The 57,671-nt window shown below is 63.9% G+C and carries 53 protein-coding genes and 3 tRNA genes (1 of these 56 running past the window's edge); 28 read left to right on the forward strand and 28 right to left on the reverse strand.

Features of this window, described 5'->3' with window-relative positions; genetic code table 11:
* Positions 1–46 precede the first annotated feature (46 nt).
* Positions 47–709 (forward strand): DUF3618 domain-containing protein, encoded by a 663-nt coding sequence (locus J2T23_RS17815; RefSeq protein WP_307362161.1) that lies wholly within the window; start codon positions 47–49, stop codon positions 707–709.
* 106 nt (positions 710–815) lie between these two features.
* Here J2T23_RS17815 and J2T23_RS17820 read toward each other — a convergent pair whose 3' ends face one another.
* Positions 816–1,637 carry a LysR family substrate-binding domain-containing protein gene (locus tag J2T23_RS17820; RefSeq protein WP_307362162.1) on the reverse strand — a complete coding sequence of 274 codons (822 nt, stop codon included), beginning with the start codon at positions 1,635–1,637 and terminating at the stop codon, positions 816–818.
* Here J2T23_RS17820 and J2T23_RS17825 point away from each other — a divergent pair.
* Positions 1,600–2,001, forward strand: a complete 402-nt coding sequence (locus tag J2T23_RS17825; protein WP_159629326.1) for a DUF5997 family protein — start codon at positions 1,600–1,602, stop codon at positions 1,999–2,001. The genes J2T23_RS17820 and J2T23_RS17825 overlap by 38 nt on opposite strands.
* An 11-nt stretch (positions 2,002–2,012) precedes the next feature.
* Here the strand turns inward: J2T23_RS17825 and J2T23_RS17830 are convergent, their stop codons facing one another.
* Positions 2,013–2,393: a VOC family protein gene (locus J2T23_RS17830; protein ID WP_141158772.1), complete on the reverse strand. Its 381-nt coding sequence runs from the start codon at positions 2,391–2,393 to the stop codon at positions 2,013–2,015.
* Between the two features lie 161 nt (positions 2,394–2,554).
* Here J2T23_RS17830 and J2T23_RS17835 point away from each other — a divergent pair, with 161 nt between their 5' ends.
* The gene (locus J2T23_RS17835) at positions 2,555–3,181 is read left to right on the forward strand and encodes a hypothetical protein (protein WP_307362164.1); all 627 of its coding nucleotides are present in this window, start codon (positions 2,555–2,557) and stop codon (positions 3,179–3,181) included.
* A gap of 60 nt (positions 3,182–3,241) precedes the next feature.
* Positions 3,242–3,850 carry a DUF6919 domain-containing protein gene (locus tag J2T23_RS17840; protein WP_141182867.1) on the forward strand — a complete coding sequence of 203 codons (609 nt, stop codon included), beginning with the start codon at positions 3,242–3,244 and terminating at the stop codon, positions 3,848–3,850.
* A gap of 26 nt (positions 3,851–3,876) precedes the next feature.
* Here J2T23_RS17840 and J2T23_RS17845 read toward each other — a convergent pair whose 3' ends face one another.
* Both J2T23_RS17845 and J2T23_RS17850 read right to left on the reverse strand, forming a co-directional pair.
* On the reverse strand, positions 3,877–4,359 hold the full coding sequence (locus J2T23_RS17845) for a pyridoxamine 5'-phosphate oxidase family protein (RefSeq protein ID WP_307362168.1): 483 nt from the start codon (positions 4,357–4,359) through the stop codon (positions 3,877–3,879).
* Between the two features lie 66 nt (positions 4,360–4,425).
* The gene (locus tag J2T23_RS17850) at positions 4,426–5,853 is read right to left on the reverse strand and encodes a flavin monoamine oxidase family protein (protein WP_307362171.1); all 1,428 of its coding nucleotides are present in this window, start codon (positions 5,851–5,853) and stop codon (positions 4,426–4,428) included.
* A 101-nt stretch (positions 5,854–5,954) separates the two neighbouring features.
* Between J2T23_RS17850 and J2T23_RS17855 the strand changes: the two genes are divergently transcribed.
* The 4 genes from J2T23_RS17855 to J2T23_RS17870 all read left to right on the forward strand — a co-directional run bounded on the left by J2T23_RS17855 (position 5,955) and on the right by J2T23_RS17870 (position 9,982).
* Positions 5,955–6,683, forward strand: a complete 729-nt coding sequence (locus tag J2T23_RS17855) for a TetR/AcrR family transcriptional regulator (protein ID WP_246839816.1) — start codon at positions 5,955–5,957, stop codon at positions 6,681–6,683.
* A 111-nt stretch (positions 6,684–6,794) separates the two neighbouring features.
* Positions 6,795–8,006, forward strand: coding sequence for an MFS transporter (locus J2T23_RS17860; protein WP_307362174.1), 1,212 nt, complete (start codon positions 6,795–6,797; stop codon positions 8,004–8,006).
* 93 nt (positions 8,007–8,099) lie between these two features.
* Positions 8,100–9,227: an L-talarate/galactarate dehydratase gene (locus J2T23_RS17865; RefSeq protein ID WP_307362176.1), complete on the forward strand. Its 1,128-nt coding sequence runs from the start codon at positions 8,100–8,102 to the stop codon at positions 9,225–9,227.
* A gap of 23 nt (positions 9,228–9,250) precedes the next feature.
* Positions 9,251–9,982, forward strand: coding sequence for a FadR/GntR family transcriptional regulator (locus J2T23_RS17870; protein ID WP_307362179.1), 732 nt, complete (start codon positions 9,251–9,253; stop codon positions 9,980–9,982).
* Between the two features lie 107 nt (positions 9,983–10,089).
* Here J2T23_RS17870 and J2T23_RS17875 read toward each other — a convergent pair.
* Positions 10,090–10,172, reverse strand: a tRNA-Leu gene (locus tag J2T23_RS17875).
* A 395-nt stretch (positions 10,173–10,567) separates the two neighbouring features.
* Between J2T23_RS17875 and J2T23_RS17880 the strand changes: the two genes are divergently transcribed.
* The 7 genes from J2T23_RS17880 (at position 10,568) to pknB (ending at position 20,039) form a co-directional block, all read left to right on the forward strand.
* Positions 10,568–11,308 carry an FHA domain-containing protein gene (locus J2T23_RS17880; RefSeq protein ID WP_307362182.1) on the forward strand — a complete coding sequence of 247 codons (741 nt, stop codon included), beginning with the start codon at positions 10,568–10,570 and terminating at the stop codon, positions 11,306–11,308.
* Positions 11,305–11,787 (forward strand): FHA domain-containing protein FhaB/FipA, encoded by a 483-nt coding sequence (locus J2T23_RS17885; protein WP_141158780.1) that lies wholly within the window; start codon positions 11,305–11,307, stop codon positions 11,785–11,787. Before J2T23_RS17880 ends, J2T23_RS17885 begins: the two co-directional genes overlap by 4 nt.
* A 2-nt stretch (positions 11,788–11,789) precedes the next feature.
* Positions 11,790–13,481, forward strand: coding sequence for a PP2C family protein-serine/threonine phosphatase (locus tag J2T23_RS17890; protein ID WP_370871460.1), 1,692 nt, complete (start codon positions 11,790–11,792; stop codon positions 13,479–13,481).
* Positions 13,478–14,866, forward strand: coding sequence for an FtsW/RodA/SpoVE family cell cycle protein (locus J2T23_RS17895; protein WP_141158782.1), 1,389 nt, complete (start codon positions 13,478–13,480; stop codon positions 14,864–14,866). The genes J2T23_RS17890 and J2T23_RS17895 overlap by 4 nt, the downstream gene beginning before the upstream one ends.
* Entirely contained in the window at positions 14,863–16,323 is a 1,461-nt protein-coding gene (locus J2T23_RS17900; RefSeq protein WP_141158783.1) for a peptidoglycan D,D-transpeptidase FtsI family protein, read from the forward strand. The genes J2T23_RS17895 and J2T23_RS17900 overlap by 4 nt, the downstream gene beginning before the upstream one ends.
* Entirely contained in the window at positions 16,320–18,050 is a 1,731-nt protein-coding gene (locus tag J2T23_RS17905) for a protein kinase domain-containing protein (RefSeq protein WP_141182863.1), read from the forward strand. Before J2T23_RS17900 ends, J2T23_RS17905 begins: the two co-directional genes overlap by 4 nt.
* 63 nt (positions 18,051–18,113) lie before the next feature.
* Positions 18,114–20,039, forward strand: a complete 1,926-nt coding sequence (gene pknB, locus J2T23_RS17910; RefSeq protein ID WP_307362187.1) for a Stk1 family PASTA domain-containing Ser/Thr kinase — start codon at positions 18,114–18,116, stop codon at positions 20,037–20,039.
* Positions 20,040–20,067: 28 nt separating this feature from the next.
* Here the strand turns inward: pknB and J2T23_RS17915 are convergent, their stop codons facing one another.
* From J2T23_RS17915 to J2T23_RS17925, 3 genes are read right to left on the reverse strand one after another with little or no spacing between them, the layout of a single operon-like run.
* Positions 20,068–20,709: an aminodeoxychorismate/anthranilate synthase component II gene (locus J2T23_RS17915; RefSeq protein ID WP_141158786.1), complete on the reverse strand. Its 642-nt coding sequence runs from the start codon at positions 20,707–20,709 to the stop codon at positions 20,068–20,070.
* On the reverse strand, positions 20,706–20,876 hold the full coding sequence (locus tag J2T23_RS17920; RefSeq protein ID WP_168223195.1) for a hypothetical protein: 171 nt from the start codon (positions 20,874–20,876) through the stop codon (positions 20,706–20,708). Before J2T23_RS17920 ends, J2T23_RS17915 begins: the two co-directional genes overlap by 4 nt.
* 2 nt (positions 20,877–20,878) lie before the next feature.
* Positions 20,879–21,673, reverse strand: coding sequence for a class E sortase (locus tag J2T23_RS17925; protein WP_141182862.1), 795 nt, complete (start codon positions 21,671–21,673; stop codon positions 20,879–20,881).
* Between the two features lie 173 nt (positions 21,674–21,846).
* Here J2T23_RS17925 and J2T23_RS17930 point away from each other — a divergent pair, with 173 nt between their 5' ends.
* Positions 21,847–22,098, forward strand: coding sequence for a cell division protein CrgA (locus J2T23_RS17930; protein ID WP_141158788.1), 252 nt, complete (start codon positions 21,847–21,849; stop codon positions 22,096–22,098).
* Between the two features lie 55 nt (positions 22,099–22,153).
* Positions 22,154–22,744 (forward strand): DNA-3-methyladenine glycosylase I, encoded by a 591-nt coding sequence (locus J2T23_RS17935; protein ID WP_370871459.1) that lies wholly within the window; start codon positions 22,154–22,156, stop codon positions 22,742–22,744.
* A gap of 205 nt (positions 22,745–22,949) precedes the next feature.
* Here the strand turns inward: J2T23_RS17935 and J2T23_RS17940 are convergent, their stop codons facing one another.
* The 3 genes from J2T23_RS17940 to J2T23_RS17950 form a co-directional block, all read right to left on the reverse strand.
* Positions 22,950–23,417 (reverse strand): carboxymuconolactone decarboxylase family protein, encoded by a 468-nt coding sequence (locus J2T23_RS17940; protein WP_307362192.1) that lies wholly within the window; start codon positions 23,415–23,417, stop codon positions 22,950–22,952.
* Between the two features lie 543 nt (positions 23,418–23,960).
* Positions 23,961–24,839 (reverse strand): rhomboid family intramembrane serine protease, encoded by an 879-nt coding sequence (locus tag J2T23_RS17945; protein WP_307362195.1) that lies wholly within the window; start codon positions 24,837–24,839, stop codon positions 23,961–23,963.
* Between the two features lie 9 nt (positions 24,840–24,848).
* Complete coding sequence (locus tag J2T23_RS17950; RefSeq protein WP_141158792.1) at positions 24,849–25,394, reverse strand: peptidylprolyl isomerase; 546 nt, start codon at positions 25,392–25,394, stop codon at positions 24,849–24,851.
* Between the two features lie 154 nt (positions 25,395–25,548).
* On the opposite strand from J2T23_RS17950, the gene J2T23_RS17955 reads away from it, so the two are divergent.
* Both J2T23_RS17955 and J2T23_RS17960 read left to right on the forward strand, forming a co-directional pair.
* Positions 25,549–26,484, forward strand: coding sequence for a hypothetical protein (locus tag J2T23_RS17955; RefSeq protein WP_307362199.1), 936 nt, complete (start codon positions 25,549–25,551; stop codon positions 26,482–26,484).
* Positions 26,485–26,586: 102 nt separating this feature from the next.
* Positions 26,587–27,462 (forward strand): glycosyltransferase family 2 protein, encoded by an 876-nt coding sequence (locus J2T23_RS17960; RefSeq protein ID WP_141158794.1) that lies wholly within the window; start codon positions 26,587–26,589, stop codon positions 27,460–27,462.
* A gap of 3 nt (positions 27,463–27,465) precedes the next feature.
* Here the strand turns inward: J2T23_RS17960 and J2T23_RS17965 are convergent, their stop codons facing one another.
* From J2T23_RS17965 to dnaA, 12 genes are all read right to left on the reverse strand, one after another.
* Positions 27,466–28,422, reverse strand: coding sequence for a DMT family transporter (locus J2T23_RS17965; RefSeq protein WP_307362203.1), 957 nt, complete (start codon positions 28,420–28,422; stop codon positions 27,466–27,468).
* 82 nt (positions 28,423–28,504) lie between these two features.
* Positions 28,505–28,580: transfer RNA gene (locus tag J2T23_RS17970), tRNA-Ala, on the reverse strand.
* Between the two features lie 72 nt (positions 28,581–28,652).
* Positions 28,653–28,811 carry a DLW-39 family protein gene (locus J2T23_RS17975; RefSeq protein ID WP_370871458.1) on the reverse strand — a complete coding sequence of 53 codons (159 nt, stop codon included), beginning with the start codon at positions 28,809–28,811 and terminating at the stop codon, positions 28,653–28,655.
* Positions 28,812–28,840: 29 nt separating this feature from the next.
* A tRNA-Ile gene (locus J2T23_RS17980) sits at positions 28,841–28,914 on the reverse strand.
* 97 nt (positions 28,915–29,011) lie between these two features.
* Entirely contained in the window at positions 29,012–29,683 is a 672-nt protein-coding gene (locus J2T23_RS17985) for a DUF3566 domain-containing protein (RefSeq protein ID WP_307362207.1), read from the reverse strand.
* Positions 29,676–32,354, reverse strand: coding sequence for a DNA gyrase subunit A (gene gyrA, locus J2T23_RS17990; RefSeq protein WP_307362209.1), 2,679 nt, complete (start codon positions 32,352–32,354; stop codon positions 29,676–29,678). The genes J2T23_RS17985 and gyrA overlap by 8 nt, the downstream gene beginning before the upstream one ends.
* A gap of 55 nt (positions 32,355–32,409) precedes the next feature.
* Entirely contained in the window at positions 32,410–34,497 is a 2,088-nt protein-coding gene (gene gyrB / locus J2T23_RS17995) for a DNA topoisomerase (ATP-hydrolyzing) subunit B (RefSeq protein ID WP_141158798.1), read from the reverse strand.
* Positions 34,498–34,872: 375 nt separating this feature from the next.
* Entirely contained in the window at positions 34,873–35,427 is a 555-nt protein-coding gene (locus tag J2T23_RS18000) for a DciA family protein (RefSeq protein WP_141158799.1), read from the reverse strand.
* A complete protein-coding gene (gene recF, locus J2T23_RS18005) occupies positions 35,417–36,622 on the reverse strand; it encodes a DNA replication/repair protein RecF (protein WP_141182858.1) in 1,206 nt (401 codons plus the stop codon). The genes J2T23_RS18000 and recF overlap by 11 nt, the downstream gene beginning before the upstream one ends.
* Positions 36,623–36,667: 45 nt before the next feature.
* Positions 36,668–37,552 (reverse strand): phosphogluconate dehydrogenase (NAD(+)-dependent, decarboxylating), encoded by an 885-nt coding sequence (gene gnd, locus J2T23_RS18010; RefSeq protein ID WP_307362215.1) that lies wholly within the window; start codon positions 37,550–37,552, stop codon positions 36,668–36,670.
* An 83-nt stretch (positions 37,553–37,635) separates the two neighbouring features.
* Complete coding sequence (gene dnaN, locus J2T23_RS18015; protein ID WP_307362218.1) at positions 37,636–38,760, reverse strand: DNA polymerase III subunit beta; 1,125 nt, start codon at positions 38,758–38,760, stop codon at positions 37,636–37,638.
* 537 nt (positions 38,761–39,297) lie between these two features.
* Complete coding sequence (gene dnaA / locus J2T23_RS18020) at positions 39,298–40,719, reverse strand: chromosomal replication initiator protein DnaA (protein ID WP_142131989.1); 1,422 nt, start codon at positions 40,717–40,719, stop codon at positions 39,298–39,300.
* Positions 40,720–41,188: 469 nt separating this feature from the next.
* Here dnaA and rpmH point away from each other — a divergent pair, with 469 nt between their 5' ends.
* The 8 genes from rpmH to J2T23_RS18060 all read left to right on the forward strand — a co-directional run bounded on the left by rpmH (position 41,189) and on the right by J2T23_RS18060 (position 46,934).
* The gene (rpmH, locus tag J2T23_RS18025; RefSeq protein WP_003800212.1) at positions 41,189–41,326 is read left to right on the forward strand and encodes a 50S ribosomal protein L34; all 138 of its coding nucleotides are present in this window, start codon (positions 41,189–41,191) and stop codon (positions 41,324–41,326) included.
* A gap of 40 nt (positions 41,327–41,366) precedes the next feature.
* Entirely contained in the window at positions 41,367–41,777 is a 411-nt protein-coding gene (gene rnpA / locus J2T23_RS18030; protein WP_141158804.1) for a ribonuclease P protein component, read from the forward strand.
* On the forward strand, positions 41,770–42,162 hold the full coding sequence (yidD, locus tag J2T23_RS18035; protein WP_210418884.1) for a membrane protein insertion efficiency factor YidD: 393 nt from the start codon (positions 41,770–41,772) through the stop codon (positions 42,160–42,162). Before rnpA ends, yidD begins: the two co-directional genes overlap by 8 nt.
* A gap of 15 nt (positions 42,163–42,177) precedes the next feature.
* Positions 42,178–43,149, forward strand: a complete 972-nt coding sequence (gene yidC, locus J2T23_RS18040) for a membrane protein insertase YidC (protein ID WP_307362225.1) — start codon at positions 42,178–42,180, stop codon at positions 43,147–43,149.
* Positions 43,149–43,712 (forward strand): Jag family protein, encoded by a 564-nt coding sequence (locus J2T23_RS18045; protein WP_141158807.1) that lies wholly within the window; start codon positions 43,149–43,151, stop codon positions 43,710–43,712. The genes yidC and J2T23_RS18045 overlap by 1 nt, the downstream gene beginning before the upstream one ends.
* A gap of 20 nt (positions 43,713–43,732) precedes the next feature.
* Positions 43,733–44,383, forward strand: a complete 651-nt coding sequence (rsmG, locus tag J2T23_RS18050) for a 16S rRNA (guanine(527)-N(7))-methyltransferase RsmG (protein ID WP_307362228.1) — start codon at positions 43,733–43,735, stop codon at positions 44,381–44,383.
* Between the two features lie 89 nt (positions 44,384–44,472).
* Positions 44,473–45,555 (forward strand): ParA family protein, encoded by a 1,083-nt coding sequence (locus tag J2T23_RS18055; RefSeq protein WP_246839819.1) that lies wholly within the window; start codon positions 44,473–44,475, stop codon positions 45,553–45,555.
* A 65-nt stretch (positions 45,556–45,620) separates the two neighbouring features.
* Complete coding sequence (locus J2T23_RS18060) at positions 45,621–46,934, forward strand: ParB/RepB/Spo0J family partition protein (protein WP_307362230.1); 1,314 nt, start codon at positions 45,621–45,623, stop codon at positions 46,932–46,934.
* Between the two features lie 4,143 nt (positions 46,935–51,077).
* On the opposite strand, the gene trxA is transcribed toward J2T23_RS18060, so the two are convergent.
* From trxA to J2T23_RS18085, 5 genes are all read right to left on the reverse strand, one after another.
* On the reverse strand, positions 51,078–51,404 hold the full coding sequence (gene trxA, locus J2T23_RS18065) for a thioredoxin (RefSeq protein ID WP_141158811.1): 327 nt from the start codon (positions 51,402–51,404) through the stop codon (positions 51,078–51,080).
* A 36-nt stretch (positions 51,405–51,440) separates the two neighbouring features.
* The gene (trxB, locus tag J2T23_RS18070; RefSeq protein ID WP_141158812.1) at positions 51,441–52,397 is read right to left on the reverse strand and encodes a thioredoxin-disulfide reductase; all 957 of its coding nucleotides are present in this window, start codon (positions 52,395–52,397) and stop codon (positions 51,441–51,443) included.
* A 158-nt stretch (positions 52,398–52,555) separates the two neighbouring features.
* A complete protein-coding gene (locus J2T23_RS18075) occupies positions 52,556–54,211 on the reverse strand; it encodes a discoidin domain-containing protein (RefSeq protein WP_307362235.1) in 1,656 nt (551 codons plus the stop codon).
* 166 nt (positions 54,212–54,377) lie between these two features.
* Positions 54,378–56,516, reverse strand: coding sequence for a murein biosynthesis integral membrane protein MurJ (murJ, locus tag J2T23_RS18080; RefSeq protein ID WP_307362238.1), 2,139 nt, complete (start codon positions 56,514–56,516; stop codon positions 54,378–54,380).
* 60 nt (positions 56,517–56,576) lie between these two features.
* On the reverse strand, positions 56,577–57,077 hold the full coding sequence (locus J2T23_RS18085) for an NUDIX hydrolase (RefSeq protein ID WP_141158815.1): 501 nt from the start codon (positions 57,075–57,077) through the stop codon (positions 56,577–56,579).
* 208 nt (positions 57,078–57,285) lie between these two features.
* Here J2T23_RS18085 and J2T23_RS18090 point away from each other — a divergent pair, with 208 nt between their 5' ends.
* Positions 57,286–57,671 carry the start of a CCA tRNA nucleotidyltransferase gene (locus tag J2T23_RS18090; protein WP_307362240.1) on the forward strand. Its footprint extends 1,123 nt past the window's final position, so only the first 386 of its 1,509 coding nucleotides appear in the window; its start codon is at positions 57,286–57,288; its stop codon lies beyond the right edge, outside the window.

Below are 57,671 nucleotides of genomic sequence, written 5' to 3' on the forward strand. Positions count from 1 at the left end.
CCCTCGCAGAAATACCCCCAACCCTAAAACCAGGTGAGGTAAACCGATGAGCGAAAACCCCGATGCCATCCGCGCAGACATAGAAGCCACCCGGGTCCGCCTGGGCACCAACGTCGACGCCGTGGCCGACAAAGTCACCCCGTCCAACATCGTCCACCGCCAAACCGACAAGGTCCGCGACGCCGTGACCGGGGTGAAGGAGAAAATCATGGGCGCAGCAGACCACGCCACCACCAAGGTCCACGACACCACCGCCACCGGGACCGGACACACCACCAACGCCCTAAACACCGCCGGCGACAACCTCCACCAGGCAGGAGACGCGGTCTCCGCGAAACTCTCCGACGCCGGCCAGGCCGTCTCCAACGCCCCGGACCAGGTCAAAGCCAAAACCGCCGGGAACCCCCTGGCCGCCGGGCTCATCGCGTTCGGCGCCGGCATGCTCATCTCCTCCCTGATCCCCGCCAGCGAGAAAGAACGCGAAGCCGCGGACCAACTCAAAACCGCCGCCCAGCCCCTGGCAACCCAGGTCACCGACGCCGCCAAAACCATGGCCCAGGACCTCAAGGAACCCGCCCAGGAAGCCATGGACAACGTCAAAGCCACCGCCACCGACGCCGCCCACAACGTCAAAACCGAAGGCCAAAACGCCGCCACCGACGTCAAAGACCGCGCCACAGACGCCAAAGACAACATCCAAAACACCTAGTCCGCCAGCGTAAAACGGACTACAGCGAAGCCGGTTCTGCATGATGCGGGGCCGGCTTTGCCGTCGTTCGGGCCATCACCAACGGCCCGGGGGCTCTTAGGGGAGGCTAGCGCTTGCCCTTCTTGCGGGACCCCTTGCCGCGGCCCTTATCCGGGTTGGGGGCATAGCGCTGTGCCACCTTGGGCGCTTTCTTGGTGCCGGTGCCACGGCGGTCCGGCTTGGGTTCCTTCTTCACCTTCTGCGGCTGCGCGGAGGGCTGGCGGGAGCTCTGCGCGGTGCGGCCGCGGACCACGCCAATGAACTCCTCCAGCACGTCGTCCGTGGCCTCCGCAGGCCAGGCCAGGGCGATTTCGGTCCCCCCCGCCCCTGTAAGCCTGCGCGCCACCGTGTCTTTGACGTTGAAGTGCCGTGCCACTGACATCGGAAGGATCACCAGGCCGGCTCCGGAGGCCACCACCTGGAGGGCCGGATCCGGTCCGCCCAGGGTTGCAGGATCAAGGAAGGATTCCTGTGCGAGGTCGGCAAGCGCCACTTCCTCGAACACCGAGATCTCATGGCCTTTCGGGGCAACCACCACGGGCTGCTCCTCGTACAGCGGGATAACGCTGAGTCCTTCGCGCTCAATGGGAAGACGGACGAAGGCCATGTGCGCCCTGCCGTCGTCCAGCACGTCACGCTGCACGCCGTCGTCGACCATGAATGCTTCAAGGGGAATATCCGGCATCCGCTCTTCCCAGCGGCGGATCCACTTGCCCGGCGTCACCCCTGCCACGTACGCGATGCGCAACACGCGCTGGGCCGCATCCTCAGGGGTGGGCTGGCCATCGGGCGTGGGGGTATTGTCGGCGGGCACGTCTTCACAGTACCCGCCGCCCGGATACCCTTGAAGCATGACCTCTGCAAACTCCCAGTCCATGAAGCCGGCCACCGTTGCCAAGAAACTTGGCATCTACCTGCCGGCCACCCCGCAGGAGTTCCAGGATTCAACGATTACCCGCGAGGAATTTGCCGAACTCCAGGCCAACCCGCCGGAATGGCTTGCCGAACTCCGCCGCAACGGGCCGCACCCCCGCCCGGTGGTGGCGCAGAAGCTGAACGTTTCCATCAGCGGCCTGGCCCGCGGCGGCGTGGAGGAAGCGCTCACGACGGCGGAGATCACCGCGCTGCTGCAGGCGCCCCCGCAGTGGCTCGTCACCGAACGCGCCACGCACGCGGCCGTCCGCGCCGAAGCCCAGCGGGTCAAGGACGAGGCCGCGAAGAAGCAGGCCAAGAAGGACCGCGCCCAGGCCTGATTGCCAGCCCCTTAGTCCTGGTGGATTTGGACGTAGTTGCCGCAGCCGTCGTCGAACACGGCGCTGGTCCCGAATGAATCAGTGGTGGGCGGGGTCTTGAAACTCACCCCGGCGGCCATCAGCCGGTCATACTCCGCCTGGACATCGGGGACGCCGAACACGATGGCAGGAAGGCCGGCCTCGCGGACGGCGTTCATGTAACTGGCGCCGATGGGGTTGTCGCTGGGTTCCAGGAGCAGTCCCACCGAGCTGTCCCCCGCCCCCGGATCCTTAATGATGTACAGGTTGTACTCCGGCATGGCCATCAGGGTGTCGAAGCCGAGTGTGCCGGTGTAAAAGGCGTGGGCGGCCGCGGGGTCCTGGACGTGGATGCTGCACATTTTGAGTCGCATGGTCCCACGGTACCGCCCATCGCCGTGACTCCCAGGCTGTGCGCCCCCCCTTTCGCAGCCATTGACGCTGTGCCCGGAAGACGGTCCAATGGAAAGACCAGCCCGGGCTTTCCGGCCGGGGCCATGGCTTAGTGGGGAATGGCGGGCGCGGGAGGTACAGGATGTCGATCTTGGCGGAGTCCCTGAACCAGGGACTGCTTCACGGTGCATGGGCGGTCCTGCTGTGCGGTCCGGTGCTGGTTGCCACCGTCGCAGCCACCGTGTTCGTTGTACGACGCCGGTCCCTGGCGCCTGCAAGCGACGCAGCGCAGGCGCCCGACCAGCTGTTTTGGGACCTTTTCCTCGGGTCCTGCGTGGCCCTTCCTGCGCTCGTGATCCCGGCCCTGGTGTCGCCATGGGCGGGATTGGTTCTGGCCGTGGCAGCGGCCGCCTCCGGCATCGCCGCATACCGGGGCAGCCCCCGGATCCTGGCGTGGCGATCCGGCCGAAGGGAGCACAGGGAGCGTCTCTCCGCCCATCAAGCGGCCCGGATCCAGCATGAGGAGCTGATGCTGCGGTGGCAGCGCTACGAACTGGATCCCGGCTTTAGCATCGACTATCCGGCCCTGACCGACGTGCGGCTGCCGGAAACGTCCGCACTGATCAAGGCCATGCGAACCGCGGACCAGCTGCGGACAGCCTCGCACACGGGCTACCCGGCCGCCGTCGGAAGCCTGGCCGCCTCGCTGGCAGCCGCCGAACGGGCGGCCGGAATTCCTGCAGCCCTGCCGGCCGAGCGGGCCGGCTGACGTTAACTGCTGTGTCGAAGGGGTTGGATTGCTTCCGAGGCCCGGCGATAGCATCCCAGGATGAAGCCTGAGGAACTGCCTGCCCATGACCAGTACGGTCGGCTCCTGGAAGACCGGGGAGTCTGGCGCCAAGCCACCACGCTGGAGGCTGCCGGTGAGCTGACGGCCCGGTGGCTGGAAGGTGGAAGTTCATACCAGCCTGGACATTTCGCCGCAGTCTTTGACGCAGAGACCAAACCCATCGCCGCCGCGCTGGCGGAGCTGAACCGCAATGGGCTGTTCACCAAGGAGTCCCAGCCGGGCATCCTTGGCGATGGTGCCGCGCAGCGCCAGTACGTGACCGGATTCTGCGGCGCCGAAACCGCGCGCGGCTTGCTGGCGCTGTCCACCCGGACTGAACTGGTCACCGTTGCCCACGCCCCTGGCGAAGCAAGCAGCGCCGCCATTGCGGTGACCGTTGCGGGAACGGAGATCGCCACGGTGCTGGGCTCCAGCGAGAATCCCGTGACGGACGGGCAGATCCAGGATTGGGCCGGGGAGACCAACGATTCGCTGGCCCTCCTGCTCGCTGATTCCTGGTACGTGGAGATCCTGGATCCCGTGTGGGGACGCAATGACGTGCTGCTGCCGGCCGTCCTAAAGGCATTGAAAAGGGCGGAGCAGCAGTAGCCGCCCCGCCCCGCCCAAAGCCGGCGTTACAGCTCCACGGTGCCGCTTTCGCCAACGCTCATGCGGCTGTTCGTCACCTTGGACTTGACCCACTGCAGGACCGTTGCGGCAGTGCCGCCCGGACTGGTCCAGTACTCCGCCGAATCCGAGTCCACCCGGAGGAGGCAGACCTCGGGGGTGTCCGGACCGTCCGGGAACCATGCTTCGACAACCTGGTTCCACATCTCGTGGATCTTGGCGCGGTCGGTGACCACCTCGGCGGTCCCTGCAACGGAAACCCATTCGGTGCTCTTGCCGAAGGCGACGTTGACGCGGGGATCAGCCCGGACATGGGCAACCTGGGAGGTGCCGAGCCCGGTGAAGAACCACATGTCGCCGTCGTCCTTAACCTCCTGGACGGCCAGCGGGCGGCTGACGAGGGCGCCTTCTTCGTTGATGGTGGTGACCATACCGATCTTGGAATCGTTGATGATCTCAGTAACCTTGCTGATGCTCTGCGCGTCAGTCATGCCTCACCTCGTTCGTCGAAAGTAGGGGAAAGTCCCCGCCGCCAGCCTATTAGTAAGCATGCTTATTTACCAGCCGGATGCCACCGGAACTTTGGCCACCTCGGCGATGCGCGCGGCCGTGATGCGGCCCATGCGGATGGCGCCGTCCACGTGCTGGTAGCCTTCCGCCGCAAGGTCCGACGAGGACCAGTAGATCGGGCCGACCGGGGCATGCTGGTCCCTGCCGTAGCGGTGGAGGCCTCCAAGGTCATAGCTGGCGGCGTAGGCGCCACGGGTCCATTCCTCGGAGCCCCAGTCGGACTCGTAATAGACGTCAGGAGTGAGGGCCTCCTCGCCCAGGTAGCCCGCAATGGATTCCAGGATGGCCTTCCTGCGGTCCTCTGCGCTCAACTCGAAAACGGCATCGGCCTTTTCATCGGACACGAAGCCCACCAGGGTGCCCCGCGGGTCATCGAAGTTCGTATTGTCGTACACCTCCTGGACCAGGGCATCCGCGCCGAAGCCGGTGCCGGAGAGTCCCTTTTCCCGCCAGAACGGAGTGCCGTAGACGGCGTGCACCTTGATGACCAGGCCCAGGGACTGGTGCTGGTGCATTTGGTGCTGCCGGCGCGGCAGCGGCGGGTTGAAGGAGACGCGGGAGTAAAGGTTGGGCGGCACGGCCATGATGACGAAGCGGGCGTTGACCGTGGCACGGTCCGATTCGACGGTGACGCGGTGGCCGCCCTCCGCATCCGGCTCCCAGTTGATGGTGCGGACCGGCGAACTGAGGACGACGTCGTCACCCAGTTCCTGCGCCTGCAGCAGGGACACCTGCTGCATCCCACCAACCACGCGGCGGTCCAGGATGAAATCCTCGTCAGTCAGGTGGGTGAAGGAGCCGGCCGAAGCGGCCATCAGGACCGCCTGCAGGGCAGAGAAAGAGTGTGCAGGCTTGGTGAGCATCCCGCCGGCGATGAACAGGCCAATGTTCCTGCAGGCTTCCTCGTTGGCAGAGTTCCGGCGGAGCCAGTGATGGAAGGAGATCGTGTCCAGTTCACGCGCCTTGGGGTGGGCCCAGGGTTGCGTGGGTCCAACCTCCGCGGCGAGGCCATCCAGCAGTGCCACCAGCCGGTCCATTTCGACGGCGGTGTCCGGGTCCACGGGAAAGGTGTCACCCGTGTAGCGCACGGGTGTGCCGTCCGCGCCGATGTAGATGGATTCGCCTTCGCGGTAGCGCGGGTAGGTCTCCAGGCCCAGTTCCTGGAGCAGTTCCAGGAGGGCGGTCTGGTCCGGGGAGACCCACTGGCCGCCGATCTCGAGCATGGCTCCGTTCACGGTGTCGGTCCAGGTGCGGCCGCCCACCCTGTCGCGGGCCTCAAGCACGGCGACCGTGAGTCCGGCCTTCTTCAGTTCGCGGGCGGCGGTGAGTCCGGACGGCCCGGCTCCAACGACCACAACGTCGCGGTTCAGGTTCAGCATGATGTCCTCTCTGCGGCCCCGGGTGACGGGGACCATTAAATGAATGCCATTCATTTAGTAGGAACTATAGCCCGTGCCTGCCGGCAGGGGAAGTGCTGGATGGAATAATGCAGGGGACGACGACGGAAAGGGCAGGAATGCCGGCAGTATCAGCCGCACAGGGGCGCTCCACCAGCAATGGCGGAGCGCCGAGGAGGCGGGCGGGCCGGCCCTCGGCGGCAGTGCTGGACAAGGCAGGGATCACAACGGCCGCGCTGGAGCTGGTCGGACGCAAGGGATACGACGGACTGACCATGGCCGCCCTCGCCAGGGTGCTGGATGTGGCACCCTCCGCCCTCTACAACCACGTGGCATCCAAACAGGACGTGCTGCTGTTGGTGGAGGATCACCTGATGTCGCTGGTGGACGTCTCAGGCTTTGAGGGCGGCAGCTGGGAAGATGCCGTTCATACCTGGGCATGGAGCTATCGGGACGTCTTCGCCGAACACACTCCGCTCATTCCGGTCATTGCAGTGCTGCCGGTAACAGACGCCCCGCAGACCCTCGCCATGTACGAGACCGTCAGCAAGGGTTTTTCGGACGCCGGATTCCCGCAGGAGCGCATCATTCCTGCCATCGTGGCGCTGGAGTCCTTTATTTTCGGCTCTGCGTACGACGTTACGGCCCCGGAGGACATCTTCGATTCCGGGTCCATGGCCGGTTCCACGCCGTACTTCACTGCCGCCGTCCAAAGCTCGTCGGGGGCGCCTCGGGAGTCCTCCAGCCACCCCGAAGCCGGCCACCGCGACCATGGCCGGCAGGCGGATACCGCCTTTCAACTGGGCTTGGACGCACTGGTCTCCGGTCTGGCCGCGCTGCGCCGCTGAGATGCACGATTTGGCGCGCCGAGGCAGGTATCAGCATTCCCTCCCTCGTGGGGCTGCACCTTCCTACTATGGCGTGGGGCGGAGGAACGTTTCGCCAAAATAGGAGAAGACGTGCGGACAGGACAAGACCAACCGGCCGGGCCCCATGCGCAGCGGGGCGTGGGATCCACTGCGCCTGCCGCCGCCACTCCGCTGCTGACGTCGTCCGCCGCGCTGTGCTGGGGCCTGCAATTCGCTCTGCTGAACCCCGTCCTCGCACTGTTGCTCGTCGCTTTGTACGACGCCGGCCCGGCCGATGTCGGATGGGTCCTCGGCGTGTACAACGCCAGTGGGTTCGTCGCGGCGCTGGGCATACCGTCGTGGGCCGACAGGAGGAAGGACTACCTCCGGCCCCTCCTGGCGTGTGGAGCCCTTACCCTGGCCCTCGCCATAACCACAGCCCTCCCGGTTGCGGTGGTGGCCCTCGTCGTCCTCGGCGGTCCCGCGGGCGTCGGAGTGTCCCTCCTGTTCGCCGATATGAAGCATGCCAAGGCTGCCCCTTCCGAGGTGATCAACACGCGCGCCATCGTGTCCTTCGCCTGGGTAGCGGGGCCGCCGCTGGCCACCTTCATCATGGCCGCCCTGGGAAACCGTGCGATCCTTCCTGTGCTGGCCGTCATCGCCTTCCTCAACATGGCCACCACCGCGGGCATGATCGCCAAGCGACGCGCAGCAAAGAGTATGGATCCGGACCCGGATCCGACGCTCCACGCCACCGGGCAACCGGTCAGCCGCACGGCCGTTGTCCTCATTGTCAGCGGCTTCGTGGCACTGCAGGCGACCAACAGTGCCGCGGTATCGGTCATGAGCCTCTTCGTCACCGAACGCCTCGGGCTCCCGCTGATATGGTCAGGCGTCGCGCTGGGAATCTCCGCCCTGCTGGAGATTCCTGCACTGCTTATTATCGGAAGGCTGAGCCGCCGGTTCTCAAGCCAGACAATCCTCGCGACCGGCTGCGTCGCCGACATGGCCTATTACGCTGCCATGACCGTATTGACGGGACCCGTGCTGCTGATCGGCGTCCAACCGCTCAACGCTTGGTTCTTTGGAACCGTTGCAGGCATTGGACTGACCTTATTCCAGGACCTTATCCCTGGGCCCGGGCTCGCGTCCGGTTTGTTCACCAACACCAGGCGCATCGGAGCGATTGTCTCCGGTGTGATCATCGCGGCCGGCCCGGGCCTCGGCCTTGGATACCAGGGCGTGTTCGGCATCTGCGCCGTCGCGGCTTTCGCGGCGCTCATCCTCATTGGACTGTCGCGTGGGACGGCTCCGAAGGCTTGACCTGGCCCATTCGGCACTTCTTGTAATACAAGTTTTGTACTTGTATCCTTTGTTGGTGGGCGAAGGAGCCCCGCGCCGCCACTAGGAGAATCCATGAGCACTGTCGACCTGATCCGGCACGTGAAGCTGTCCACCGCCCGACTCCCCCTCGCCGTTCCCATCAGTGACGCCAAGGTCTTCACCGGCCGGCAGAAGCCCATGACTGAGGTGGTCTTCCTGTTCGCCGAGATCACCAGCGAACTGGGCCATTCAGGGATTGGCTTCAGCTACTCCAAGCGGGCCGGCGGACCGGCCCAGTATGCACATGCCAAGGAAGTTGCCGAAGGCCTCATCGGGGAAGACCCGAATGACATCGCCAGGATCTACACCAAGCTGCTTTGGGCAGGCGCGTCCGTGGGACGCTCAGGCGTCGCCACCCAGGCCCTCGCCGCCGTCGACATCGCTTTGTACGATCTCAAAGCGAGGCGCGCCGGCCTGCCGCTGGCAAAGTTCCTCGGCTCCTACCGGGACTCCGTGCGGACCTACAACACCTCGGGCGGTTTCCTGAACGCCACCCTGGACGAGGTCAAAGCACGCGCCACGCAGTCCATCGAGGAAGGCATCGGCGGCATCAAAATCAAGGTGGGCCTGCCCGATTCTGCCGAGGACCTCCGCCGCGTGGCCGGCATCCGGGAACACATCGGTTGGGATGTCCCGCTGATGGTGGACGCCAACCAGCAGTGGGACCGCGCCACGGCCCTGCGCATGGGCCGCCGGCTCGAGGAGTTCAACCTCATCTGGATCGAGGAGCCCCTGGACGCCTACGACTTTGAGGGCCATGCCCACCTGGCACAGGTGCTGGACACTCCCATCGCCACCGGCGAAATGCTCGCGTCCGTGGCCGAACACAAGGGCCTCATTGCCGCCAACGGCTGTGACATCATCCAGCCGGATGCCCCCCGCGTCGGCGGCATCACCCAGTTCCTCCGCCTTGCTGCCCTGGCGGATGAGCGCGGCCTGGGGCTGGCGCCGCACTTCGCCATGGAAATCCATTTGCACCTTGCTGCTGCCTATCCGCACGAGCCGTGGGTGGAGCACTTCGACTGGTTGGATCCGCTGTTCAACGAGCGCCTCGAAACCAAGGACGGGCGCATGATCGTCCCGGACCGCCCCGGCCTCGGCGTCACCCTCAGCGGGCAGGCCCGTGCCTGGACCACTGAGAGCGTGGAATTCGGCGCCTAACCCCCACGCCGTAACCTTGAGCCATGAGCAGGAACCTCACCGCGGACCTCGCCGCTGAACTTCGCACCCGCATCGTTGACGGCGTGATCCAGCCGGGTGGGAAGCTGCCCAGTGAAAACACCCTGATCAGTGAGTTCGGCGTTAGCCGGACGGTAGTCCGCGCAGCCCTGACCCGCCTCCAGGCCGAAGGTCTCGTGGAAACCGAACGGGGGCGGGGCAGCTTCGCGCTCACGCCGCCGTCGGACGGCCCGCTGGCCGTGCCGGGTGTCCGGCCTGTGGCCACCACGGAGGACAGGCTGCACCTGCTGGCTTTCCGTATGGGTGTTGAGACCGAAGCGGCCGCCCTGGCTGCCCGGAACCGTACGGACAGGCAGCTGCGGGCGGTCGGCACGGCACTGGAGGCCTTCACCGAAAGCGCAGGCCACCCCGCCCATGCCATGAAATCGGATTTCGAATTCCACCGGGCGGTGGCGGCAGCCTCCGGCAACCCCTATTACTCCGATTGCCTGGCTGCGCTGGGGCAAACAATGATTGCCATGCCGCGGACCCGCCTGATGACCGGCGTCGAGCATTACGCCCGGGACCATTTCGACCAGGTGGTCCAGGAGCACCGGTCCATCCTTGAGGCGATCACCGATGGCGACGAAGCTGCCGCAGCGGCAGCGATGCGCAGCCACCTGGCCAACTCACGACGCCGGTTCAAGGCTTCGGCACGCCCGTCCACACGGCAGGACGCTTCGCCGTCGGATCCCTAGGGTTGTTCGCGCATCCGGTCTTCATACGGACGGATCCGCGAACCAGCCCATGATTGGCCAGGAACGCAGAAGAGCCCCGGTCCTAAGACCGGGGCTCTTCCATTGCGTGCGCGAGGGGGGATTTGAACCCCCACGCCCTTTCGGACACTGGCACCTGAAGCCAGCGCGTCTGCCGTTCCGCCACTCGCGCGCAACTTCCTCCACTCGGCCGTTCCGGTTTCCCGTTCCGTGCCTCGTAAAAGCAGCGAGATCAAGCATAACGGACAGGTGCCGCAAATTACCAATCGGCCGAACGCCGCCCTCCCATAAGCCACCTGGACCGCAATTAAAACGCGTGGAAGCAGGTAATTTCCGGACGGCAACCGCACCGGGATGGCCGCCCCACAGCCGCCAAAGACAACCACCCTTCCGAACTTTTGCCAGCGCCCGGCCGTTGTTGATTAAGGTCATTCGCAGGGCTGGCCATTAGTATCGGATGTAGGAGTGGCCACTTCCGGCGGGCATCCCCGCACAGCGGTGGGGTGCCCCGCAGATGATGGCCGGCAACAACTACTGCCCCGGAGCCGGGGGGAAAGGAGAAGCACCATGGGCCTGCTGGACAAGGTTGAACGTGGCATTGAAAAGGCCGTCCGCGGCGTCTTCTCCACCGGTTCCAAAGCCCAGGTCGAGCCGGTGGAGATCGCCAGCCGGCTCCGCCGCGAGGTGGACCACAAGGCCCTCACCGTGGCCGCCGGACGCACGTTGGTGCCCAATGTCTTCGACGTCCAGCTCAGTGACGATGACTTCGGCAGGGCGCAGGAATGGGGCACGCCCCTGGCCGAAGAACTCTGCGACGTCGTCATCAACCACGTCCGCAGCCAGGGCTACACCCTCCAGGGTCCCGTCCGCATCTCGTTCCACCGCGCCGCGGAACTCCGGGCCGGCGACTTCGAAATCGCTTCCTCGACAGAGAAGTCCCAAGGTTCCGCCCCCGCCCAGTCCAGGCCCAACGTCCCGGCGGCTCCGAGCCGGCAGCCGGTCAGGCTCCAGCCGGTTCTGGATATTGACGGGCAGCGCTACTCGCTGAACGCCCCGTCCATCGTCCTGGGCCGGTCATCCGAGGCAGACATCCTCATCGAAGACACGGGGGTTTCGCGGCGCCACCTGGAGATCCGCACGGAGAACGGAGTCACCAGCGCCGTTGACCTGGGGTCCACCAACGGCAGCTATGTCAACGGCCAAAAGGTCTCCGGAAGCACCGAACTCACTGACGGCTCCACCATCACGATGGGACGGACAAAGATCATCTTCCGCCTGCTTCCTGCCAACCAGGGTGGCCACGCATGAGCGACCTCACCATCACCGCGCTGCGGTTCGGTTTCCTGCTGCTCCTTTGGGTCCTGATCTTCAGCATCGTCTCCGCCATGCGCCGGGACCTGATGCTGGGCCGCAAGGCTGCAGCTGGCGCACCCACAGCCCGCCAGCTCCGGCGTAACCCCGAACTGGCCGAAACGCCTCCGCAGCCCGTGAAACAGCAGGCCCGGCAGCTGGTGGTGCTGGAAGGACCGCTCAAGGGCAGGACCCTCCCACTGGCAGCGAGCCCCATCCTGCTGGGACGCGCGCAGGAAGCAACCCTGGTCCTGGAGGACGATTACGCCTCCGGCCGCCATGCCAGGCTCTTCCCACAGGGAAGTCGCTGGTTCATCGAGGATCTTGGCTCCACCAACGGAACCTACCTGGGAGACCAGCAACTTACCCGTGCCCTGCCTGTCGAGCCAGGGGTACCCGTGAGGATCGGCAAGACGGTCATTGAATTGAGGCCGTAACCGTGGCCGTTCCCGAAAACCCCGCAACCGGCTCCAGCCCGGCGCAGCGGCCTCTCATCATGCGCTTCGCCGCGCGGTCGGATGTTGGCCGGATACGTGCCAAGAATGACGACTCCGCCTACGCCGGCCGGCACCTTGCCGTCGTCGCGGACGGCATGGGAGGACATGCGGGCGGCGACGTCGCCTCGGCCGCAACCGTCCTGGACATGATCCACCTGGACAGCCCGGACCATGGTGACGATGCCGGAACGGTCCTGGCGGACGAGATCCAGACCGCCAATTCCCTCCTCTCCGAGCTGGTGCACATCAACCCGAAGCTTGCGGGCATGGGTACCACCGTCACCGCCCTCCTGCTGGCCAACGGCAAGCTGCACTTCGCCCACATCGGCGATTCACGCGCTTACCGGCTCCGCGACGGTGAATTCAAGCAGGTCAGCGTGGACCACACCTTCGTCCAGCGGCTTATCGACGAAGGCCGGCTGCGGCCTGAAGAAGCCGAAACGCACCCCCACAAGAACGTCCTCATGCGCGTCCTTGGCGATGTCGACGCCAGCCCCGAACTGGACCTGGACACCCTCGATGCCCGGCCCGGGGACCGCTGGCTGTTGTGCTCCGACGGCCTGAACTACGTTGCCGCGCATGCCGTGGAGCGGACGGTCCGCGAAACCCACAACCTGCATGAATGCGCCGAAACCCTTGTTGAGCTGACCCTTGAGGCCGGTTCCCCTGACAACGTCACCGTGGTCATGGTGGACATCGTGGAGGAAACGCCCGACGACGTCAGCACGGCCGCCGTCGAAATCATCCCGCCGGTGCAGGGCAGCAAGCCCGCTGCCGCGGCAGAGGGCGTTCCCGCCGCTGCAGCGGCAGCCGCCGCGGACGAGCCCAAGGAAACCCACGCCTCCAAACACGGGGATGCCACTCCCGGCTCCGGGCAAGCCAAGGAACCGCAAGATGGCAACGCCGCCAACGCCCCTCAGGCCGAGTCCGGCAGCACCGACCCCCATCTTGGTGAACACCTCTCTGCCGAGGTCCTGCGGGAGGAACTCGCCTCCCGCCCCCACGAGCTGGTGGGAGCCGCCGCTGCTGCCGCGGAGTCCGGCTCCATCCCCACGGTGGCAGGCCGGACCGTGGCCCGCCGGGCCGCCACGCTCCTCACCCACAAGGCGGAACCGGCGGACGGAGAGGACGCGCTGCCGGCGCTGCGTCCACGCCGCTGGCTGACCTGGTCCATCGCGGCCGCCGTACTGGTTGTGGTGGCAGTGGGCCTCTGGCTCGGCTACGCCTGGACCCAGACCCGGTACTACGTGGGCGAGTTCGATTCCCGCGTGGCCATCTACAACGGCGTGTCCCAGCGGCTGGGTCCCATCCAGCTGTCCTCCCTTGAAGCGGTGACGGACATCCGGATGGATTCCCTTCCACCCTTCTCGCAGCAGCGGGTCCGCCAGACGGTCCCTGCCAATGACCTGTACGACGCACAGCGCATCGTCAAGAACCTGGAGCTGACCGGGACCACGTCCCCCGAGGAGGAATGCCCCAAGGTGTCCGCTTCCCCGACACCGGCCCCGGGCAGCGCACCTCCGGCCACCGCGGCAGCCCCGCCGCCGGCAACCGATGCGTCCGCACCTGCCCCTGCACCGCCGGCCCCGTCCCCCTCACCCACTCCGACCATCACCTGCGAGGCGGCCAAATGAGCCAGGTAAGCACCATGCCCAAGCCTCGCCGCAACGTCGAACTGGCGTTGCTGCTGGTGGCCCTCGCCGTGGGCATCGGCGCCAACATGATGGTAGGCGTGGACCAGGAAAAGGCCTTCGACTCCGACTTCTGGTTCCAGTCGAGCCTCCTGGCAGTGGCCGCGCTCGTTTTCCACGGCGTCCTGCGTTTCCGGGCGAAATATGCCGATCCAGTAATACTCCCGATTGTGATCGCACTGAACGGCTTGGGCCTGGCGATGATCCACCGCCTGGACGCTCCCGGCGAGGACACGGGGAACAACCAGCTCCGGTGGACCCTCATTGCCATGGCCGTGGCCATCGCCGTGGTGTTCTTCCTCAAGGACCACCGCATCCTCCGGCGGTTCACCTTCATTTCGCTGGCGGCTTCGGCTCTTTTGCTGATCCTGCCGCTTGTCCCGGGAATCAGCGCCGGGGAAATCCTGGGCGCCCGGGTGTGGATCCGGTTCGGCTCGATGACGTTCCAGCCGGGCGAGGTCGCCAAGATTACGCTGGCTATATTCTTTGCCGGGTATCTTTCGTCCAACCGTGACCTGATCCTGCTTGCGGGCCGCAAGATCGGCCCCATGCAGTTCCCGCGGTTCAAGGACATGGGGCCCATGGTCACGGCCTGGCTGGTCAGTATCGGTGTGCTGGTGTTCCAGCGCGACCTGGGCTCGTCCCTGCTGTTCTTCGGCCTGTTCATCGTGATGATCTACGTGGCCACCAGCCGGATCAGCTGGGTGGTGATCGGACTGGCGCTGATCCTGGGCGGCGGCTTCGTGGCGGCACAGGTCTTTTCCCATGTGCAGCAGCGCGTCTACGGCTGGCTCAACGCCTTCTCCCCCGATGTCTATGAGAACGGCAGCCGGCAAGTCATCGAGGGCCTGTTCGGCATGGCCAACGGCGGCCTGGTGGGTACCGGCCTTGGCCAGGGCCGTCCGGACCTGGTCCCGTTCGCCAACAGCGACATGATCATCGCCTCGCTGGGCGAAGAACTGGGACTGATCGGGCTGTTCGCCATCGTGCTGCTCTACCTGCTGTTCGTCACGCGCGGTTTCCGGGCAGCCCTGGGCACCCGCGACGCGTTCGGAAAGCTCCTCGCCTGCGGCCTGTCCCTCGCCGTGGCCCTCCAGTGCTTCGTGGTGATCGGCGGCGTCACGCGCCTCATTCCCCTGACCGGGCTTACCACCCCGTTCCTGGCGGCGGGCGGCTCGTCCCTCCTGGCCAACTGGATCATCGTGGGGCTGCTCCTGTTGATTTCCCACGCTGCCCGCGGGCCGGTGGATACAACCCCGCTCCCACCCGCCGGCGCGGCGGCGGCAAACGGCATTGACACTCCAACCGAGGCGGTGAAGCAGGCATGAACCAGGCAATTCGACACTCATGGGTAGCGGCAGTTGCCATGTTTGCGCTGCTCTTCGGCGCCATCAGTTATGTGCAGGTGGTGGGCGCCGACGACCTCAAGACCAATCCGCTGAACCAGCGCGCCATCCTGCAGAACTACTGCAACGACCGCGGTGCCATCATCGTGGGCGGCACTCCCGTGGCTGAGTCGGCGGAAACCGGTTCGGAGACGTGCAAATTCCAGCGGACCTATCCGCAGCCGGAACTCTACGCCGGCATCACCGGCTACTTCTCGAAGAATTACGGAGCCACGGGCCTCGAGCAGACCATGGGCGCCGAGCTGGCAGGGAACTCCGACCAGCTCTTCCTTGACCGGGTGGGCCAGCTCTTCCTGGGAAACCAGCCCAAGGGCGCGTCGGTGGAACTCACCATCGATCCGCAGATCCAGCAGCTTGCCTACAGCCTGATCCCGGACGGCCAGCGCGGTTCGATCGTGGTCACCAACCCCAAGACCGGTGCCATCCTGGCGATGGCGTCCAAGCCTTCCTACAACCCCAACCTGGTGGCCACGCAGGACGCAGCCGCGGAACGGGCCAACATCAACGAGTTGGTCAAGGTCCCTGGCATCAACCTGAACCAGAACGTCAGTGGTCCCACCGGCGAACTCCTCGCCCCGGGTTCGGTCTTCAAGCTCGTGGATACGGCCGCGGCCTTGGCGTCGGGGAAGTACAACAAGGACAGCGTCCTGCCGAACCCTGCGGAGATGCCCTTTGACGGCATCCAGTACAAGCTGCCCAACTACGCCGGGGGCAACTGCTACACCAGGGACACCGCCAGCTTCGCCTTCGCCCTGCAGCAGTCCTGCAACACGCCGTTCGCCAGCATCGCCCTGGACCTGGGCCGCGACGCCATCGCCGCCCAGGCCAAGAAGTTCGGGTTCGGCGAAGACGTGGGAGGCCTGCTGAAGCTGGGCCACGCAGCGGGAAACGGGTTCCCTGACAACCTGGACAAGCCCGGGCTCGCCCAGTCCGCCATCGGCCAGAAGGATGTCCGGGTCACTCCGCTGCAGGTCAACATGATGACGAACGCCATCGCCAACGGCGGCGCCCAGATGGCGCCAAGCCTCGTCAAGACCCTCCGGTCCCCGGACCTGCGCGTCATTGACGAGCCGCAGCCCTCGCAGCTCAGGACGTCCACCACCCCGGAAATCGCCAAGCAGATCACCGAATGGATGACCAGCGTGGTGACTGACGGGATTGCCAAGGGCGCCGCCGTCCCGGGCGTCCAGGTCGCAGGCAAGACCGGCACCGCCGAACTCGGAAACGGAACCAACAATTCGTGGTTTACCGGGTTCGCCCCTGCTGACAACCCGAAGGTCAGCGTCACGATCGTCATGGAAGGCGTAGACATCTACGCGGGAGCAAAGCTGACCAGTCCCAACGCGAAGAAGATTTTTGAGGCGGTGTTGAATAAGTGAGGCCTACAACGGGAATCACCCTCGGCGGCAGATTCCAGCTGACCACGCGGATTGCGATCGGTGGCATGGGGGAAGTGTGGAAGGCCAAAGACCTCGTCCTGGGCCGCATCGTCGCCATTAAGGTGCTGAAGGAGGAGTACACCGGTGACCCCGGCTTCCTCCAGCGGTTCCGCGCTGAGGCACGCCACACCGCGCTGCTGAACCACGTCGGCATTGCCAACGTCTTCGACTACGGCGAAGAGGAGGGCTCGGCCTACCTGGTCATGGAGCTGGTCCCGGGCCAGCCGCTGAGCAGCATCATTGAACACGAACAGGTGCTTTCGCCGGACCGTACGCTGTCGATCATCGCGCAGACCGCCCGCGCCCTGGCCGTCGCGCACGCCCAGGGCCTGGTCCACCGCGACGTCAAGCCCGGCAACCTCCTGATCACCCCCGACGGAAGGGTCAAGGTCACCGACTTCGGCATCGCCCGCCTCGCCGACCAGGTGCCGCTCACCCAGACCGGGCAGGTCATGGGAACCGCGCAGTACCTCGCGCCCGAGCAGGCAACGGGACAGACCGCCACCGGTTCCTCGGACATCTACTCCCTCGGCGTTATTGGCTACGAGTGCCTCAGCGGCCACCGCCCGTTCTCGGGTGAATCCCAGATCGCCATTGCCCTGGCCCAAGTGAACGACGCCCCGCCGCCGCTTCCGGAAAGCCTGCCCGCGCCGGTCCGGGCGCTCCTGATGTCCATGCTGGCCAAGGACCCCAAGGACCGACCGGCGAACGCCATCAAGCTCGCCGAAGCAGCGGAGGCCATCCGCAACGGCGACGTCGGTGCCGCCCGCGCCGCGGTGCCCGGCATGCTGCTTTTCGATGCGGCGACGGGACCCATCACGGCTCCTGTTGACACCGCCACCGCCCCCACCGGCGTGATTGGCACGCAGCGGGATTCTGCGCCCACCGCCACGTCGGCACTGCCGGTGATGGGTGCGGGCGCAGCAGGTGCGGCCGCAGCCATGGCTGCCGGCGCCCACGGTGCATCCGCGGATGGCGGGGAGCGGGCGCAGGGCCCGCTGGCCCGCGCCAACGCCTTGGCTGCCGAGCGGAACTGGGACCAGGAGGAGGAAACGTACGACGACGGGCCCTCCGACGAGCCCCGGCGCAAGGGCCGCAGCCCCTGGACCTGGCCTCTGGTCGCCTTGATCCTGTTGCTGCTCTTCGCCCTGGTGGGCTTCCTCCTGAACCAGGCAGGACTCTTCTCGCCGGCCGGGAACCCCAGCTCCAGCGCCACTGCCAGCAGCGCACCGCCGTCGTCCGCGACCCCCACGCGGACCACCCAGTCGGCTACACCGACGCCGACGCGCAACACTCCAACACCAACCCCCACCACGCAGCCCACCCAGGCCACCGTCAACGTCATTCCGGCGGCGTACCTCGGCAAGGACTACCGGCAGGTCCAGGCTGCGCTTGCAGGCATGGGGCTGCAGGTGACCGTCGTTCCGCAGGAGAGCAGCACGGAGACCCCCGGAACGGTGCTGGAACTCAACCCCACCGGAACGGTGCCCAAGGGTTCGCTGATCACCGTCGTCTACGCGACCGCTCCCAGCCCTGCGCCCACCACCGCAGCACCGACCCCTGCCCCCACGTCGTCCGCGCCCGTGGCTGGACCGACGCCCATCTCGCCCCTGGCAACCTGCGCGGCCGGCCAAACGCCCGGGACGCCCCCTACCTGCGCACCCTGATCTCGGGACCAGCCAGTGAATGAGTCGCCACGCACACCGTTGCACCGGGAGGACAGCCTTCCGGTGGATAACCGGCGTGTCCTGAACGGTCGCTACGAACTGGGTAACCTCATTGGCCGGGGCGGCATGGCGGATGTCTACAAGGGCACGGACACCCGCCTGGGCAGGACTGTTGCCGTCAAGCTGCTGCGGCCGGACATGGCCCGGGATCCGCAGTTCCAGGCACGCTTCAAGCGTGAAGCGCAAGCGGTGGCCGCCCTGAACCACCCGTCCATCGTGGCCATCTTTGATACCGGCGAGCATGTGGTCCATGACGGTTCCGCCGAGGACGTACGCGTGCCGTACATCGTCATGGAATACGTTGACGGCAGGACCCTGCGTGAATTGATCCGCGCCAACGAGGTCAGCATCAGCCAGGCCATCGACTACTGCCTGGGCGTCCTGGCAGCCCTTGAGTACAGCCACAAGGCCGGCATCGTGCACCGGGACATCAAACCCGCCAACGTGATGTACTGCCCGGGCAGCGACTCGGTAAAGGTGATGGACTTCGGCATTGCCCGCGCCATCGCCGATTCCTCCGCCACCATGACCCAGACCCAGGCTGTGGTGGGAACCGCCCAGTACCTCTCGCCGGAACAGGCCCGGGGCGAGACGGTGGATGCCCGCAGCGACCTCTATTCCGCTGCGTGCCTGCTCTACGAAATGCTCACCTCACGGCCGCCGTTCATCGGGGACAGCCCGGTTTCCGTGGCTTACCAGCATGTCCGCGAAATCCCGGAACCGGCCAGCAGCCTCAATCCGGATGTGTCCCCGGCGCTGGACACCGTCCTCGCCAAGGCCCTGCAAAAGAACCGGGCCGACAGGTTCCAGGACGCGGCGGCCTTCCGGCGTGCCTTGCGCGCGGCCAAAGCCGGTGTTCCCCTGCCGGCCGTGGCGGCGTCAGAGGCGCCCACCGATCCCAATGACCACGTTCCGCAGGCGCCGCCACCCACCGAGGCGTTCGCCGCCACAGGGGCAAGCTTCCTGGACGATGCCCCCACCGGGCGGCTGGCTGCCACCAACCTGTACCATGACGACGGCGGAGCGGCGGCTCCGCTGGAACTGGCCGACGAGCACGGGGCGGACGCGTATGGGGCTGGCGCGCTCCCGCTGGGCCTCGCTACGGAACATGAGCAAAGCACACGGCAGAAGTCCCGGCGTCGTGCCTGGATCGCCACCCTGGTGATCTTCACCCTCCTGATCCTCGCCGGCGGCGGATTGTGGCTGTACCAAACGGTCAACCGGCCCGCTCCTGCGCCGCCCAAGGTGTCCATCCCGGCGGTGGCGTCCATGACGGAAACCGCCGCACTGCAGGAGCTGTACAACGCCGGCCTGCGGCCGCGGATCGCACGGTCCGCAAACGACACAGTGCCCAAGGGAACCGCGATCGGGACGGACCCCGCGGCGGGCGGTTCGCTGGATCCTGGAGCTGAGGTCATCCTCAACGTTTCGGACGGCCCCAGTTCGGTGAAGATCCCTGACAGCCTCCCCGGCAAGACCGAGGCAGCGGCGCGGGACATCCTCCGCCAGGTGGGGCTGGTGGGCGCCCCCTCGACCACCACCGCCAACAGCGCCACGGTTCCGGCAGGAATCGTCATCACCTCCAACCCGGCCCCCGGGCAAAGCGTCGGTGTCGGCACCAGCGTGGAGCTGATCGTGTCCACCGGAAAGGTAGTGGTCCCGGAACTGCGGGGCCTGATGCGTGACGAAGCCGAGGCAGCACTGAAGGAGCTCGGCCTGGTGCCGTCGGTGGTTGAGGTGGAAAACTCCCAGGTGGAGCCCGGCAAGGTCACGGACCAAAGCGACCCGGCCAACGCTGCCGTACCGCAGGGGAAGACCATCACTGTCGTGGTGGCCAAGGCACCGCCGCCTCCGCCGCCACCGCCCGCGCCAACGGAAACCGCCACCCCCACGCCAACACCGACGCCCAAACCCACCAAGAAGGGCTGACGCGTCCTGGCCCGTCCGGCAGCTCCGGCTACTGCTGGATCAGCGGGCTCAGTTTCGCTGCCCGGGCAGCGGCGCCCTTCATGCCCAGCGATTCGAGCCAGTTGCCGAGCATCTGGTACCCGCCCTCGGTGAGTACCGATTCCGGGTGGAACTGTACCCCGCACAATGGTGCTGTCCGGTGCTGCAGCCCCATGACCACCCCGGACGCGGTCTGCGCCGTGATTTCCAGGACGTCGGGGATGGATTCCCGGACCGCGGCCAGCGAGTGGTAGCGGGTGGCCGTGACGGGGGAGGGGAGCCCGGCAAAGACGCTGGTGCCGATGTGCTCCACCTTGGACGTTTTGCCGTGCATGAGTTCAGGGGCATGGGTCACCTTGCCGCCGAAAGCCTCCGCCAGCGCCTGGTGGCCCAGGCACACGCCGAACATGGGAACGCTGTTTTCACCGCACCACTTGATCAGCTCGATGCAGACTCCCGCCTCGGCGGGATTTCCGGGCCCGGGGGAAATAAGGACGCCGTCACGGGTGCTGGCGAGTTCGATGGCCTCGGCGAGCGTGACGTCGTCGTTGCGGACCACCGTGGTCTCGGCGCCGAGTTCCTGGAGGTAGCCCACCAGGGTGTAGACGAAGCTGTCGTAGTTATCCACTACAAGGATCTTGGTTGTGGTCATGGCTGGTCTGCGGAACCAATCGTTGAGTCGGTGAATGGGGTGAAATGGGACATCCAGGGGAACAGGAACTGGACCATCAGGACCAGGGCAAGGAATACCAGTGCCAGCGAGATGAAGATCCTGAGCCACAGCGGCCCGGGGAGGTGGCGGAAGATCCAGGCGTACACGGTCAGCTCCTTCCGGTGGCTGCTGCCACCTGGGCCGCGATCTCAGCCGGTGGTCCTGCCGCCAGGGGCCGCCAGCTGTCCAGCAGGGCGTAGGCGATGATGCGTTCTTCCGCTCCGAAGCGGGGGTTGCAGCTGGTCATGGTGAGGTAGCTTTCAGTCGGCGCGGCACCTGGCTGGGTGGGAACCGGTTCCAGGACATCGGTGCGGGACGGCATCACGATCTGGTTGTTCCGGAAGACGTAGACGTAGAAACCGTCTTTGGTCTGGACGTAGATCTTGTCACCCGGGACCAGTGTGTGGATGTTGTCCAGCACGGCTCCATGTGTCTGGCGGTGGCCGGCCACCGCGAAGTTGCCGACGGCGCCGGGCATGGCGGTGTTGCTGTAGTGGCCCAGGCCCAGGGTGTCCAGGACGTCCTGGCTTGTCCCCTGGACGATCGGACGGGTGTAGGTGGGACCGAACCTGGGGATGTACATAATGCCGATGGTGCCGGCGTGGCCGGGAGCCGTGCCCACCACGGGCTTTCCAAAGTCCTCCCCGGCGGCAGGAGGCGACGCCGGTGCTGAGGCCGAGGGAGCGGGGGCTGCGGTGCCCAGGTCCTGGGCAAATTCCTTGATGACCTGGCTCTGTTTGGCATCGGACTCAACATTGGTCCACCACAACTGCCACGCCACAAAGAGCAGGAGGATGACGCCAACGGTGATCAACAGTTCACCGAGCACCGAGATAATGCCGGGCAGGAGGGCTCGACGGGATGCGGGCGCGGTGGCGGTCCCCGCCTTCTCCTGCAATACCACGCGTTCTCCTCCGGGCGTTTACCCTGGGCACCGGCTGCCCATCAACTGCGGCTAGAATTGGCTGCTAGTAAGAATCCAGATTTGACCAAGATCGCGCAGACCGCTGGCAATTTCCTTCTTGCAGGATACCAAGCCCGGGCCGCCGAGCTTGCCCAGTCCGCCAAGGAGAGCCAGTGCCCGAGTCAAAGCCTCGCAGGAAGACCGCCAGCACCGCCCAGCCGGCATCACCGCAGGCCTACAAGCCCAACCCCGTATGGTTCAAGCCGGTCATGTTCGGCCTCATGATCATCGGTCTCTTCTGGATCATCACGTTCTACATCAGCGAGGGACGGTTCCCGGTCCAGGCCTGGCAGTCCTGGAACATCGTTGCCGGCTTCGGCATCGCCATCGTCGGGTTCCTGATGACCACCCGCTGGCGTTCCTAGCCGCTGCTGCGGAACTGTTCCAAGGAGGACTCCACTGGCTCCGGATTCCACCGGCGTGATCGTTGGCGAGGATGGCCTGGCGCGGCCTGCCTGGGCTGCCACGGATCCGCTGATGCGCGACTATTACGACCAGGAATGGGGGCTGCCCGTTACCGACGAGCAGGGCCTCTACGAGCGGATTTGCCTTGAGGGTTTCCAGGCGGGTCTTTCCTGGGCCACCATCCTGCGAAAGCGGCCGGCCTTCCGCGCGGCCTTCGCCGGCTTTGATCCGGATGCCGTGGCGCTTTTTGGCGCCCCGGAGGTGGAGCGGCTGATGCAGGACCCCGGCATCATCCGGAACAGGCTGAAGATCCTGGCGGCGGTGAAGAACGCCCAAGCAACCCAGGAGCTCAGGAACGACGGCGGACTGGTGGACTTCGTGTGGAGCTTCCGTCCGGCCAGCACGCCCAAGCCACAGGCAATAACCGATATTCCCACCCAATCAGAAGAGTCGGTGGCCCTGTCCAAGGCGCTTCGAAAGCGCGGATTCTCCTTCGTAGGCCCCACCACCATGTTCGCCCTGATGGAAGCCATCGGCATGGTGGACACGCACCTCCTGCAAAGTCACCGCCGGGGATCTTCCGGCGTGTGGCCCATTGAGGCCTAAAGGCACTGGCACAGGCTGTTATCCCCAGCTGTTGGGAAGGTTATCCACAATGGGGAAAACCTCCCCCTTCGATCGAAACTGATTCCGCTGCACCGCCCTGCAGGGCCTTGTCCGGGAAACCTGCCGTCCAGATGTGGTTATTAACAGTGTGGAATACCTGTGGAAAAGTGCAGGGCCCGAGTGGAGTGACGCCCGCTGGCCGGAACTATGGGCGGTCCCGCCGCACCGGGTGGTGGCTGGTGATGGACACCCGGTTGAAGGCATTCATGGTCACGGCAAGCCAACTCACGGCCGAAAACTCCGCGGCGCTGAGCCGCTCCCGCGCGTAAGCCTCCGCGTGCTCCCGTGACCGTTCGTCCGGGAGTTCTGTAATGCTTTCCACCAGGGCCAGGGCGGCGCGCTCCTGGTCGGTGAAGAGTGCCGTTTCACGCCATGCGGGCAGGACCGCGAGACGCTGCGGGGTTTCACCGGCCTCGGCGGCCTTCCGAACATGGAGGTCCAGGCAATACGCGCAGCCGTTGAGCTGGGAAATGCGCACATTCAGGAGTTCCACCAGGCCCGGGCCCAGTCCGGCCTCTTCTGCTGCTTCCTGGACCTTCAGTCCCAACCCGCTGATGGCTCTCCAGAGGGCCGGGTGCTGTTTGTCCAGGTACAGGTGTTCGGTGGCGCTCACGGGAGTCCTTATCGGTTGAACGGCTTGGCAGGCCACCATCATAGGCTGGCGGCCGTCCGGCACTGGGGACGGTTGTCCACTTACCAACAACGCGATACCCACAAGTTATCCACAGATGTGGGAAACTTCGTGGACACACGGCTCTCCTGGGGACTCCAGCCTTACTCCGGCGGGCTGGATCCCGGCCCAAACAACAGTGCTGTCACTTATTAACAGTGTGGATACGGCTGTCGATAACGTCCCGCACAGGGTGTCTACCGCCTCCTGCCGGCCACTTTCCCGCCGGTTTATCCACAGGCGTGCCCGAAAGTGGCGGCTTATCCACTTACACACAGCAATATCCCCACAGGTTATCCACAGATGTGGAGAAAGGGTGCCCGGTACGCCTCGTAATGGACGAGGATCGCCGGGAGTAGCCGATCCAGCAAAGGAACTACAGCTATGTAAGTTACCAACACTGTGGATAAACGCTGTGGAAAACACGAATGCCCCCGTCACCGGAGGGTGACGGGGGCGTAGTGTTTGTCCGCAGGCCGAAAAGGGTTAGAGCGTCACCCGTGCCCAGCTCACTGCGACGAGCAGCACCACCACTGCGGCCAAGCCGAGTGCCTGGAGGAGGCCCTGGCGGCGTCCCCGCGGCGTGTAGGCAAGGACAGCGGCACAGAGACCACCGGTAATGAGGCCGCCCAGGTGGGCCTGCCAGGCGATGTGGGGGATCAGGAAGCCAATGACGCCGTTGATGGCAATCAGGACCCAGAGCTGCCGTGTATCGCCGCCCCGCTGGCGTTGAACCAGCAACATGGCACCGAAGAGGCCAAAGATGGCACCTGAAGCGCCGACCAGCCCCACCAGGCCCTGGCCGGGAACCAGCACAGGGTTTAGCAGCAGGTATCCCACCGAGCCGCCAAGGGCGGAGATCAAGTACACGGCAAGGAAGCGGGCCCGGCCCAGGACCGGTTCCAGTGCCTGCCCAAAGATCCACAGCGTGTACATGTTCAGGAGGATGTGCAGAAAGGAGTCCGGGGAGTGGAGGAAGGCTGACGTCACCATCCGCCATGGCTCGAAGGCGCCGTACTGCGGGGCGACAAAAATGTTGTTGTAGGCAAACTGCTTGTAGACCCAGTCGCCAGGAATGAGCATTTGCAGGGCGTAGACGGCTACGCACGCTGCGATGATGCCGAACGTCGCCAAAGGCTTCCCGGTGGCTGCGGCGCCGCCGTAGACCGACCGCACCTCCGGCGTCGTACGTTTTGTTTCGTTGACGCAGTCAACGCATTGGAATCCGACGGCGGCCGCCCGCTGGCAGTCCGGGCATGCCGGGCGCCCGCAGCGCTGGCACCGTACGTAGGACGGCCGGTCCGGGTGCCGGGGGCAGACCGGGACCTGGGCGGACGGCTCGGCCGACGGAATTCCGTAGCTCATGGTGCCGCGTTACAGCTGTTCGATGTCGATGCTGTTGATGGTGACATCCTCAACCGGGCGGTCGCCCATGCCGGTGCGGACACCCTCGATGGCGTCGACAACCTTCTTGGATTCCTCGTCGGCAACTTCACCAAAGATGGTGTGCTTGCCCTGGAGCCAGTCCGTGGGAATGGTGGTGATGAAGAACTGTGAACCGTTGGTGCCCTTGCCCATCTGGATGCCGGCGTTGGCCATGGCCAGCTTGTAGGGCTGGTTGAAGCTCAGCTCGGGGTGGATCTCGTCGTCAAAACGGTAGCCCGGGCCACCGGTTCCACGGCCCAGGGGATCGCCGGCCTGGATCATGAAGTCCTTGATGATGCGGTGGAAGATGGTTCCGTTGTAAAGCGGCGTGCCGGTCTTGTCCTCGCCGGTTTCCGGGTGGGTCCAGGCCTGCTCGCCGGTGGAAAGGCCCACGAAGTTCTTGACCGTCTTGGGCGCGTGGTTGCCGAAGAGGTTAACCACGATGTCGCCGAGGCTGGTGTGGATGGTTGCTTTTGCGGTTGCGATTGCAGTCATAGGTCGATTCTCCCATGCCGGTTCCGGGCAGCCATGGCCGCGGGGGCAGTTCCGCGCTGGGTGAAATCGCCCTAAAATCCGCAGAGTGAATAGCCCGTGGTGATCTGGGCACGTAGGCTAGCGACAGAACCGTCACATTAATCGGGAGGTAGTTGTGAAGAAATCGGATCGTATTGCCCGTGACCTTGAGCAGTCGGTCACCAGTGCGGTGGAAAACGCCAAGGATTGGGCGGCCCCCCGGGTGGAAGCTGCCGTGGACTGGGCTGTTCCCCGCCTCCAGCAGAGCCTGGATACCGCATCTCCCAAGATCCAGGAAGGCCTGAAGACGGCGGCCCACAGCCTGGCCGACGGCGTGGCCACCGTGACTCCCCGGATCCAGGACGGACTGGCCCACCTGGCTCCCAAGATCAACGACGTAGTGGAAGGCGCATCGCCCAAGCTGCATGAGGCCCTGGACAAGGCCACGCCAGTTGTCCTGAATGCCCGCGACCGGGTGGTGGTGGATTACCTGCCCAAGCTCTCCGACCAGATTGGCGTGGCCTCCGGAGCTGTCCACCGCACCCTGGAAAACACCCCGGCCCGTGTTGACGCCGTTGCGCAGAAGCTCGGGGACGTGGGAATCATCCACGCCCTCCAGGAGCAGGCACAGGCCACCGGCACGCAGCTGAAGGCGGCCGCAGCAGGAGCCAGCCGCGCAGTGGACGTGAAGCTTGCCCAGCCGGAGAAGCCGAAGAAGCGCGGCTGGCTCGTCTTCGGCGTGGTGGCTGCTGCCGTCGCAGCCGGCGTCGCCGCGTGGAAGGCATCCAAGCCGGTCGAGGACCCCTGGAAGACTCCGTCGCCGGTCACCCCGACCCCGGCACCCGTCCCGGCCACCACCGTCAGCGACGTCAAGGCAACCACTGCCGGCACCGCCGACAAGGGCACGTCCGAAGCCGCAGCCGGTGCTGCAGCGGACAAGGCCGGTGACGCAGCTGAGACTGTGGCTGATAAGTCAGAGGATGCCGCCGACAAGGCCAAGCATGTTGCCGATGACACCGAAGGCGGCGCCAAGACGGTCGCCGATGAAGGCAAGGGCAACAGCCAGGCCTGATTTCCGCCATACACACAAGGGGGCTCCGTTCCACGGCGGGGCCCCCTTGTGTGTCCTTTCCCGTCCGCAGCGGCATCTATCCCGGGTGCTAGATTTGAAGTGATGTCAGCCAATCGATCCTCTGGGGATGCCGTGAACGACGCAGCCGTACAGCTCCGCGTGTCAATCGTCATCCCGGCGTACAACGAGGAGAACGTGATCAGGCAGTGCCTGATAGCTGCCATCTACCAGTCTGTTCCCGCCCACGAGATCATCGTGGTGGACAACCTTTCGAAGGACCGGACCGCTGACATTGTCCGCCAGATGCAGCTCGAGTATCCGGAAAGCCCCATCATCCTCCTGAGCCAGGACCGCGAGCAGGGACTCATCCCCACCAGGAACTTCGGGCTGGACAGTGCCACCGGTGACATCCTGGGCCGGATCGACGCCGACTCCATTGTGGAACCCGACTGGGTTGAGCAGGTGCAGAAGGCCTTCGCGGACCAGTCGGTCCAGGCCGCAACCGGCCCCGTGGTCTACTACGACATGCCAATGCGCCGCTTTGGACTCAAGGCAGATGACAAAATGCGCCAGCTCATGCTTAAGCTGGCCAAGCACCAGTACCATTTCCTGTTCGGCTCCAACATGGCCCTGCGGGCCGGCGCCTGGGAGATCATCCGTTCCGAAACCTGCCGGGACGAGAAGGACGAGATGCACGAGGACATCGATTTGTCCCTGCACCTGGCCGACCACGAGCTGCCTGTCCGTTACTGGCCGCAGATGGTGTCCGGAATGTCTGCCCGGAGGCTTGAGGATTCACCCCGGGATTACCGCTACTACGTCACCCGGTTCGACCGGACCTACAAGGCGCACAACGTCAGGAAGATGGCGCTGAAGGCCCCAATGGTGGTGTTCTTCTCGGTGTACTTCCCGGCCAAGCTCCTCAGGGCCATCCACACCGTCAATACGGCCCAGCCGGTCCGGCGCGGCGGCCAGTAGCGCCTAGTCGGTCCCCAGCCCGGCGAGGTATTCCGACGGCGGTTCCTCCTGGGGATCGGTTCTGCGGCCCCTGCGCGTGGCGTTCCCTCGGCCCCGGCCAGTCCTTTGGCCCAGCACCACGACGGCGAGTCCCGCCAGGATGAGGCCCAGCCCGGCGTAGGTGCCCGCCGGCAGGGTCTCGTGCAGGAAGACGGCGGCCAGCAGCGCTGCGCCGGGGATTTCCAGCAGGATGATCATGGAGACAATGAGGGGACTCATGGTGGCCAGCAGGTGGTTGAAGGCCGTATGGCCCACCAACTGGGCACAGACGGTGATGGCCGCGATGCCGAGCCACCCGGCCGGCTCGAACCCGGCCAGGGGTTGCCCCCAGAGCAGCGCCATTACTGCCACGAGGACGGCGCACATCCCGTAGCAGAGCGTTGTATAGGTCCCGGTGGTCATACTTTGCCGGGCCTTACCGCCGGCGAGCGTATATAGGCCGGCCAGCGCTCCACCGGCCATGGCCAACAGGTCCCCCGTAACGGCCTGCGGAGAGGAGCCCATATCAAACCCGGTGATGGCAAGGACTCCGCCAAAGGCAATCCCCAGCCCTGCCAGGACCTGCCACCGGTGGCGGATGCCCCGGAAGAGCTGGAAGACGGCAATCCAGGCTGACTGCAGGCACACGAGGGCGGTGGCAGCTGCTACGGACGTGAGCTGAAGGGAGGTGATGAAGCAGGCGAAGTGCAAGGCAAGCGCAATGGCGGCCAGCATGGACCAGCGGAACTCCCGGCCGCTGATCCTGCGGAACTGGCCGGGTTCCCGGACAAGGGTGGGAGTTGCCATGACAACGGCACCAATGGCATTGCGCCAGAAGGCGATGGCAAGCGCGCTGACGCTGGTGGCACCAAGCGTGGCGGCTATCAGCGGTCCGGAGGATGCAACGCCCAGGACCCCCAGGGCCGCGAATAAGAAGTTCAATGCAGCCCCCTGGTGCTGGTTCCTTGCGCAGATGGAAAGCAAAAAGTCCCGGCCGGCGTTTCCGCTGACCGGGACTTTCCTATGGTGGAGGCACGGGGACTCGAACCCCGAACCCCCTGCTTGCAAAGCAGGTGCGCTACCAATTGCGCCATGCCCCCATAAGAAGCAACCCGTCAATCATACCCTAGAACCAGGGAGCCTCTGACCGGCTCCCGGGGTGGGCGGCCGGGCTAGTCCACCGTGTCGGTTGACTTGCTCCAGACCGTTTTCCGGGCCTCGGATTCCTGTGCTTTCCGGTAAACCAGGAAGCCTGCGATTGCGGCTGCCAGTACAAGCAACTTCTTCACATTCTCCCCAATCCGGCAAGGTACCGGACGGATCCGCACCATACCTCCGTTTGAAACCTGCACAGGTTCCGTGGGCGTACCAGGACTTGAACCTGGGACCTCTTCGTTATCAGCGAAGCGCTCTAACCGCCTGAGCTATACGCCCTCAATCCCTCATCGGGCCGAGACATGACTTTACAGCACACCCCGGCCCGATCTCAAATCGGGCCATTCCACCGGCGTTGAGCCGGTGGAATGGTGTCCTAATCGTCGGTGAGGGTCACGCCGATGCCGCCCACCAGGGTGGCGGAAATGTTGTACAGGACAGCGGAAAGCATGGAGAGCGCCGTCAGCAGGACGACGTTGACCACGGCAATGATGGTGGCAAATGATGCCACCTGGCCCAGCGAAGCAACCTTCTTCAGTTCGAAGCCGCCGCTTTCAGCGCCCGCCAGGGTGCCGAGGAGACTGTCCACCTGGTCAAAGATCCCGGTCAGGTCCAGGACGGTCCACAGGACGATGGCGGCCACCACCGTGACGATGCCCAGTGCCACGGACAGCAGGAATGCCATTTTCAGCACGGACCACGGGTCCACTTTGCTGATCAGCAGCCTGGCCCGGCGGACCTTTGCCTTCGGAGCGGGCTTCACCAGGCCAGGGGTTCCCTGGCCGGAGGCTCCCTGCGCAGGGCGCTGGCCTGTTTGTGCCGGGCGCTGGCCGGGCTGGCCCTGGAAGGGGCGTTGGCCCGGCTGTGCGGGGCGGTCTCCCTGCTGGGGACGCTGGCCCGGGACGGCAGGCCGCTGGCCTGGCGCGCCGGTGGGCGCCGAGGGGCGCTGTTGCGGACGAACGGGGGCGTTCACGCGGGGTGCCGCGGAAGGCCGGTTCCCGTCGGGAACAGTACTGTTCGGCTTGGGAAATGAGTCGGAATTACTCACTCGTTACCTCCGTGTTGTCTTCGTTCGGCTCAGCGTCGCCCGAGGCGTCCTCTGACTCAACGGCCGGTGATTCTTCTGCCATTGCTGGCGCGGCGGATTCCCCAGCGGCTCCGCCATCTTCAGCCAACGTTACGTCATCGCCGGCGGATTCCTCGTCCTCAAGACCGCGTTCGCTGTTGCGTGCCACCTCGATGATCCGGTCGTTCTTGTCCGGTTTGGCGAAGATGACGCCCATGGTGTCGCGGCCCTTTGCGGGAACACCGGCAACCGAGGAACGGACAACCTTGCCGCCCTCCATGACCACCAGGACTTCGTCTTCTTCCTGCACGATGAGTGCGCCCACCAGGTGGCCGCGCTCTTCCTGGTACTTTCCTACCTTAATGCCCAGGCCGCCGCGGCCCTGCAGCCGGTACTCCTCGACGGCCGTCCGCTTGGCGTAGCCGCCTTCGGTCACGATGAACACGAATGAACCGTCGGTGACCACGTCTGCAGCAAGCAGTTCGTCATCCTCGCGGAATTTCATGCCGGTAACGCCGGATGTGGCGCGGCCCATGGGGCGCAGGGCGTCATCGGTGGCGGTGAAGCGGATTGACTGGCCCTTGCGGGAGACCAGGAAGAGGTCATCGGTCTCGGACACCAGCTGCGCGGAGACCAGTTCGTCACCGTCCCGCAGGTTGATGGCGATCACGCCGGCCGAACGGTTGGTGTCGTAGTCTTCCAGCCTGGTCTTTTTCACCAGGCCCCTCTTGGTGGCGAGGACCAGGTACGGGGCCTGCTGGTAGTCCTTGAGATCCAGCACCTGGGCGATGTGTTCATCAGGCTGGAAGGCCATCAGGTTGGCCACGTGCTGTCCCTTGGCGTCCCTGCCCGCTTCCATCAGCTCGTAGGCCTTGGCGCGGTAGACCCTGCCCAGGTTGGTGAAGAACAGCAGCCAGTGGTGGGTGGTGGTGACGAAGAAGTGCTCCACCACGTCGTCTCCACGCAGCTGGGCGCCCTTGATGCCCTTGCCGCCGCGCTGCTGCGACCGGTAATTGTCGCTGCGGGTGCGCTTGACGTAGCCGCCGCGGGTGATGGTGACCACCATCTCCTCTTCGGGGATCAGGTCCTCCATGGACATGTCGCCGTCGTAGCCCATGAGGATCCTGGTACGGCGGTCATCGCCATGCTTGTCCACGATCTCGCCGAGCTCGGTGCTGATGATCTCGCGCTGGCGCTGCTCCGAACCCAGGATTTCCTTGTATTCGGTGATCAGGGCTTCGAGTTCTGCGTGCTTTTCCTGGATGCGCTGGCGTTCCAGGGCGGCGAGGCGGCGCAGCTGCATGTCCAGGATGGCCCGCGCCTGCAGCTCATCGATATCCAGCAGCTCCATCAGCCCGTCCCGGGCGGCCTCGGTGGTGCTGGAGGCGCGGATGAGGGCGATGACCTCATCGAGCATGTCCAGTGCCTTGAGGAGGGCGCGCAGGATGTGGGCTTCTTCCTCCGCCTTGCGCAGCCGGTACCGGGTGCGGCGGGCGATGACGTCCATCTGGTGCGTTACCCAGTGGCGGATGAACGCATCCAGGCTCAGGGTCCGCGGCACCCCGTCCACGATGGCCAGCATGTTGGCGGAGAAGTTGCTCTGCAGTTCGGTGTGCTTGTAGAGGTTGTTCAGCACCACCTTGGGCACGGCGTCGCGCTTCAGCACGATCACCAGGCGCTGGCCCGTGCGTCCGGATGTTTCATCTCGGAGGTCGGCGATGCCCTGGATCTTGCCGTCCTTGACCAGTTCGGCGATCTTGATGGCCAGGTTGTCAGGGTTGGCCTGGTAGGGAAGCTCGGTGACCACCAGGCAGGTCCGCCCCTGCAGTTCCTCCACGGCAACCACCGCGCGCATGGTGACCGATCCACGGCCGGTGCGGTAGGCGTCTTCGATGCCCTTGTGGCCAAGGATGGTGGCTCCCGTGGGGAAGTCCGGGCCCTTGACCCGTACGAGCAATTCCTCGAGGAGTTCCTCGCGCGTGGCACCGGGGTTGGAGAGGTACCACTGCACGCCGTCGGCTACTTCCCGGAGGTTATGCGGCGGGATGTTGGTGGCCATGCCCACGGCGATACCGGAGGAACCGTTCACCAGCAGGTTGGGGAACCTGGCCGGCAGGATGGTGGGTTCCTGGTTCTTGCCGTCGTAGTTGTCCTGGAAATCGACGGTCTCCTCGTCGATGTCCCGGACCATTTCCATGGCAAGCGGTGCCATTTTGGTTTCGGTGTATCGCGGTGCGGCGGCACCGTCGTTGCCGGGCGAGCCGAAGTTACCCTGCCCCAGCGCCAGCGGGTAGCGCATGGTCCAGTCCTGGATGAGGCGTACCAGGGCATCGTAGATCGCGGTGTCACCGTGGGGGTGGTACTGGCCCATGACCTCGCCCACCACGCGGGCACACTTGTTGAAGGACCGGTCGGGACGGTAGCCGCCGTCGAACATCGCGTACAGCACACGCCGGTGCACAGGCTTGAGGCCGTCACGGACGTCGGGGAGGGCGCGGCCCACAATGACGGCCATGGCGTAGTCGAGGTAGGAACGCTGCATTTCCGTCTGCAGGTCCACTTGTTCCACCCGGTCGATCAGCACGTCGCCTTCAAGAACGGTGTCCGGAGTTCCGCCCTCAGGGGCGGAGTTCTCGGGGATTTCGTCGCTCATTAGTTATTTTCCGTTTCAGGTATATGTCTGGTTCCGAATACTTTGGAGCGGGTCCTTAGATGTCCAGGAACCTGACGTCCTTGGCGTTCTGCTGGATGAAGTTTCGTCGGGATTCCACGTCTTCACCCATGAGGACGGAGAAGATTTGGTCGGCGGCCAGGGCGTCGTCCATGGTCACCTGCAGCAGGGTGCGGTGGTCGGGGTCCATGGTGGTGTCCCACAGTTCGGTGTAGTCCATCTCGCCGAGGCCCTTGTAACGCTGGATGCCGTTGTCCTTGGGAATACGGCGTCCGGCTGCCTGTCCTGCCACGAGTTTGGCGTCGCGTTCCCGGTCGCTGTACACGTAGTCGTGCGGGGCATTGGACCACTTGATCCGGTACAGCGGCGGCTGGGCCAGGTACACGTAGCCGTTCTCGATGAGGGGCCGCATGTACCGGAAAAGCAGGGTCATCAGCAGCGTGGTGATGTGCTGGCCGTCCACGTCGGCATCTGCCATGAGCACAATCTTGTGGTAGCGCAGCTTGGCGAGGTCGAAGTCCTCACCAATGCCGGTGCCGAATGCGGTAATCATGGACTGGACTTCGGCGTTGCCCAGGGCCTTGTCCAGGCGGGCACGCTCCACGTTCAGGATCTTGCCGCGCAGCGGAAGGATGGCCTGGGTCTCGGGGTTGCGGCCGCGCTTGGCGGAACCACCGGCCGAGTCACCCTCCACGATGTAGACCTCGCACTTTTCCGGGTCTTTGGAGGAGCAGTCCGACAGCTTGCCGGGCATGCCAAAAGACTCCAGCGGGCTCTTGCGCCGTGCGTTGTCGCGGGCCTTGCGCGCCGCCATCCTGGCCTGCGCGGCGGAGATCGCCTTGCGGATCACGTCGCGGGCGGGGCCGGGGTTGCGCTCGAGCCAGTCGCCCAGGCCGTCGGTGACCACGCGCTGGACGAAGCCTTTGACCTCGGAGTTGCCGAGCTTGGTCTTGGTCTGGCCCTCGAACTGCGGTTCAGCCAACTTGACTGAAATGACGGCAGTGAGGCCTTCACGGATGTCGTCGCCCGTGAGGTTGTCGTCCTTTTCCTTGATAATGCCTTTTTCCCGGGCATAGCGGTTGACCAGGGAGGTCATGGCAGCGCGGAAGCCTTCTTCGTGCGTGCCACCCTCATGGGTGTTGATGGTGTTGGCGTAGGTGTGGACGCTTTCGGAATAGGCGCTGGTCCACTGCATGGCCATTTCCAGGGCGATCTTGCGGTCCTTGTCCTCGGTTTCGAAGGCGATGACGTCCTCATGGACCACTTCCACCTTCTTGCCCGAATTCAGGTGCCGGACGTAGTCCAGGAGGCCTTCGTCGTACTGGTACACCACGGTGCGGTGTTCTGCGCTGACTTCGCCCTCGGTGCTGAGGTCGTCAAGGTCCAGGTCGCCGTCGGCATCGTCCCCTGCCGGCGCGCGCTCATCCGTGAGGGTGATACGCAGGCCCTTGTTCAGGAAAGCCATCTGCTGGAAGCGGGCGCGCAGCGTCTCGAAATCGAACTCGGTGGTCTCGAAGATCTCCGGATCCGGGTAGAACGTCTGGGTGGTTCCGGTAGCGTCCGTCTCTTCGCCCATGACCAGGCTGCCCTGCGGCTTGCCACCATCGGCAAAGGACATCCGCCATACGTGTCCCTGGCGGCGCACTTCGGTATCCACGCGGCTGGACAGGGCGTTGACCACAGAGATGCCCACGCCGTGCAGGCCGCCGGAGACAGCGTATCCACCCCCACCAAATTTTCCGCCGGCGTGCAGGATGGTCATGACCACCTCGACGGTGGGCTTGTGTTCCGTGGGGTGCATATCCACCGGGATACCGCGGCCGTCATCGACTACCTTGACGCCGCCGTCGGCCTGCAGGACGATCTCGATGTGGCTGCAGTATCCGGCCAGTGCCTCGTCCACGGAGTTGTCCACCACCTCGTACACCAGGTGATGGAGGCCACGGGGTCCGGTGGATCCGATGTACATGCCCGGACGTTTGCGGACAGCTTCGAGGCCCTCGAGGACAGTGATGTCGCTGGCGCCGTATTCCCTCGGCGTTGTGGCCGCAGCCGGGGTGTCAGGGGTGCGGCCATCCTCGACTGCTGTATCTGCTGCCAGAATATCTGTATTGTCGTTAGCCACAGGCGCTGCGACTCCTCTGTTCTCGATGATGGCCGGCCGGTGCCTCTCCCAGGGAAAGCCACCCGCCAACAGGCACAAACCTATGGCGCCGGTGACCTGCTGACAGTGGTGCTCCGTTCCCCGGACGCGGAGAGCGCGCGGAGAACGGACTGAAGTCAACGTTTCATCCGCGCCCAGTTATCTGCACCAATTCTACCGTGAACCGGCTCATATCCCCGCATTCCAGGGCCTTCAGCGCAGGTGAACATGGCTGTGCGAGGCTCTTGGCCGCGCCTAGGGCGGCCCAGCGGTACGCCCTCCGGGTGCCTATACACGCAATGGTCCTTACAGCGCCCTACACGCCCTTGCGCGCAGTTTCAAGAGTTGCCGCCCCGGTTATCCGTAAGTGTCCCGCGGACCACGGCCCTGGACACTGCGTCCACCCTTGCGCCAGCTTGGTGCCGACGGTCCGAGGACCTGGATTTTGGTAACCACCCCTTCGCCCAGTTCCCGGCGGAACTTATCAAGCAGGCTGGTGCTGAGGAGCCGAAGCTGGGTGGCCCACGCCGTGGAATCACACCGCACGTGGAGGGTGGTGTCGGTAAAACTCTCCGGAGTGCAGTGGGAGGAGATTTCCGGTCCCACCAGGGTTGCCCACTCTGCCATGACCGAACCAACGGCCACAGGTGAAGTCCAGCCGCGCTCCGCCACCAGCCGGCCAACCACCTTTCCCAGGCCCAGGGGATCCCGCCCGGTGGCGTGGAACTGGCTGAAGCCGCGGGTGTCCCGGATACTGCCCTTGGTTTTCGGTGCGCCAGGCCGCGCCACTTTCCGGCGGACTTCACCGCGTGCGGCCGCGGCTTCACGCATCCGGTTCAGTGCAGCCTGCGGGGCATCGATGTCGTCAGGCTCCCGGCCGGGCTGCAGCCCGCCGCCCTGCTCACTGTTCATCGATACCTCCCGGGACTACCTTCACCCGCCGTCCGGACAGCTCTCCCGGAATATCGGCGTCGACGGCGGCGGTCACCAGGACCTGTTCCGCGCCGGAGACTATTGCGGCCAGTTTACGCCTGCGCTGGACGTCGAGTTCGGCAAAGACGTCGTCAAGGATGAGGATGGGAGCGGAACCGCCCGTGCGGGCATCGTCCAGCATGACGTAGTACGAGGCCAGGCGCAGGGACAGGCACATGGACCAGGTTTCACCATGCGAGGCATACCCCTTGGCGGGGGCTTGCCCGAGCATCAGTTCCAAATCGTCACGGTGCGGGCCGACCAGGGAGATGCCGCGTTCCAGTTCCTTCTTGCGGGATTCCGCGAATGCCTGGATGTAGCGTTCCGTGAGTTGGTCCACGGAGAGAAGGCGGAGATCGTCGGGGCCGTCTGAAGAACCTCCCGGCTTGGCGCGCGGGGAACTTCCGGCAGGAACGCCGTCGTCGTCCATCTGGTTCTGCAGCGTTGACCGGTAGGTGGCGTCCGCCGGCTTGGACGCATCCGTAAGTTCGGCGTAGGCACGGGCGAGGTGTGGGCGCAGCCTTTCCACCAGCTCCAGCCGCGCGTGCAGCAATTCCGCTCCGGCCCTGGCCATGTGCTGGTCCCACACCTCGAGCGTGGATTCATGCGCGGAGGTGAACCTTCCGGCCCGCGCGGACTTGAGCAGGGCGTTGCGCTGCTTCAGCACCCGGTCGTAGTCACTGCGGGTGGCCGCGTGGTGCGGGATGAGGCTCGCCAGCAGCTCGTCCAGGAAGCGGCGGCGGTTGGACGGATCTCCCTTGACCAACGCTAAATCTTCCGGAGCGAAGAGGACTGTCTGGCAGATGCCCACCAGGTCACGGGCACGCACCGGATTACTGCGGTTGATACGCCCGCGGTTTGCCCGGCTGCCGTTGATTTCCAGTTCAAGGACCGTCGTCTGCGTGCCGCGGACCAGGCGCGCGCGGACCAGTGCGCGTTCCGTGCCGAACCTCAGCAGGGGCGCATCGGAGCTGACCCGGTGCGAACTGAGCGTGGCCAGGTAGCCGATGGCCTCCATCAGGTTGGTCTTGCCAATGCCGTTGTATCCCACCAGGACGGTGACGCCGGGTTCCAGGGCGAGATCCACCTGGGCGTAACTGCGGAAGTCGGTCAGTGAAAGGTGTTCCAGATACACGCGGTTTTCGGCAATTCTGGGAACTCTGCTGGTTCCCGGTGGGTGCTACTTGGCGGGACGGGTAGCGTGGCCACCGAACTGGTGGCGCAGCGCGGAAACCATCTTCATGGCTGGCGAGGTGTCCTCCCGGGAGGCAAACCGGGCGAACAATGCGGCTGTAATAGCCGGAGCGGGAACTGCGTTGGCGATGGCTTCCTCAACGGTCCAACGGCCTTCACCGGAGTCTTCCACGTAGTCGTCAATCGAGGCCAGGCCGGGGTCCTCGTCGAGGGCCTTGACCATGAGGTCCAGGAGCCATGACCGGACGACGGTGCCTTTTTGCCATGCCCGGAACGTGCCGGGAAGGTCGGTGACGATGTCCTTGGCTGCAAGCAGTTCGTAGCCTTCGGCGTACGCCTGCATCAGGCCGTACTCGATCCCGTTGTGGACCATCTTGGCGTAATGGCCGGCACCAATGCCGCCGACGTGGACAAAGCTGTCCGCCCGCTCACCTTCGGGGCGCAATGCGTCGAAGATTGGCAGGGCACGTTCGATGTCTGCGGCGTCCCCGCCGGCCATCAGTCCGTACCCGTTCTGCAAGCCCCAGACTCCGCCCGAGACACCGCAGTCAGCGAAACGAATGTCTTTGGCGGCAAGGAGCTCGCCATGCTTTTGGTCCTCGGTGAACCTGGAGTTACCTCCGTCGATAACCAGGTCGCCCGGTTCCAGCTTTTCACTGAGCTCGGTGATAACGGCGTCCGTGATGGGCCCCGAGGGCACCATCACCCAGATGATCCTTGGCGCCGGAACGGTGGCGATCAGCTCCTCGACGCTGGCGGAATCGGTTACGTCCGGGTTGCGGTCGTAACCGGTGACTTCCACGCCTCCCTTGCGCAGGCGCTCACGCATGTTGAATCCCATTTTGCCGAGGCCTATCAGTCCAATGTGCATGGTGGATCTCATTTCTGCGCTGGTGTGTGGCGGCGGTGGGGGCGGCCCTGAGCTGGGGAAGGCTGGGAGCCGATGGGTGGGGACTAGTTGGGAAGCCGGACCGGCATGACCAGGTAGCGGTAGTCGTCCTGGTCTTCGCCGTCAGCGTCTGCCTGTGCCGTGATCATGGCAGGCTTGGGCGCCGTGGTGAAGGAGAACCGGACGAACTTGGTTTCGATCACGCTGAGCCCCTCGATCAGGTAATGCGGGTTGAAGGCAACCGTGATGTCCTCGCCGGACAACTGCGCCTCCAGCTCTTCCGATGCCTGGGCGTCTTCTCCCGTCCCGGCATCAAGGTTCAGCAGGCCGTCGGTGAAGGCAAGGCGGACCGGGGTGTTGCGCTCGGCCACCAGGGATACACGGCGGACGGCCTCAACGAGTTCCTGGGTCTGCACCGTGGCGTGGATCGGGGTGGACTCGGGGAACAGCGAGCGGATCTTGGGGTAGTCGCCATCCACCAGCAGTGAAGTGGTGGTTCGGCCGCCGCTCTCGAAACCGATCAGGCGGCTGTCGTCGTCGGACAGGGCGAGGTTGATGTCGCCGCTGTTACCAAGCGTTTTGGCTACTTCGTTGAGGGTTTTGGCCTTGACCAGGGCGCTGGTGGAGATCCCGGGAGTGACGGGCTTCCACGGTACTTCGCGCATGGCGAGCCGGTAGCGGTCGGTGGCCAGGAGTGTGATCAGGTCGTCTTCGATTTCCATCCGTATGCCGGTGAGGATCGGGAGGGTGTCGTCCTTGCTCGCCGCGATGATCACCTGGGAGACAGCCTGGGCAAAGGCATCACCCGGGACGGTTCCGCTGATGGCCGGCAGGGACGGAAGTGGTGGGTATTCAGCTTCCGGCATGGTGGCCAGGTGGAAGCTGCTCCGGCGGCAGGTGAGGGTGACTTTGTTGCCGTCAGTCTCCACGTCCACCGGGGCCGACGGCAGGCTGCGGCAGATATCAGCCAGGAGGCGTCCGGATACCAGGATGGTGCCTTCATCCCTGATGTCGGCTGTGATCTCGAGGCGCGCCGAGGTTTCGTAGTCAAAGCTGGAAAGGCTGACGGTTCCGGCTTCAGCCTTCAGCAGGAGGCCGGACAGGACAGGCACAGGAGGCCGCGGAGACAACGACCGGGCTGTCCAGGTGACGGCTTCTGCCAGGACGTCCCGATCGACTCTGAACTTCACGGAAGGGTGCCGCCTTTCATTGCTGCTGCCATGTAAACCCGGGAATTTCGCAGGAAACTCCGGAAGAAGTTGGGCGCCACCCGGCTGGTGCATGGTCCGCGGAGACAGAAACCACACGAAAACCCAGGGATGGGAGCGCTGCTGACAGCTTAGCCGGAAGATCGGGGATTAACCCATCCCCCGCAAGACCGGACCGGCCCTTCAGGGGCCGGCAGGCCCCCTCGGCGGACCAGCGGAAGGTTCTTGTTGTTTGAGGGATTTCAATTTTTTGGGATTAGTAGTGTTAATAACTGCTGTGGAAACTGTGGATAACCCGGTCCTGCCGCATGGTTCCGCGCTTAAGCCCTGTTCACCGACTGTGCGTTAAGTGGGTTTTAAACAGGGTGTGGATGGGGACAACGCAAATGGCCATTTTTGACGATCCACAGACGGCTTAAGGGTTTTAAGCCCATTAACCGCGCTTGTCCCCTTAAGTATCCACAGGCTTATCCACATGGCCCTGTTAATAAGGTATAGAGTGCCGGACGCGGTGTGGATTCAGGAGTCGCGTTGCTGCTGCTTGATCCGGTTGGTCAGCTCGGTCACCTGGTTGTAGATCACACGGCGCTCGGCCATGAGTTCGCGGATCTTCCGGTCTGCGTGGATGACGGTTGTGTGGTCGCGGCCGCCAAGTTCCTGTCCGATCTTGGGAAGTGACATGTCCGTCAGCTCCCGGCACAGGTACATGGCGATCTGGCGTGCAGTCACCAGGGTCCTGGTGCGGGACTTGCTGCAGAGCTCTTCCATGCTGAGCTTGAAGTAGTCAGCCGTCTGCTGGAGGATCTGGGCGGACGTGATCTCCTGTGCGCCGTCGTCCGTGATCAGGTCCTTCAGGACCATCTCGGCAAGGGCCACGTCCACGGGCTGCCGGTTCAGGCTGGCGAACGCGGTCACGCGGATCAGGGCGCCCTCAAGTTCTCGGATGTTGCTGGAGATCTTCGAGGCGATGTACTCCAAGGCATCGTCCGGGGCGGACAGTCCCTCGCTCAGCGCCTTCTTACGGAGGATGGCGATACGCGTCTCCAGTTCCGGCGGCTGGATGTCCGTCAGCAGGCCCCACTCGAAGCGGGACTTCATCCGGTCCTCAAACCCGGCCAACAGCTTGGGCGGCTGGTCAGAGGTGATGACCACCTGCTTGTTGTTGTTGTGCAGGGCGTTGAAGGTGTGGAAGAACTCCTCCAGCGTCCGGTCCTTGCCGGCCAGGAACTGGATGTCATCAATCAGCAGGACGTCGACGTTGCGGTACGTCGTCTTGAAGCTGGTGCCCTCGTCATCGCGGATCGAGTTGATGAAGTCATTGGTGAATTCTTCCGAATTTACGTAGCGGACCCGGATCCCGCTGTAGAGGCGCCGGGCATAATGGCCGATCGCGTGCAGGAGGTGGGTCTTGCCCAGGCCCGAATCACCATAGATGAAGAGCGGGTTGTAGGCCTTGGCGGGCGCTTCGGCAACGGCGACGGCGGCGGCGTGGGCAAACCGGTTCGAGGAACCAATCACGAAGGTGTCAAAGACGTACTTGGGGTTCAGCCGGCCGAACTCGTGCGACGTGCTGGGGAGCATAGGCTGCGGCTTCTGCTCGATGACCTGGTCCGGCGCGAAAGCAGGTTCGACGACGGGTTCGGGCTCCTCGTGGATGGGCACCAGATCGGTGTCCACGTCGATGGCGCAGCGGATGTCTTCGGAAAAAACGTTATGGAGCGCATCGTCAAGGGCTTCCTTGACCTGGGTCTGGAGCACTTCGCGGGTTAGTTCGTTGGGGACGGCCACCAGGAGCGTGGAACCGATCAGGCCCTGCGCCTGGGCAAGGATGACAAAGCCACGCTGGCGCGGTGATACCCGGTGGTCCTGTTCCAGCAGGCTGACAACCCTTCGCCAGGAACTTCCGACAGTATTGGCGTGGTTGGCTTCGTCTACTGTCATCAATCGGTTCCCTCAAAACTTGCTATGCCTGCATTGCCTGCAGCCCCAAGTCCGGAACCAAGGTGCTGGCCCAGCTTCATCCACAGGGTTATGCACAGTCCGTGGATAATCGGCTACTGGGACACTCTAGGTGATGAAAAGCCTAGAAGATAGCTGGCTATCTGGCTGTGGATAATTACACGGTTGTGGTTCCGGAAGTGCCTCTGTGAGCCACTTCATCCACAGGCTGTTGGGGATACTTAGCAACAGCTGGGGACGGCCGTACGGGACCGCTCCGGTTTGACTCGGGCCTGCAAATTGCCCTAACGTTGTGAAGTCCTTTGTGTCCGCTTTTTGGGCCCCATCTGAACATCCAGGCGCAGTGCGCCTGGGCAGTCGGGGGAAGCGTGCATATACAAAACTTAGCGTCGGCCAGTTCTTCCCCTTACTGATCGGGTGGGCGCACCTTTGATCCACTGGAGTAACTAACGTGAGCAAGCGGACTTTTCAGCCGAATAACCGCCGTCGAGCCAAGAAGCACGGCTTCCGCCTTCGTATGCGTACCCGTGCCGGCCGTGCCATCCTGGCAGCCCGTCGTGGCAAGGGCCGCACCGAACTGTCGGCCTAAATAACTGGCTTGTCGGTAGACATTCCCTTGCGAGTTTAAGGTGCTGGCCGCCCGCAACCGCTTGAGGACCCCAACCGATTTTTCAACAACTGTACGTTCCGGTGTCCGCAATGGACGCCGGAACGTAGTGTTATATGCGGCAGCCATTGCTGCTGACGAACCCAGCCGGATCGGGTTCATTGTTTCCAAGAGTGTAGGGAACGCTGTGGTCAGGAACCTCGTTAAGAGGAGACTGAGAGAAGCGGGTGCTGCGTCGTTGCGCGAGCACGGTACAGGACTCGCCATCGTCGTGCGGGCGCTTCCTGCGTCCGCCTCGGCCAGCTGGGACCAGCTGCTGTCGGACTACAACGCTGCACTGGAATCTACGCTGAACCGGCTGGCCGGCCGTCCTTCGCGGGCTGCCGCCAGGGGTTCAGCCGGTACAACACAGGAGGGGACACCGCGTGCCTAACGCCACCGCCGTCGTCGCCCGTCTCCGCACCGTGATCGCCGTTGCCGGCAGGTTCCTCTGGAACCTGCCCCGGAACATCCTCATTCTTTTGCTGATGGCCTACCGCAAGGTGGTTTCTCCCTTGTACGGCCCGGTCTGCCGGTTCTTCCCGTCATGTTCCGCCTATGCCCTGGAAGCGGTCACCGTCCACGGTGCCGTCAAGGGAAGCTGGCTCGCAGCGCGGCGCCTTGGCCACTGCCACCCATGGAATGCCGGCGGAGTGGACCATGTCCCCGCCGGCGGCCGGGAATGGCCCGCGGGCCAGACCCCCACAATTGTTGTGCTGAACAATCCGGACAGGTACCTGGTTGCTCGGACTGATGAAGAAGGCCGCAGTGCGGCCTGACGAATAGGGATAAGTATGGACTTCTTTGGAACAATCATGGCCCCGTTCAAGTGGCTGGTTTCCATCATCATGATCGGGTTCCACGACGGCTTGAGCGCCATCGGGATGCCCGCCGCCAACGGCTGGACCTGGACTCTGTCCATCATCGGACTGGTGCTGGTGATCCGTGCAGCCCTGATCCCGGTATTCGTCAAGCAGATCAAGGCCCAGCGCGGCATGCAGCTGCTGCAGCCGGACTTGAAGAAGCTGCAGGACAAGTACAAGGGCAAGACGGACCAGCTGTCACGCCAGGCCATGGCCCAGGAACAGATGGCCATGTACAAGAAGCATGGGACCAACCCGTTCTCGGCGTGCCTTCCCATGCTGATCCAGATGCCGTTCTTCTTCGCCCTGTTCCAGGTGCTCTCCGGCATTTCGCAGGCCAAGGACCAGGGCGCCGGCATCGGTGCGATGAGCCATGAGCAGGTTGTGGAATTCGACGCCTCAAGCATTTTCGGGGCCCCCCTGTCTGCCTCCTTGCTGCATGGCGGCGGAAGCGGCAACCAGGCTTCTGTGTGGATCCTTTCCATCGTGATGATCCTGGCCATGACGGCTTCGCAGTTCATCACGCAGAAGCAGATCATGGCCAAGAACATGTCCGAAGAAGCCATGGCCAGCCCGTTCATGCGGCAGCAGAAGATGATGCTCTACATCCTGCCTATCGTCTTCGGCGTGGGTGGCATCAACTTCCCCATCGGCGTCCTGATCTACTGGACCACCACCAACCTCTGGACCATGGGCCAGCAGTTCTTCGTTATCCGCCGGATGCCGACGCCGGGTTCCCCCGCCGCGAAGGCCCTCGCCGAGCGCCGTGCCGCCAAGGGCCTGCCGGCTCTGTCCGTCCTGAGCGGGAAGCGGGATGAGGCAGCCGACGATGCCGCAGCCGCCGCAGTTGAGATCAAGGGACAGCGTGTCCAGCCCCAGCGCAAGAACAGGAAGAAGAAGTAATGTCAGCCGAGAGCACCGAGCACGCCCTTTCTGAAGAGATCGAAGATCAGGACGAGTCCGTGGGCCAGGATGATTCCACCGCCAAGGGTTCCGCCGCCAGCCGCCTCGAGGAAGAGGGGGACGTCGCCGCCGATTACCTGGAGGAACTGCTGGATATCGCCGACATCGACGGCGACATCGACATCGAGGTCCGCAATGGACGGACCTACATCTCCATCGTTGCCGAAGAGGAGACCGAAGGGCTCGAAAGCCTGGTCGGCGAAGACGGTGAAGTCCTGGAAGCCCTGCAGGAACTCACCCGCCTGGCAGTGTTGTCTGCAACAGAGAACCGTTCACGGCTCGTGCTGGACATCAACGGCTACCGGCAGGAACGCACCGGGCACCTGCAGAAGATCGCCGAGGACGCAGCAGCTTCCGTAAAGGAATCCGGCAAGTCGGTGGCCCTGGAGCCAATGAGCGCCTACGAACGGAAGATCGTGCACGACGCCGTGGCTGACCTCGGCCTGGTCAGCGAGTCCGAGGGCGAGGGCGCCGGACGCCACATCGTCGTTTCCGCAGACTAGTGAATGCCGGACCAATAGTCATGGTTGACATCACGGCGGCAGAGCTGCGCGCTGCTGAGAAGATCTTTGGCGATCGCCTGGAGCTGGCAAAGCGGTACGTGGAGCACCTGGCCACGTCCGGTACCGAGCGGGGCCTAATCGGACCGCGCGAGGTGCCCAGGCTGTGGAGCCGCCACGTGCTCAACTGCGCAGTCATCGAAAGCGAGATTGCGCACGGAAGCCATGTGGCCGACGTCGGGAGCGGCGCCGGCCTGCCGGGCCTTTGCCTTGCCATTGCGCGCCCCGATCTTGAGCTCACACTTATCGAACCGCTGGAGCGCAGGGTTATCTGGCTTCAGGAAGTTGTCGATGACCTCGGCCTGGGCAATGTCACGGTGATGCGCACCCGTGCCGAACTCGCTGTTGGGCATGTGGAAGCTGACGTTGTGACTGCGCGCGCCGTATCTGCGTTGACCAACCTCGTCGGCCTGACCATCCCACTGCTGGGAGGGCACGGCGAAGTGGTGGCCATCAAGGGCCGCAGCGCGGGCGAGGAAATCGAGAAGGCGGCCAAGACCATCCGTAAGCTGGGTGGCGTTGAGACGTCGGTGCTGACCGTAGGTGACAACCTCCTGGAGGAGCCGACGACGGTTGTGCGCATCGTGGTGAACAAGTCCCAAAAGAAGTCCTAATGCGGGCCCGCTGACGGCTGTCAGCAGGCCGGAGCAGTTAGGCTAGACAACGGCAGCAAAATTGGCTGAACGAGAGTGAGTGTGCCCCAGTGACCAGTAGTGAAGCCTCCGCACAACGGATCCCACCGTTTGTGTCCTTGGGGTCGGCACGTTCTGTCGCTGGGTCGGGGCTTGCGGGCATCGCAATGGCTCCCGGCCGTGGTGGTAATCATCCAAAGCCGGTTGTTTCGTCCGCTTCCAGCAGTGCAGTTTCACGTGAAACAACCTCTGCCGGTCGTTCCAACGTTATTGATGCCATTGATGACTCGAGTCCCATCGCACGCGAGCTTGCCCATGAAACCAAACGGCGTGAGCGTTTGGTGGGCCGGAAGCTCCCCCGCCCGGAAAAGACGCGGATCTTTACCGTCTCCAACCAGAAGGGCGGAGTAGGCAAGACCACCACGACGGTGAACATCGCCGCTGCCCTTGCTGCTGCCGGGCTGAATGTCCTGGTGATCGATATTGATCCGCAGGGCAATGCTTCCACCGCGTTGGGCATCGAGCACCACGCGGATGTGGACAGCATCTACGACGTGCTGATCAACGACGTCCCGCTGGCTGATGTGGTGGCCCCCTGCCCGGACATCGGAAAGCTCATCTGCGCACCCGCCACGATCCACCTTGCCGGCGCCGAAATTGAACTTGTATCCCTTGTAGCGCGTGAACAGCGCCTGCGCCGCGCCATCGACGTCTACGCCAAGGCACGCGAGAAGAACGGCGAAGAACGGCTTGACTACGTTTTCATTGACTGCCCGCCGAGCCTGGGCCTGCTGACGGTCAATGCCTTCTGTGCAGCCAATGAGGTCCTGATTCCTATTCAGTGCGAGTACTACGCCCTGGAAGGCCTCAGCCAACTCCTCAAGAACATTGAGATGATCCAGAAGCACCTCAATGCCGATCTTGTTGTCTCGACCATCCTGCTCACCATGTATGACGGCCGCACCAATCTGGCCGCCCAGGTAGCCGCGGAGGTGCGCCAGCACTTCCCCGACCAGGTCCTCTCGGCCGTCGTTCCCCGCTCCGTGCGGATTTCTGAGGCGCCCAGCTATCAGCAGACGGTCATGACGTACGACCCTTCCTCAAGTGGTGCGCTGTCCTACCTGGAAGCCGCCGCGGAAATCGCCGAACGCTAGAATCTTCAATACCGCAACGCACGGAGCCAGGCTCGTCCCGGCTCTATCACTGGAGGGATTTACCCATGAGCGAGAAGCGACGGGGCCTAGGCCGCGGTCTTGGCGCGCTGATTCCTAGTTCCGCCGCAGCCAATGGGTCTTCCGGTAACGGCGGGGCGGTATCCCGGCCGGTGGATCTCTTCTTCCCCGAGGGCCGAAAAAAGACCGAACCCCTGGACCAGCCCGCAGCACGTGCTGAAGCCAAGGCGGACAAGGACACGGCATCGACAGCCCCTGCTCGCCGGTCGCCGGCTAAACCAGCGGACGCGAAGTCCCCTGCCGGTAAGGGTGGTGCTGGGGAAACCAATGCTGATGCCAGTACTGATACGTCCGCCGCGAAAGAGGAGACGGCCAGAAAGGCTCCCCGTGGGGGGTCCAAGTCGGCTGCAGACGCTGCCGTCCCTTCGGCTGGAACGCCTGCCGGGCCCGCACCCGAGGAAGAAGATGCTGCTGTAACGGTTTCTGCCGCTACACCCAATGCCGTGGACACCGGAGCGGACTCGGGGGTTGAACTCGTTGAGGTTCCGGGAGCCCGCTTCGCGGAAATTTCCGTTGCTGACATCCACCCCAACCGGAAGCAGCCACGCAGCGTCTTCGATGAAGATGACATGGCCGAGCTTGTGCACTCAGTACGCGAGATTGGCGTCCTCCAGCCTATCGTTGTTCGCACATCAACCGAAGATGGTAGCGAACCCTACGAACTGGTCATGGGTGAACGCCGCTGGCGCGCAGTGCAGGCGGCAGGCCTCGATACCATCCCAGCGATCATCCGGGACACGACAGATGACGACCTCCTGCGTGACGCACTGCTGGAGAACCTCCACCGCAGCCAGCTGAACCCCCTGGAAGAGGCGGCGGCGTACCAGCAGCTCCTGGAGGACTTTGGTACCACCCACGAGCAGCTTGCAGACCGCATCGGGCGTTCCCGGCCGCAGGTGTCCAACACCCTGCGGCTCCTGAAGCTTCCGCCGCTGGTGCAGCGCCGTGTCGCTGCCGGTGTACTGTCAGCGGGCCATGCCAGGGCGCTCCTTTCCCTTCCTGACGCGGCGGCAATGGAGCGGCTTGCCCAAAAGATCGTTGCCGAAGGCATGTCTGTCCGGGCGACGGAAGAAGCAGTCACCCTGTACCAGGATCCTGCTAAGCCGGCCAAGAACAACATCCCCCGCCCCGGCGCCAGGCACGAGCGCCTTGACTATCTCGCTTCCTCGCTCTCCGACCGTCTGGACACCAACGTCAAGATCTCATTGGGAGTCCGCAAGGGCAAGGTCAGCATTGAGTTTGCAAGCGTTGAGGATTTGAACCGCATTATGGACGTTTTAGCTCCTGGCTCAAATAACTGACCGGCTCAAATAACTGCCTACCTGAAAGGGCCCGATTCCTCGAGAATCGGGCCTTTTTTGTCCACTGGGCGCTTCTACAGCCCGGGCGTCCCGAGCTAACTTGATTCTCGTATGTCCGTTGGCGCGAAAATGGAACACTGGACCCAAAGCCTGACATCTTCCGGTAGTGAAGCGGAAGAACGCGCCAACTAATAGCGGACAACATTTCCGTGGCATTCCGGCACTTCTCAATGACGATGCAATGGCAGATTAGCAGCTTTGAGTAAGTATTTTCCGATTTGAGATGCTCATGCGAATTCAGCAAGTCCGGCCAACTGCGTAGTCTCTTAGGTCAGAACCTTCATGGAGCGTCCGATAGTTTCACGTGAAACAGGCGCCTGGGACTCCTCACAAGTCGTTCGGCCAGGGATTTTCATGGCATTTTCTATCAGTATCAGTAGGTACGACGCACAGGTTGTTGGATGACTCTTCACCGCCGTGCGAAGGCGACCGACTTTTCGCTCAAACATCTCAGCAGACTTGTCAGTGAGGGACGTGGGGTCCGGTGGACCGTCGTACCCGTATCACTACTTCAATCTCTCTAGAGTACTGACGAATCCCGTGCCACTGACGTTAGGGCACTGGCGGGGCGGCCAGCGTATCGGGCGACCAAGGAACGCAGACGTAGTAGTTCGAATTCGCTAATCTCCATGAAGCGATGACTGGTAGAGACTCTGCGGTAGTGGTCAGCCGAGGTGTTTCCAGTTCACTGATGAGAACAAGGGACCTGACTGGCAAACTGCTGAGTGGATAAGTAGAGGTCTCCTGTTCACTGCGTTATCCCGACACCGTCGCGCGCGTCAGCTCCAATTCCCCGAAGGGTCACATTTGGGCTGTTGCACCACGACAAGAGTCATCCCGCGCAGGAATCGCATCACAGGCGGCTCAAGGTGGCTCAGCGGATAGTCCTTTGGTGCGCCGACATTGGATCTTATCGACTCCTTGTCGAGTAGGTTGGCTGGCTCGCACTGGTTCTACCTACGCCCGGTGAAAGCCGACTGCTTGGATGTTTCACGTGAAACGCGTCTTCAAGTAGTGCTCCGTACTGCCAGGACAAGTGTTTCACGTGAAACACCTGAGCCTGACCGATGCTGACGTGGATCTGCGTCATGGCGAGCGAATAGATCTCCCTCCAGGACATGTGCCAAGTGCACCCTGCGTGGCATTCTGGTCCTTCGATTGGCCGGACGTGTCCACCGCATCGATGCAAGCTCAAAGGCCATAGCTGTGGCGAGAGCGGCTATAAGTATTAGCGCAGTGCGGTTGTACTGTTTCACGTGAAACGCCCGCAGCTGCGCCGTGTATCGGGCTAACGCAAACTGGGCCAGCAAGACGTGTCGTTTCGGTCTGCTGTGCGCGTTCGAGGCCTCGGCCGATGAGAGGGCCCAACGGATCAAGGTCACCGTCGAGCCAAACGGATGCTCGTCTTAGACAGAGCGGCCTGCGTGAGGAACCGAAGTCGACCGGGCGGCGGTCAGCTAACAAGGGCCGCCCAATGAGCCAATACCCAGGTCTCAACATGGGCCTCATCGTAGTTCAACTGTGCGCTGCAATGCCCCTGGCCCCGGACAAGGTCAGTGGGAGGGTGTGATCTGGTAGTCCCGCAGAGAAAAGGTCGACGTAGTTAGGAGTGCTCAAGTGGGCGGATTGTGCGATGTTGACAGGATCGCTGGTGACGGCGCATGCAATCGGGATGGGCGTACTGTCCAGTGTCCCAAAGTGGCGGAAACAACTGAGCCTCCTGACACTGTGCGTCGGGCGAGGCACGCTAGCCCGAGGGCTCGAGACAGATGCTGCTAATGGGATGCAGTGTGGCCAAGGATGGCTGGGGCTGACGGTATCCAGTCCGGAGCGATCTTGTCTGTTGTGGCTAACATGCCTCGGCAGTTCGGCCGGCGCCGCTGTCTCCTCGCCGGACCTGGATTTCCCTAGGTGGTCGGCACATCCAAACCGGTGGATATCGCTGTGGATAACTTTGTGGATATAGACGTTCAGCCAGATGCGTCGCCACGCGCCTCCTGTCCCCCTTTCCCGCCTTTCCTGCCCCGGGGTCACCGGAATTACTGATTGGGAATCTGCGAGCTGCTGCCGATGTTTCACGTGGAACCGGGCGCAGCGATGCATGCGCGACGAAATCACCAGTCTCGTCACCCAGTGAAGGTTAATTAACCTCCTCGGGCCGTCAGTCAGGCGTCGCAAAGCTACAAATGAGGACCCTGTCCTGGCCCGCGCGGGGCCCGCATGCTGCGTGGACGGTGCATATGGTCAGGGGTTGCTCCCGGCCTCCGAACGAAGCCAGTTGTGCAATTACCTGTGGATAAGTCTGTTGATTCCCATCGAGGCGACTGGGGATAACGCTGTGGATAACTCCACCCCGCTCAGGAGGCCCGTGCATCCTTCATGGGGCAGGTTTCACGTCTCGCCGGTCTCAGGAGCCGCACGGACTCGCTTATGGGCAGCCGCGAAAGGGCTGCCTAAGAGGCTCGCCTCTGCCGCGGTGCCATCCAGGACACGAACCTTGTCTTGTCCCATTGAGACAGTAGTCCTAAGCCCGCGTGGTGAGGGTGATGCTCAAGCACGAAGATCGACCTTGCTGCCCCATCTACTGGCGACACGGCTTGAACAAGAAGCCAGGGCGCATCTACACTTCTTGGCTCCTCCTAAGCGGGAATTCAGGGGCGATACTTTGGCGGCTGTCGTACTCCGTCCTGAGACACCACTGGAGTGGATGCCATGATCCGGAGCATAGGCATCAATCAATCCCCCGGCAGTCAGGCTATCCCCGAATGAGGCTGAGCCGCTGCAGCATCCGTTTCACGTGAAACAAATGGCAGCCTGGCCGATGTTTCACGTGAAACGAATGCAAGCGTGGCCAATGTTTCACGCGAAACAGTTGCAGGTCTTCGGAAGGTGCACTTCGATATTGTCGATAATCCTCTCTGGGGCAACAGTTGAGAACGGACTGCGATGCGACTGAAGTCCTGTACGTCGGCATAGCGGAAAGTCCTCAGGCTCAATCCGCAGCGAAAAGCGGGTATCACCGGTAGAATCTATCGCCAAAGTCAGTGCCCAGAGCCGGGAGGCTCAAGACCCTCCTTCACATCGCTTCGAATAGAGTGTCTTTGGGTTCACTGAGATGTACAGATACCTTCTCCGGCGTCGGCGCGGAGCCGGGACCTTAGTCGTTTTGACGGCAGATGAAGGCAACTTGGGGCGCCCTGGCGGGTGCCACTGTCGTCGGTTGACCCTGCTGATGTGCCGGGATCGTATTTAGGCGGTCAGATGTTTCGTGCCGTGGTTGGGCGGCTGCTTTGCTTGGTGCAAATCTAAACGGGGCCCTGGGTATGCGTGGAGCGCGGCTCCATTAGTGCACACGTCTGCTGACGGACTCTACAGGCGTAGTCCAGCAGGATCAGCGGCAGCACTTACCGCTCGGCGCAGCTTGAGCAGTGGGCGGGGAGTGCCGGCACAGCGATGGCAGGAAACAGCAGACAGTTTTGTCGTACTCATAGGGAATTGCAGACCTACCGGTCATTCTGTCATCCGTGATGATTCACAAACTGTGAAGGCTGGCAGTTCGGATTCATAAGTCGGTTGCTGCTAATTGTCCGAGTCCGAGAGCCATTTTGCTTGAGCTGATGTTTCACGTGAAACGCCACCACGTCTCAATGGGTTGGCTTAGGCGCAACATCGTCGTCTCGTTTCCAGGCGCAAGCGGACATGCTGCTGATGGTCCCCCGGTAATCGTAAACAGCATGCATCCTTCGATTTCCTGCCCGCGGTTCCGCGCCAGAACCCTGTGACCGGGCAGATCCGCTTCACGAGCCCATATTTTGCGCTGTGTGCCGCGACTCGATGGGCGGTGCTCGATCTGCGGAGCCTGGCAATTGCAACACCAGAGCCCGAGTCGAGTAGCGAGAAGAGCACGGGGTGGGCCCGCCCCCTTGGACACCGTGACAGTGTTTCACGTGAAACACTGTCACCGATGCCGAAGCCTCTGGCCCACTACTAAAGGGCGGGGATACGGAAAGGTGGCCACCGCCAACCGGCAGTGACCACCTTTCTAAGCTTTTCCCGCAAGATCGACTGCAGGTATCTCACGTATCAGGAGAGGACGTCGGCGAATTCCTTCTCAAAGAATTGCTTCGGCTTGGCACCGATGACGGTACTCTTCACCTCACCGCCCTGGAAGAGGTAGACAGCCGGAATAGAGGTAATCCCGTACTGCGCGGCGATGGCAGGGTTGTCGTCGACGTTTACTTTGACAACGTCAACCTTTTCGCTGTACTCCCCCGCGATCTCGTCCAGGATCGGGCCGAGCTTGCGGCACGGACCACACCATTCGGCCCAGAAATCAACGATGACCGGCTTGTCGGCAGAGAGGACATCGGTGTCGAAACTTGCGTCAGTTACATCTTTTGCGTTGCTCATAACCTTCTCTTTCTTTTCAAACTACGGTGGCGCAAATTAGGCGGACAGGTCGGCCAGATAGTGCTCGACGTCGATGGCCGCAACACAGCCCGAACCTGAGGCGGTAATGGCCTGCCGGTAGGTGGGGTCGACAACATCACCAGCAGCGAAGACGCCCGGAAGACTGGTCCGGGAGCTCCTCCCCTGTACTGCGATGGTCCCTTCCGGAGCCAGGTCCAGGACATCCTTGACGAGATCCGTGCGGGGATCGTTACCAATGGCTACGAAGACTCCGGTAACAGCGAGCTCGGACAGCGAACCGTCCAAAAGGTTCTTCAACCGGAGGCCGGTTACCTTATCCGTGCCGAGGACGTCATCAACGGTGCTGTTCCAGACGAAACTGATCTTTTCGTGGGCCAGGGCACGGTCTGCCATGATTTTCGACGCTTTCAGCGAGTCACGGCGGTGAACAACCGTAACTGATTTCGCAAACTTGGTGAGGAATAGCGCTTCTTCCATGGCCGAGTCTCCGCCACCGATGACGGCAATGTCCTGGTCCTTGAAGAAGAAACCGTCACAGGTTGCACACCAGCTAACACCGTGTCCTGAGAGCCGCTTTTCGTTGGGCAAGCCCAGTTCCCGGTAGGCAGAGCCGGTGGAGAGAATGACTGCTTTTGCTTTGAAGGTCTCCCCCGTTGCGATGGTGACCGTCTTGACGGGCCCGTCGAGTTCAAGGTCAGTAACGTCCTCGAACTGGATCTCCGTCCCGAACCGGGCGGCCTGCTTCTCGAAGTTCTCCATCAGGTCCGGTCCCATGATGCCCTCCGGGAACCCCGGGTAGTTTTCCACGTCCGTGGTATTCATCAGTTCGCCGCCGGCGGTTACCGATCCAGCCAGTAGCAGAGGCTTGAGGTTTGCCCTGGCGGTGTAGACGGCTGCCGTGTAGCCCGCTGGGCCCGAGCCCACAATGATGACGTCGCGAACGTCCGACGCCGACTTCTCTTCGATGGTCACTGGACCGTGAACCTCTTCCTTTTTCGACTCGCCTCCACTCGGAGGCCGGCCACATGGCACAACTGTGTCCGCTTGCTGAATATTCCAGCGCCCGGGCAACGCGGGCCATCCCGCAGCACAGACGCAGCACCAGCCCGCTTGACGCTGGTGGTGGAGTGCTACTGGACCTTGATCTCGGCGAGCCGCAGACCGTAACCGTACCGGGTCTTCGGCGCTGCAAGCTTGGGGAGGGAATTGATGGAGATGATCACGTACTGCGCCTGGACGGGTTCCGAAAGGGGCATGTTCAGGTCAGTGGACGTGAAGCTGTTCGTCCCCACCGCCTTGGCTCCGTCCGTGGAAGGCCGGTCGTTGGTGTAAACGGTGATGTTGCCGCCCGATCCCCCCAGCTGGGAGAGCGTGATTGAGGAGATGGTTGCAGTGCCTTTCAGCTTCACCACGAGGGGGACGCCCTGGGGAGCCAGACCACCCCAGTTTTCGGTCGCAAATTCCATGTCGGACCAGTAGCTGGCGGCATTTCCGTCATAGGCCTTGACCAGGTCACCATCGAATGTGGCAGCGAAATCGAAATTCCCCTGCCGGCTGACGCTCTCGATAACCGGCGGGACGGCCGGCGGAGCCGACGGGGCTGCCTGGGTTGCCGTTGCCGAGTTTTGCGGAGCACTGCTGGTAACAGGGGCAGCCGTAGGTTTGGCCTGTGGTTCTGATGTGAAGAGGCTGCCAAGATTGGTAACCGCGAAGACCAGGCCTGCAATCAGGACAACAGCCAACAGGCCGCCAACCAACCAGCGCATTGAGCGGGGCTGATTGTCGGATTCGTCCCGGTCATCGTCATCGTCATCCCGGTCGGCAAACGACACACCAGCCGCAGCGGGCGCGGCCGCACGGGCAAAGAGGGCCGCCTTGCCCTTGACCGGACGCTGCTCCTCCACCGCTCCATTGGAGTCCTCGTAAGCGTCGTGGCCTCCGGACTGAGCGTAGTCATCATTGGACCACAAGGAGACCTTCGGCTTCTGGTCAGCAGCCGAAGACTGTTCCCCAGCAGGACTGCCGGCCGGAGCAGCAGTATCGTTCGGGCCCGTGTCCGCCTCAGCAGAGACGGCGCGCCCCGATTCGGTTGCGGCAGTGTGCGCCACAGGCTGGGCGGCAGTGGCATCCGGATCAATCCGCGAGGCACCCGACTTGGCGGCACCCGCACCGGCGGCGGCAGCACCGGCAGCGGCGGCACCTGCGGCAGCAGCCCCGGAACGGCCCTGGGAAGTGGGCTGCTGGGCAGCGGGCCTCACCGGCGGCCTGGGCGGAACGGCGGGAGCTGAACGTTCCGGGGCTGACCGCTCAGGAGCTGACCGGTAGTTATCAACCGGGTTGGGGTGTGAATCGGCGTAGCTGATGTAGCCGGCCTCGACGTGGTCTTCCTCGTCGTAAGGTTCAGGCTCGTGTGACCGCGCCTGTCCGAAGATTTCACTGCCCAGGGTGTCCGTGAAGAACGGCTCGACGTAGGGCGGATTGGGCGCCACCACCAGGTCCAGGAGATCGGCCGCCGAGGTGTGGTTTGTGATGAGGTAGGTGGCGTCCTCGGTCACGCCAAGGTCCAGTACCTGCACCGTTCCGGGACGTTCGCCCGTGGCCACCTCGCGGGCGCTCTGGGCAACCTGCTCAGTGTTCTCCGGTCCGGCAACCAGGATGCTGACCGGGCGGTTCAGGACCTGGTCCACACCATCCAGCACCAGATCGTGGTCGTGCGAGGCCAACACTGTGGCGGTGACCTTGTAGCGGCCGCCCAGTACTGATCCGACATCGATCGGGTTGGACACGTGTTCCTCCTAGACTGTCCGGGATTGCCGGCCTCAATGACGCAACCGCTTTCCAGGTGCCCGCGCGCACGGCCCGGCCTGAATGCAACTACCCCTGTATCTGTTCGATCCTAGCCGATCCGCCCCGGACGGCCGCGGAGAAGACGGCCGCCACAGGCCGCGGAACTTACTTTTTGCGCTTGCGCCGGGTACTGAAAAATGGGTTCTCACCGGCCTTGCCCTGGTAGGTCCTGCGGCCCGGAAGCGGAATCTGCTCGCTGAGCAGGCCGCCGCGGGCGGTGCTCGGCTGGTCCTCGCCCGGCAGATATGAGCTGTCGGCAGCCTGCCGTGCCCCGCCGTCGTGCGTATCCCGGCGGCCGCCGGCGCGCTGGGGGTCCGGGCCGGCGCGGAACGAGACGGCGTCGAACTCGCCGGAAATCCTTGGGATCAGGCCGGTGTCCACCGAGGTGGTGGCGCGCTCAGGCTGGTTCCCGCGGGCAGGGGATCCAGCAGAGGGAGAGGACGACGGCGCGTCCCCCGCTTCCGGCCCTTGGGCCTGGTTACCGCGGCCAAACCTTCCCAGCAGGGGCCGGAGCATGTCGCTGAGCTCGGACACACGGAACACACGGAGGAGCAGGAAGTAGACGGCCAGCATGACCGGCCCCACGATAATGAGCGTCACGAGTGCCTGGAGGCGGCCGCTCCAGGCGAAACCGTCGGGGTTGTAGCTGCCCATGAGCCAGAGGGCGCCGGCACCGGCGATTGCCGAGCCCAGGGCCGCGTATCCCATCCTGATGTATGAATTGGCGATCCGGGCGCCGTCCAGGTGCCCCAGCATGCGGCGCAGGAACACCGCGCTGATGACCACCGAAAGGATGTTGCCCACCATGTACAGGATGGCGATGGCATAGATGATCTGGCCCACCGGCAGGAACTGGATGCCGAACGCACCCGCGACGTACACCACGGCGAGCAGCAGCTGAACGTAGAACGGGGTGCGGGCGTCCTCGTTGGCGTAGAACACGCGGGACATCATGAAGTTGGCGCTCATGAATGGGGTGCTGAGGGCCAGGATGGTCAGTGTCTGGGCCAGCATGACGCCGTCCTGGCGCAGGCCGCCCGAGAAGAACATGCCCAGCGGACCGGCCAGGGCAAACAGCGCCAGCGCACCAAAGACGGTGGCGACGGCCATGGTCCGCAGGCCGTGCGAGAGCGCATCCCGCAGTTCGGCCCGGTTGCCCTCCTGGGAGGCGCGGGTCATGCGGTTGAACAGCACGGTGGCCAGGGATAGCGCGATGATCGAGTGCGGCAGCAGGTACAGCTGGCTGGCCACTTCGAGGACGGCGTTGCCGGGCAGGGTGGACGCGGCCGGGTCCCCCGCCTCCTGCAGCCGGATGCGCTCCGCGCCGGGGATGGTGGCGATGCGCATGACATACAGGAAGGCCAGCTGCCCGACGGCGGCCGTCAGCAGCGTCCACACGCTCAGCTTTGCGGCGTGCCCAAGTCCTACGCCGCGCCAGCCGAACCTGGGCCGAAGTCCCAGCTTCAGCCGGAAGACGGGTACCAGCAGGATCGCCGTCTGCGACAGCACGCCAATAGTGGAGAACCCGGCCACCAACAGTGTCTGGGTGGCACCCCAGTTGTCCAGTGTGTGGGGGCTGAACTCGTTCGTGCCAAAGATCCAGATGAACATTCCCAGGCCGGCGATGGCCACCACGTTGTTCAGGATAGGTGCCCACATGGCAGGGCCGAACGCGCCGTTGGCGTTCAGGACCTGGGTGAGCAGGGCGTAGAGCCCATAGAAGAAGATCTGCGGCAGGCACCAGAACGCAAAGGTGACGGCGAGGGCCTTCTGCTGCGGGGAGTACCCCTGCGTGGTCAGCTCGATGACCCCCGGGGCCGCCAGGGTAACCAGCGCAGTCAGGCCGAAGAGAAGCAGGACAGCCAGCGTCAGCAGCCGGCTGATGTAGTCCGCTCCCCTGTCCGGAGCCTTGCTGGCCTTGATGATCTGCGGGACCAGCACGGCGTTGAACACGCCGCCGGCCACCAGGAGGAAGATCAGGTTGGGCAGGTTGTTGGCATTGATGAACGTGTCATTGACCGTTGAACCGAGGCCCAGGGCGGTACCCAGCATCCAGGTCTTGCCGAAGCCGAGGAAACGCGACACCAGCGTCCCGGCAGCCATGATGGCGCTGGAACGGGTCTCGCTGACGCCTGCCGCAGCAGGCTCCGCAAGGTCCGGAGCGGCGGGCTCAGGGGGGACGCCGTCGGGCGCGGCATCATTGGGCCGGCCTGACCGGTCGGAAGGAAAGTTGGTAGCTGACATCGACTTCATCGTCTCACCCGCGGGCGCATAACACCGCAACGACGACGGCGGCGTCCGGGCTTAAAGGTGCCCGGGAAGGACCTCGCGGGCGAGGTCGGCGATGCGGCGTTCATTGGGGAAGGACAGCTTCCGCGCCAGCTCCTGGATGGGCACCCAGGCCACGTCCACGGCTTCCTGGTCGGGATCGTTTTCGATGGTGAGCTCACCGCCCGTGGCACGCAGGAGGTAATGGTGCACGGTCTTATGGACCCGATGGCCGCTGACGGTGAACCAGTAATCGATGCTGCCCAGAGGTGCCAGGATGTCTCCCTCGATGCCGGTTTCCTCGGCAATTTCCCGGACCGCGGCCTCTTCGTTGTTTTCCTTGCCCTCCGGATGCCCCTTGGGCAGGCACCACTCAAGGCGTCCACCCCTGTTAAGGCGGGCGATGATGGCAACCCTCAGTTCGGCGTCGGACGTGTCCACCACCACGCCGCCGGCCGACACTTCCTCAACCGTTGGCAGCGATGCCGGTGCCGACTGCTGGGCAGGGGCAACGTGCGCACCTATTGCTGACGGCAACGGTGCGTTTGTCCTCCTGCCTGGAGCGCTCGGTACTGGATGGGCCATGGAGTCCACTCTAACGACTGTTGCCCTCCCGTGATGACCGGAACATGACAACAACATGGACGGGATATGACGCACTTTCCGCACGGGAACCCGAATCAGCGCGGATCGTGACGCTTTTTTGGACTGCCAAGGCGCTGGTTTCTGCCAAGCTTAAGGAACTATGGCGCACGCACATCACAAGATTGATTCCCACACTGTCGACTTCAAGGTACCGCCGGTGGTCCTGGAGCTCGGGCAGCGCTTCGTGGACGCCGGCCACGAGCTGTCCCTGGTGGGCGGTCCGGTACGCGACCTCTTCCTTGGCCGGGTTTCCCCCGACCTCGACTTCACCACGGATGCCACGCCGGACCAGACGGTGGCACTGATCAAGAAGTGGGCGGACAACTTCTGGGAGATCGGCCGGGCATTCGGCACCATCGGCATGCGCAAGGCCGGTTTCCAGATCGAAATCACCACCTACCGGGCCGAGGCCTACGATCCCGACTCCCGCAAGCCCGTGGTGGCTTTCGGTTCCTCCCTCACCGATGACCTGCTGCGCCGGGACTT

This window comes from Pseudarthrobacter niigatensis (assembly GCF_030812615.1).
In the GTDB taxonomy this organism is placed as follows: domain Bacteria; phylum Actinomycetota; class Actinomycetes; order Actinomycetales; family Micrococcaceae; genus Arthrobacter; species Arthrobacter niigatensis.

What these genes read in the sequence shown, in the direction of transcription:
- J2T23_RS17850 (WP_307362171.1), bottom strand. Translation starts at nt 5,853, where the DNA reads ATGGTCCCCGTCACCCGGGGCCGCAGAGAGGACATCATGCTGAACCTG.
- J2T23_RS17900 (WP_141158783.1), top strand. Translation starts at nt 14,863, where the DNA reads ATGAACCAGGCAATTCGACACTCATGGGTAGCGGCAGTTGCCATGTTT.
- J2T23_RS17880 (WP_307362182.1), top strand. Translation starts at nt 10,568, where the DNA reads ATGGGCCTGCTGGACAAGGTTGAACGTGGCATTGAAAAGGCCGTCCGC.
- J2T23_RS17825 (WP_159629326.1), top strand. Translation starts at nt 1,600, where the DNA reads ATGACCTCTGCAAACTCCCAGTCCATGAAGCCGGCCACCGTTGCCAAG.
- J2T23_RS17950 (WP_141158792.1), bottom strand. Translation starts at nt 25,394, where the DNA reads ATGACTGCAATCGCAACCGCAAAAGCAACCATCCACACCAGCCTCGGC.
- J2T23_RS17815 (WP_307362161.1), top strand. Translation starts at nt 47, where the DNA reads ATGAGCGAAAACCCCGATGCCATCCGCGCAGACATAGAAGCCACCCGG.
- trxA (WP_141158811.1), bottom strand. Translation starts at nt 51,404, where the DNA reads ATGAGCAACGCAAAAGATGTAACTGACGCAAGTTTCGACACCGATGTC.
- J2T23_RS17835 (WP_307362164.1), top strand. Translation starts at nt 2,555, where the DNA reads ATGTCGATCTTGGCGGAGTCCCTGAACCAGGGACTGCTTCACGGTGCA.
- rsmG (WP_307362228.1), top strand. Translation starts at nt 43,733, where the DNA reads ATGGTTGACATCACGGCGGCAGAGCTGCGCGCTGCTGAGAAGATCTTT.
- J2T23_RS18000 (WP_141158799.1), bottom strand. Translation starts at nt 35,427, where the DNA reads ATGAACAGTGAGCAGGGCGGCGGGCTGCAGCCCGGCCGGGAGCCTGAC.
- J2T23_RS17960 (WP_141158794.1), top strand. Translation starts at nt 26,587, where the DNA reads ATGTCAGCCAATCGATCCTCTGGGGATGCCGTGAACGACGCAGCCGTA.
- J2T23_RS17945 (WP_307362195.1), bottom strand. Translation starts at nt 24,839, where the DNA reads ATGAGCTACGGAATTCCGTCGGCCGAGCCGTCCGCCCAGGTCCCGGTC.
- J2T23_RS17865 (WP_307362176.1), top strand. Translation starts at nt 8,100, where the DNA reads ATGAGCACTGTCGACCTGATCCGGCACGTGAAGCTGTCCACCGCCCGA.
- gyrA (WP_307362209.1), bottom strand. Translation starts at nt 32,354, where the DNA reads ATGAGCGACGAAATCCCCGAGAACTCCGCCCCTGAGGGCGGAACTCCG.
- murJ (WP_307362238.1), bottom strand. Translation starts at nt 56,516, where the DNA reads ATGTCAGCTACCAACTTTCCTTCCGACCGGTCAGGCCGGCCCAATGAT.
- J2T23_RS17845 (WP_307362168.1), bottom strand. Translation starts at nt 4,359, where the DNA reads ATGACTGACGCGCAGAGCATCAGCAAGGTTACTGAGATCATCAACGAT.
- J2T23_RS17975 (WP_370871458.1), bottom strand. Translation starts at nt 28,811, where the DNA reads ATGGTGCGGATCCGTCCGGTACCTTGCCGGATTGGGGAGAATGTGAAG.
- dnaA (WP_142131989.1), bottom strand. Translation starts at nt 40,719, where the DNA reads ATGACAGTAGACGAAGCCAACCACGCCAATACTGTCGGAAGTTCCTGG.
- yidC (WP_307362225.1), top strand. Translation starts at nt 42,178, where the DNA reads ATGGACTTCTTTGGAACAATCATGGCCCCGTTCAAGTGGCTGGTTTCC.
- J2T23_RS17895 (WP_141158782.1), top strand. Translation starts at nt 13,478, where the DNA reads ATGAGCCAGGTAAGCACCATGCCCAAGCCTCGCCGCAACGTCGAACTG.
- J2T23_RS18045 (WP_141158807.1), top strand. Translation starts at nt 43,149, where the DNA reads ATGTCAGCCGAGAGCACCGAGCACGCCCTTTCTGAAGAGATCGAAGAT.
- J2T23_RS17855 (WP_246839816.1), top strand. Translation starts at nt 5,955, where the DNA reads ATGCCGGCAGTATCAGCCGCACAGGGGCGCTCCACCAGCAATGGCGGA.
- J2T23_RS17840 (WP_141182867.1), top strand. Translation starts at nt 3,242, where the DNA reads ATGAAGCCTGAGGAACTGCCTGCCCATGACCAGTACGGTCGGCTCCTG.
- J2T23_RS17915 (WP_141158786.1), bottom strand. Translation starts at nt 20,709, where the DNA reads ATGACCACAACCAAGATCCTTGTAGTGGATAACTACGACAGCTTCGTC.
- J2T23_RS17885 (WP_141158780.1), top strand. Translation starts at nt 11,305, where the DNA reads ATGAGCGACCTCACCATCACCGCGCTGCGGTTCGGTTTCCTGCTGCTC.
- gnd (WP_307362215.1), bottom strand. Translation starts at nt 37,552, where the DNA reads ATGCACATTGGACTGATAGGCCTCGGCAAAATGGGATTCAACATGCGT.
- J2T23_RS17870 (WP_307362179.1), top strand. Translation starts at nt 9,251, where the DNA reads ATGAGCAGGAACCTCACCGCGGACCTCGCCGCTGAACTTCGCACCCGC.
- J2T23_RS17830 (WP_141158772.1), bottom strand. Translation starts at nt 2,393, where the DNA reads ATGCGACTCAAAATGTGCAGCATCCACGTCCAGGACCCCGCGGCCGCC.
- J2T23_RS18060 (WP_307362230.1), top strand. Translation starts at nt 45,621, where the DNA reads ATGAGCGAGAAGCGACGGGGCCTAGGCCGCGGTCTTGGCGCGCTGATT.